At 65.3% G+C, this 55688-nt stretch carries 55 protein-coding genes and 1 tRNA gene (1 of these 56 running past the window's edge); 23 read left to right on the top strand and 33 right to left on the bottom strand.

The annotated features are described in order from the left end of the window. The 5 genes from LJ656_RS28010 to LJ656_RS27990 form a co-directional block, all read left to right on the top strand. Positions 1-6 carry the 3' end of a cytochrome c1 gene (locus LJ656_RS28010; protein WP_230512775.1) on the top strand. The gene continues 750 nt to the left of window position 1, outside the view, so the window shows 6 of its 756 coding nt (coding positions 751-756); its start codon lies beyond the left edge, outside the window; it ends in the stop codon at positions 4-6. Positions 7-101: 95 nt separating this feature from the next. Then, positions 102-713 (top strand): glutathione S-transferase N-terminal domain-containing protein, encoded by a 612-nt coding sequence (locus LJ656_RS28005; protein WP_006052302.1) that lies wholly within the window; start codon positions 102-104, stop codon positions 711-713. A 65-nt stretch (positions 714-778) separates the two neighbouring features. Beyond that, positions 779-1282, top strand: a complete 504-nt coding sequence (locus tag LJ656_RS28000; RefSeq protein WP_230512774.1) for a ClpXP protease specificity-enhancing factor — start codon at positions 779-781, stop codon at positions 1280-1282. Positions 1283-1301: 19 nt separating this feature from the next. Continuing rightward, positions 1302-1377 (top strand) — tRNA-Thr (locus tag LJ656_RS27995). Positions 1378-2005: 628 nt separating this feature from the next. Next, the gene (locus LJ656_RS27990) at positions 2006-3130 is read left to right on the top strand and encodes a methyltransferase (RefSeq protein WP_230512773.1); all 1125 of its coding nucleotides are present in this window, start codon (positions 2006-2008) and stop codon (positions 3128-3130) included. A gap of 66 nt (positions 3131-3196) precedes the next feature. Here LJ656_RS27990 and LJ656_RS27985 read toward each other — a convergent pair whose 3' ends face one another. After that, a complete protein-coding gene (locus tag LJ656_RS27985; RefSeq protein WP_230512772.1) occupies positions 3197-4474 on the bottom strand; it encodes a TIGR03862 family flavoprotein in 1278 nt (425 codons plus the stop codon). A gap of 468 nt (positions 4475-4942) precedes the next feature. Here LJ656_RS27985 and LJ656_RS27980 point away from each other — a divergent pair, with 468 nt between their 5' ends. Next, positions 4943-5152 carry a DUF1059 domain-containing protein gene (locus LJ656_RS27980; RefSeq protein WP_230512771.1) on the top strand — a complete coding sequence of 70 codons (210 nt, stop codon included), beginning with the start codon at positions 4943-4945 and terminating at the stop codon, positions 5150-5152. A gap of 78 nt (positions 5153-5230) precedes the next feature. On the opposite strand, the gene LJ656_RS27975 is transcribed toward LJ656_RS27980, so the two are convergent. Next, complete coding sequence (locus LJ656_RS27975) at positions 5231-5551, bottom strand: type II toxin-antitoxin system HicA family toxin (protein ID WP_075303167.1); 321 nt, start codon at positions 5549-5551, stop codon at positions 5231-5233. Between the two features lie 388 nt (positions 5552-5939). Between LJ656_RS27975 and LJ656_RS27970 the strand changes: the two genes are divergently transcribed. Then, on the top strand, positions 5940-6782 hold the full coding sequence (locus LJ656_RS27970) for a class I SAM-dependent methyltransferase (protein WP_230512770.1): 843 nt from the start codon (positions 5940-5942) through the stop codon (positions 6780-6782). Positions 6783-6810: 28 nt separating this feature from the next. Here LJ656_RS27970 and LJ656_RS27965 read toward each other — a convergent pair whose 3' ends face one another. Together LJ656_RS27965 and LJ656_RS27960 are read right to left on the bottom strand one after the other, a co-directional pair. Further along, complete coding sequence (locus LJ656_RS27965; RefSeq protein WP_230512769.1) at positions 6811-7371, bottom strand: DUF1415 domain-containing protein; 561 nt, start codon at positions 7369-7371, stop codon at positions 6811-6813. A gap of 59 nt (positions 7372-7430) precedes the next feature. Then, entirely contained in the window at positions 7431-8069 is a 639-nt protein-coding gene (locus LJ656_RS27960) for a TetR/AcrR family transcriptional regulator (protein ID WP_230512768.1), read from the bottom strand. Positions 8070-8229: 160 nt separating this feature from the next. Between LJ656_RS27960 and LJ656_RS27955 the strand changes: the two genes are divergently transcribed. After that, positions 8230-9513, top strand: a complete 1284-nt coding sequence (locus LJ656_RS27955) for an MFS transporter (RefSeq protein ID WP_230512767.1) — start codon at positions 8230-8232, stop codon at positions 9511-9513. 210 nt (positions 9514-9723) lie between these two features. After that, a complete protein-coding gene (locus LJ656_RS27950) occupies positions 9724-10317 on the top strand; it encodes a nitroreductase family protein (RefSeq protein ID WP_230512766.1) in 594 nt (197 codons plus the stop codon). Between the two features lie 107 nt (positions 10318-10424). On the opposite strand, the gene LJ656_RS27945 is transcribed toward LJ656_RS27950, so the two are convergent. Continuing rightward, a complete protein-coding gene (locus LJ656_RS27945) occupies positions 10425-11921 on the bottom strand; it encodes an MFS transporter (protein WP_230512765.1) in 1497 nt (498 codons plus the stop codon). A gap of 187 nt (positions 11922-12108) precedes the next feature. On the opposite strand from LJ656_RS27945, the gene LJ656_RS27940 reads away from it, so the two are divergent. Then, a complete protein-coding gene (locus LJ656_RS27940) occupies positions 12109-13359 on the top strand; it encodes an Hsp70 family protein (protein WP_230512764.1) in 1251 nt (416 codons plus the stop codon). Between the two features lie 158 nt (positions 13360-13517). Here LJ656_RS27940 and LJ656_RS27935 read toward each other — a convergent pair whose 3' ends face one another. Then, positions 13518-13721 (bottom strand): cold-shock protein, encoded by a 204-nt coding sequence (locus LJ656_RS27935; protein WP_013090665.1) that lies wholly within the window; start codon positions 13719-13721, stop codon positions 13518-13520. A gap of 441 nt (positions 13722-14162) precedes the next feature. Here LJ656_RS27935 and LJ656_RS27930 point away from each other — a divergent pair, with 441 nt between their 5' ends. After that, positions 14163-15758, top strand: coding sequence for an APC family permease (locus LJ656_RS27930; protein ID WP_230512763.1), 1596 nt, complete (start codon positions 14163-14165; stop codon positions 15756-15758). Between the two features lie 117 nt (positions 15759-15875). Here LJ656_RS27930 and LJ656_RS27925 read toward each other — a convergent pair whose 3' ends face one another. The 7 genes from LJ656_RS27925 to LJ656_RS27895 all read right to left on the bottom strand — a co-directional run bounded on the left by LJ656_RS27925 (position 15876) and on the right by LJ656_RS27895 (position 22132). Then, positions 15876-16661, bottom strand: coding sequence for a DODA-type extradiol aromatic ring-opening family dioxygenase (locus LJ656_RS27925; protein ID WP_230512762.1), 786 nt, complete (start codon positions 16659-16661; stop codon positions 15876-15878). Positions 16662-16772: 111 nt separating this feature from the next. Beyond that, positions 16773-17375 (bottom strand): UbiX family flavin prenyltransferase, encoded by a 603-nt coding sequence (locus LJ656_RS27920; protein ID WP_230512761.1) that lies wholly within the window; start codon positions 17373-17375, stop codon positions 16773-16775. Between the two features lie 43 nt (positions 17376-17418). Beyond that, entirely contained in the window at positions 17419-17730 is a 312-nt protein-coding gene (gene grxD, locus LJ656_RS27915; protein ID WP_075303146.1) for a Grx4 family monothiol glutaredoxin, read from the bottom strand. Between the two features lie 147 nt (positions 17731-17877). Then, positions 17878-18777: a peptide chain release factor N(5)-glutamine methyltransferase gene (prmC, locus tag LJ656_RS27910; protein ID WP_230512760.1), complete on the bottom strand. Its 900-nt coding sequence runs from the start codon at positions 18775-18777 to the stop codon at positions 17878-17880. Positions 18778-18837: 60 nt separating this feature from the next. After that, positions 18838-19920, bottom strand: a complete 1083-nt coding sequence (gene prfA, locus LJ656_RS27905; RefSeq protein ID WP_230512759.1) for a peptide chain release factor 1 — start codon at positions 19918-19920, stop codon at positions 18838-18840. Between the two features lie 135 nt (positions 19921-20055). Further along, positions 20056-21342: a glutamyl-tRNA reductase gene (hemA, locus tag LJ656_RS27900; RefSeq protein WP_230512758.1), complete on the bottom strand. Its 1287-nt coding sequence runs from the start codon at positions 21340-21342 to the stop codon at positions 20056-20058. 79 nt (positions 21343-21421) lie between these two features. After that, positions 21422-22132 (bottom strand): response regulator transcription factor, encoded by a 711-nt coding sequence (locus LJ656_RS27895; protein WP_075303136.1) that lies wholly within the window; start codon positions 22130-22132, stop codon positions 21422-21424. Positions 22133-22348: 216 nt separating this feature from the next. Between LJ656_RS27895 and LJ656_RS27890 the strand changes: the two genes are divergently transcribed. From LJ656_RS27890 to LJ656_RS27880, 3 genes are read left to right on the top strand one after another with little or no spacing between them, the layout of a single operon-like run. After that, positions 22349-22615: a hypothetical protein gene (locus tag LJ656_RS27890; RefSeq protein ID WP_230512840.1), complete on the top strand. Its 267-nt coding sequence runs from the start codon at positions 22349-22351 to the stop codon at positions 22613-22615. 19 nt (positions 22616-22634) lie between these two features. After that, on the top strand, positions 22635-24449 hold the full coding sequence (locus tag LJ656_RS27885) for an aminopeptidase P family protein (RefSeq protein ID WP_230512757.1): 1815 nt from the start codon (positions 22635-22637) through the stop codon (positions 24447-24449). 39 nt (positions 24450-24488) lie between these two features. Further along, a complete protein-coding gene (locus tag LJ656_RS27880; protein WP_230512756.1) occupies positions 24489-25112 on the top strand; it encodes an HAD family hydrolase in 624 nt (207 codons plus the stop codon). Positions 25113-25145: 33 nt separating this feature from the next. On the opposite strand, the gene LJ656_RS27875 is transcribed toward LJ656_RS27880, so the two are convergent. The 6 genes from LJ656_RS27875 to ugpB all read right to left on the bottom strand — a co-directional run bounded on the left by LJ656_RS27875 (position 25146) and on the right by ugpB (position 32828). Beyond that, the gene (locus tag LJ656_RS27875; RefSeq protein WP_230512755.1) at positions 25146-26264 is read right to left on the bottom strand and encodes a DUF748 domain-containing protein; all 1119 of its coding nucleotides are present in this window, start codon (positions 26262-26264) and stop codon (positions 25146-25148) included. A 249-nt stretch (positions 26265-26513) separates the two neighbouring features. Continuing rightward, positions 26514-28178 carry an energy-dependent translational throttle protein EttA gene (ettA, locus tag LJ656_RS27870; RefSeq protein ID WP_230512754.1) on the bottom strand — a complete coding sequence of 555 codons (1665 nt, stop codon included), beginning with the start codon at positions 28176-28178 and terminating at the stop codon, positions 26514-26516. Positions 28179-28434: 256 nt separating this feature from the next. Next, positions 28435-29523, bottom strand: coding sequence for a sn-glycerol-3-phosphate import ATP-binding protein UgpC (locus tag LJ656_RS27865; protein WP_230512753.1), 1089 nt, complete (start codon positions 29521-29523; stop codon positions 28435-28437). Between the two features lie 97 nt (positions 29524-29620). Next, positions 29621-30466, bottom strand: coding sequence for a sn-glycerol-3-phosphate ABC transporter permease UgpE (ugpE, locus tag LJ656_RS27860; RefSeq protein ID WP_230512752.1), 846 nt, complete (start codon positions 30464-30466; stop codon positions 29621-29623). Then, positions 30463-31347, bottom strand: a complete 885-nt coding sequence (ugpA, locus tag LJ656_RS27855; RefSeq protein WP_075303090.1) for a sn-glycerol-3-phosphate ABC transporter permease UgpA — start codon at positions 31345-31347, stop codon at positions 30463-30465. Before ugpA ends, ugpE begins: the two co-directional genes overlap by 4 nt. 155 nt (positions 31348-31502) lie before the next feature. Then, on the bottom strand, positions 31503-32828 hold the full coding sequence (ugpB, locus tag LJ656_RS27850; RefSeq protein ID WP_230512751.1) for a sn-glycerol-3-phosphate ABC transporter substrate-binding protein UgpB: 1326 nt from the start codon (positions 32826-32828) through the stop codon (positions 31503-31505). Between ugpB and LJ656_RS27845 the strand changes: the two genes are divergently transcribed. Next, positions 32818-32982, top strand: coding sequence for a hypothetical protein (locus LJ656_RS27845; protein ID WP_230512750.1), 165 nt, complete (start codon positions 32818-32820; stop codon positions 32980-32982). The two genes, ugpB and LJ656_RS27845, sit on opposite strands and share 11 nt — an antisense overlap. Positions 32983-33187: 205 nt before the next feature. Here LJ656_RS27845 and ychF read toward each other — a convergent pair whose 3' ends face one another. Further along, entirely contained in the window at positions 33188-34282 is a 1095-nt protein-coding gene (ychF, locus tag LJ656_RS27840) for a redox-regulated ATPase YchF (protein ID WP_230512749.1), read from the bottom strand. 268 nt (positions 34283-34550) lie between these two features. Here ychF and LJ656_RS27835 point away from each other — a divergent pair, with 268 nt between their 5' ends. From LJ656_RS27835 to LJ656_RS27815, 5 genes are all read left to right on the top strand, one after another. Further along, the gene (locus tag LJ656_RS27835) at positions 34551-34919 is read left to right on the top strand and encodes a hypothetical protein (protein ID WP_230512748.1); all 369 of its coding nucleotides are present in this window, start codon (positions 34551-34553) and stop codon (positions 34917-34919) included. Between the two features lie 143 nt (positions 34920-35062). Continuing rightward, entirely contained in the window at positions 35063-36235 is a 1173-nt protein-coding gene (locus LJ656_RS27830) for a UbiH/UbiF family hydroxylase (protein WP_230512747.1), read from the top strand. A 256-nt stretch (positions 36236-36491) separates the two neighbouring features. Continuing rightward, positions 36492-37217, top strand: coding sequence for a DsbC family protein (locus LJ656_RS27825; protein ID WP_230512746.1), 726 nt, complete (start codon positions 36492-36494; stop codon positions 37215-37217). Between the two features lie 142 nt (positions 37218-37359). Then, positions 37360-39150, top strand: a complete 1791-nt coding sequence (locus LJ656_RS27820) for a M61 family metallopeptidase (RefSeq protein WP_230512745.1) — start codon at positions 37360-37362, stop codon at positions 39148-39150. 247 nt (positions 39151-39397) lie between these two features. After that, positions 39398-39994 (top strand): FMN-dependent NADH-azoreductase, encoded by a 597-nt coding sequence (locus LJ656_RS27815; RefSeq protein WP_230512744.1) that lies wholly within the window; start codon positions 39398-39400, stop codon positions 39992-39994. A 152-nt stretch (positions 39995-40146) separates the two neighbouring features. Here LJ656_RS27815 and LJ656_RS27810 read toward each other — a convergent pair whose 3' ends face one another. The 8 genes from LJ656_RS27810 to rpe all read right to left on the bottom strand — a co-directional run bounded on the left by LJ656_RS27810 (position 40147) and on the right by rpe (position 47534). Next, positions 40147-41004 (bottom strand): uracil-DNA glycosylase, encoded by an 858-nt coding sequence (locus LJ656_RS27810; RefSeq protein ID WP_230512743.1) that lies wholly within the window; start codon positions 41002-41004, stop codon positions 40147-40149. A gap of 120 nt (positions 41005-41124) precedes the next feature. Continuing rightward, complete coding sequence (locus LJ656_RS27805) at positions 41125-41754, bottom strand: CYTH domain-containing protein (RefSeq protein ID WP_230512742.1); 630 nt, start codon at positions 41752-41754, stop codon at positions 41125-41127. Positions 41755-41795: 41 nt separating this feature from the next. Further along, entirely contained in the window at positions 41796-42581 is a 786-nt protein-coding gene (trpC, locus tag LJ656_RS27800) for an indole-3-glycerol phosphate synthase TrpC (RefSeq protein ID WP_230512741.1), read from the bottom strand. Between the two features lie 18 nt (positions 42582-42599). Next, positions 42600-43631, bottom strand: a complete 1032-nt coding sequence (trpD, locus tag LJ656_RS27795) for an anthranilate phosphoribosyltransferase (protein WP_230512740.1) — start codon at positions 43629-43631, stop codon at positions 42600-42602. Between the two features lie 20 nt (positions 43632-43651). After that, a complete protein-coding gene (locus tag LJ656_RS27790; protein ID WP_230512739.1) occupies positions 43652-44242 on the bottom strand; it encodes an aminodeoxychorismate/anthranilate synthase component II in 591 nt (196 codons plus the stop codon). Between the two features lie 13 nt (positions 44243-44255). After that, positions 44256-45749, bottom strand: coding sequence for an anthranilate synthase component I (gene trpE / locus LJ656_RS27785; protein WP_230512738.1), 1494 nt, complete (start codon positions 45747-45749; stop codon positions 44256-44258). A 377-nt stretch (positions 45750-46126) separates the two neighbouring features. Further along, on the bottom strand, positions 46127-46843 hold the full coding sequence (locus tag LJ656_RS27780; protein ID WP_230512737.1) for a phosphoglycolate phosphatase: 717 nt from the start codon (positions 46841-46843) through the stop codon (positions 46127-46129). Between the two features lie 7 nt (positions 46844-46850). Then, positions 46851-47534, bottom strand: coding sequence for a ribulose-phosphate 3-epimerase (gene rpe / locus LJ656_RS27775; RefSeq protein ID WP_075303049.1), 684 nt, complete (start codon positions 47532-47534; stop codon positions 46851-46853). Between the two features lie 350 nt (positions 47535-47884). Here rpe and apaG point away from each other — a divergent pair, with 350 nt between their 5' ends. Next, a complete protein-coding gene (gene apaG / locus LJ656_RS27770) occupies positions 47885-48259 on the top strand; it encodes a Co2+/Mg2+ efflux protein ApaG (RefSeq protein ID WP_230512736.1) in 375 nt (124 codons plus the stop codon). A gap of 163 nt (positions 48260-48422) precedes the next feature. On the opposite strand, the gene LJ656_RS27765 is transcribed toward apaG, so the two are convergent. Next, a complete protein-coding gene (locus LJ656_RS27765; RefSeq protein ID WP_230512735.1) occupies positions 48423-48590 on the bottom strand; it encodes a hypothetical protein in 168 nt (55 codons plus the stop codon). A gap of 28 nt (positions 48591-48618) precedes the next feature. On the opposite strand from LJ656_RS27765, the gene mltA reads away from it, so the two are divergent. Further along, entirely contained in the window at positions 48619-49737 is a 1119-nt protein-coding gene (mltA, locus tag LJ656_RS27760) for a murein transglycosylase A (protein WP_230512734.1), read from the top strand. A gap of 176 nt (positions 49738-49913) precedes the next feature. Here mltA and paaK read toward each other — a convergent pair whose 3' ends face one another. The 4 genes from paaK to paaN form a co-directional block, all read right to left on the bottom strand. Continuing rightward, complete coding sequence (gene paaK / locus LJ656_RS27755; RefSeq protein WP_230512733.1) at positions 49914-51218, bottom strand: phenylacetate--CoA ligase PaaK; 1305 nt, start codon at positions 51216-51218, stop codon at positions 49914-49916. A 144-nt stretch (positions 51219-51362) separates the two neighbouring features. Next, the gene (gene paaI / locus LJ656_RS27750; protein WP_230512732.1) at positions 51363-51824 is read right to left on the bottom strand and encodes a hydroxyphenylacetyl-CoA thioesterase PaaI; all 462 of its coding nucleotides are present in this window, start codon (positions 51822-51824) and stop codon (positions 51363-51365) included. A gap of 1 nt (position 51825) precedes the next feature. Next, entirely contained in the window at positions 51826-52617 is a 792-nt protein-coding gene (gene paaG / locus LJ656_RS27745; RefSeq protein ID WP_230512731.1) for a 2-(1,2-epoxy-1,2-dihydrophenyl)acetyl-CoA isomerase PaaG, read from the bottom strand. A 319-nt stretch (positions 52618-52936) separates the two neighbouring features. Further along, positions 52937-54637 (bottom strand): phenylacetic acid degradation protein PaaN, encoded by a 1701-nt coding sequence (gene paaN, locus LJ656_RS27740; protein WP_230512730.1) that lies wholly within the window; start codon positions 54635-54637, stop codon positions 52937-52939. Positions 54638-54777: 140 nt separating this feature from the next. Here paaN and LJ656_RS27735 point away from each other — a divergent pair, with 140 nt between their 5' ends. After that, positions 54778-55554 carry an enoyl-CoA hydratase gene (locus LJ656_RS27735; RefSeq protein ID WP_230512729.1) on the top strand — a complete coding sequence of 259 codons (777 nt, stop codon included), beginning with the start codon at positions 54778-54780 and terminating at the stop codon, positions 55552-55554. The last annotated feature ends 134 nt before the right edge of the window (positions 55555-55688 follow it).

The following is a 55688-nucleotide window of genomic DNA, read 5'->3' as shown; positions in this document are numbered from 1 at the left end:
AAATAATCACGCCGCACCACGGCGTGGGGCCGGCGCCAGGAAAGACCTGCTGAACGGTTTTTCCGCGCGCTGGCCCTTCAGCTTTTTGAGGAAATGTAAACATGATGGTTCTGTATTCCGGCACTACTTGCCCGTTCTCCCAGCGTTGCCGCCTGGTGTTGTTCGAAAAGGGCATGGACTTCGAGATCCGCGACGTCGACCTGTTCAACAAGCCGGAAGACATCGCCGTGATGAATCCGTACGGTCAGGTGCCGATCCTCGTCGAACGGGACCTGATTCTGTACGAATCGAACATCATCAACGAGTACATCGACGAACGCTTCCCGCACCCGCAGCTGATGCCGGCCGACCCGGTGCAGCGCGCGCGCGCGCGCCTGTTCCTGCTGAACTTCGAGAAAGAGCTGTTCGTGCACGTCGGCACGCTCGAAAACGAGAAGGGCAAGGCCGCCGAGAAGAATCACGAGAAGGCTCGCCTCGCGATCCGCGACCGCCTCACGCAACTCGCGCCGATCTTCCTGAAGAACAAGTACATGCTTGGCGAAGAGTTCTCAATGCTCGACGTCGCGATCGCGCCGCTGCTGTGGCGTCTGGATCACTACGGCATCGAACTGTCGAAGAACGCGGCGCCGCTGATGAAGTACGCCGAGCGTATCTTCAGCCGCCCGGCTTATATCGAAGCGCTGACGCCGTCGGAAAAGGTGATGCGTCGTTGATTTGGCTTTGGCGCGCGGGCGCCGCATCGGTGTGATGCGCGTCCGCGCCCGCGAGAGGACTGTTGATGCAAGAGATTTCCACCAAGCCTTATTTGCTGCGCGCGCTCTACGAGTGGTGCACGGATAACGGCTACACCCCGCACATCGCGGTTCGCGTCGACAATCAGACGCGCGTGCCGCGCCAGTTCGTGCGCGACAACGAGATCGTGCTCAACATCAGCTTCGAGGCGACCAGCCAGTTGCAGATGGGCAACGAGTGGATCGAGTTCAACGCGCGTTTCTCGGGCAAGTCGCACAAGATCGAAGTGCCGGTCGCCAACATTCTGGCGATCTACGCGCGCGAAAACGGCCAGGGGATGGCGTTCCCGGTCGAATCGGCGGGCGGCGAGGCGCGCGATTCGGGCGCTGATGCAACCGACGAAGCCGACACGCCGGCGCCGCCGCGCGCGCTCGAGAGCGTGCCGGCCGATCCGGCCGCGACCGCCGCCAGCGAAACGGCGGACAAGCCGCAGCCCGACGACGACGGCTCGAAAGGCGGCGGCCGGGCTCGCCTTAAGATCGTGAAATGAAGTAGAATCACGGCCTCATGCCGGCTTAGCTCATCAGGTAGAGCGCTTGACTTGTAATCATGAGGTGGCGGGTTCGAGTCCTGCAGCCGGCACCAGCATCACCCTGAAAACCCCGCGAGACGAAAGTCTCGCGGGGTTTTCTTCTTTCCGGCTTCCGGCGCGATTTTTCGCGGCCGGCGGCTGACGCGTCGCGCTGCCGATTCGGCTCGCCTGCACCGGTCAGGCAGCAACGCCCGATGCGAAGCGCCGTCGAAATTCGACGGCGCTTTTTTTGTTTTTACACATGGCGGCGAGAGTGGTGATCGGTGCGAAAGCCTTGCTGGGCGGCCTCACCCAGGCGAGGTGAGCGTCGCAATGGAGCAAAGATCACGCTATCTCGTTCACCTTGTCTTTTATGGATATTTTTGTCTATTTACGGTTTGGCCAACTTTTTTACATCATGAAAGACGACACATCAGTAAACCTGGGTGAGTGGCAGAAAGGGCAAATAATCACGATATCTCTTTCACCTTGTCTTTTGTAGACGTTTTAGTCTCAATTTAGCGCGCAAACCTCGCACCACAGCGGCCTGCCATGACGCGCATCGCGATGAATTCGCGCGGCGCCGGTGCGGTACCATTCGGGCGTCGCTCAGCGCGGCTCTCCGGCTATCCGGCCGGTGGGCCTGCCGCACCGCTGTCGCGGCCCTTGTCGCCGGCGACGCAACCTCCACCCGATCTCACCATGACCAGCCCCGCAACCCTCACCTGGCCCGAAGCCGACGGCCCGCGCAGCGCGCGCTGGCGTTCCGAAGCGGCCGTGCCGCCGCCGAAGCGCGTCGTCGTCGCTGACGATCGCACCACCGCCGATTCGGCTTACCGCCTTGCCTGCGAAGGCACCGCGCTGCTGTGGCGCGGCGACTTCCACAATGCGCGGCAATTGCTGCAGGCCGTCACGCGACGGCTCGAACGCAAACCGCGCAAGCAGGGCGCGACGCCGCTCGATGCGTTCAACCTGCATCGCCAGGCGCAATCGCAGCGCGCCCGCACGCTCGGCATGATCCTGATTCCGCTCGACGGCGATTACGGCATTGCGCTGCGTCGCGCGCCAGATGTGCGCCAAGCCTGCATCGAAGCGTATGGGCCCGCGAGCGGCGAAGCGTCGGTGGTGTCGCTGCGCGAGTTGCTCGGATTGATCGGCGCGCACGAGTGGCGCAAGAAGGGTGTCGAAATCGAGGCGCTCGGCGAGCGCATCCATCCGCACTACGGCGTGTTTTCGCCGGTGCGGGGCGAGTATGTCGATCTGGTCGCGCGTACACCGCTGCCGTCGCTCGAACTGGCATTCGATATCGGCACCGGCACCGGCGTGCTGGCCGCGCTGCTGGCCAAACGCGGCGTGCAGAAAATAGTCGCGACCGATCAGGATCCGCGCGCCCTCGAATGCGCGCGCGAGAATCTCGCGCGGCTCGGTTATAGCGGGCAGGTCGAGCTCGTGCAGCAGGATCTGTTTCCGGCAGGGCGCGCGCCGCTCGTCGTCTGCAATCCGCCTTGGGTGCCGGCGCGGCCCGCGTCGCCGCTCGAATACGCGGTCTACGACCCGGATAGCCGCATGTTGCTGGGTTTCCTGAACGGTCTCGCGGACCATCTGACGACGGACGGCGAGGGTTGGCTGATCATTTCGGATTTCGCCGAGCACCTTGGGCTGCGCACCCGTGAGTGGCTGCTTGCGGCGATCGAGAACGCCGGCCTGAGCGTCGCGGGACGTGAGGATATTCGTCCGCGTCATCCGAAGGCGAGCGATCAGAACGATCCGCTGCATACGGCTCGCGCCGCGGAGGTGACGTCGTTGTGGCGGTTGAAGGCGCGCTGAACGGGGCAATGAGTCGGGCCATGTCGGCCCCGTGAGGATTTCGTCTCAGCGGCGCATGGCGGCGCGTCAACCCCCAGCCACCCGCGTTTCCAGATACGCACACACCCCGCGCCCCGCGACCACCCCGCTGGCAAAACACGCGGTCAGCAGATAGCCGCCGGTCGGCGCTTCCCAATCGAGCATCTCGCCCGCGCAAAACGCGCCGGGCAGCCGCTCGATCATCAGACTGCCGTCGAGCGCCTCGAACGCAATGCCGCCGGCGGTGCTGATCGCTTCTTCGATCGGCCGCGGGCGCAGCAGCCGCACGGGCAGCGCCTTGATCGCATGCGCGAGGCGGTTCGCGTCCGCGAACGCGTCCTTCGGCACGATCTCGTGCAGCAACGCCAGCTTGACCCCGCCGATCCCGATCCGCCCATGCAGATGACTCGCGATCGAACGCGAGCCGCGCGGCCGCGTCACTTCATCGACGACGCGCTCCAGCGTCAAGCCCGGCGCGAGGTCCAGCGTGATCGTGACCGCGCCGTCGGCCAGAATCCGCTCGCGGATCGGCGCCGATAACGCGTACATCAGACTCCCTTCGAGGCCGGTTTCGGTCAGAAGTATTTCACCTTGTCGATTGTGGACTTTTTCGTCTACATCGGTGAGCGAAAGCGCGACAGGCTTGATTGGCTGGCCCGCGAAACGCTCGCGCAGATAAGGGCTCCAGTCCGCGTCGAAGCCGCAGTTCGCGGGCCGCAGCGGCTCCACGGGCACGCCGCGCGCGGCCATCAGCGGCACCCATGTGGCGTCGGAGCCGAGGCGCGGCCAGCTGGCGCCGCCGAGCGCGAATACGACCGCGTCGCAATCTAGCGTTACGTCGCCGGCGGGCGTCGCAAAGCACAACGACAACGAGTCTGTGGCCGCGTCGCCGGCGGCCGCCGCCCAGCCGGTCCACTTGTGACGCATGTGGAACTGCACCCCCGCTTCGCGCAGCCGATGCAGCCACGCGCGCAGCATCGGCGCAGCCTTCATGTCGGACGGAAACACCCGGCCGGAGCTGCCGACGAAGGTCTCGACGCCGAGTTCGCCGAGCCATCCGCGCAGCGCGTCGGGGCCGAACACGTCGAGCAGCGGCGCGATCCGCTCGCGGCGCGCGCCGTAGCGATCGAGAAACGGCTCGATGGGCTCCGAATGTGTGATGTTCATCCCGCCCTTGCCGGCCATCAGAAATTTGCGGCCGACCGAAGGCATCGCGTCGTACACGTGCACTTGCACGCCGTGCCGGGCGAGCGTCTCGGCGGCCATCAAGCCGGCGGGGCCGCCGCCGATGAGGGCGACGCGGGCGGAATCGAGCGAGGAGGGCATCGGGCTGTGCGGATAAACGGACGAACGGAAAAACAGGGCGGCGCGCCGGACTGCCGGACAGGCCGGCGGCGCGAAGGGCGTTATTGTCACACCGCGCGCGGCACCGGGCAAACGTGCTTCGGACCTGGCCTGGACCTAGCCCCGGACCCGGACCCGAATTCGTCCGGGCGAAGCGGGCCAGCCGTCACGGCGTTTGCCACCTGCCGCCCGGCCGGAAACTACTCGATTCCGTCGCGCACCGCGGCGCTGCTTAGCCGGCGCGCCGCTTCACTCGCCACGTGCGCGAACTATACTTTTCGAACACCCTTCATCGGACGCCTGCCCGCGTCGCTTCCCGCGTCAAATCCCGCCTTCGATCACCCTACGCAGCCGCAGCGGCGCGTGCTCTCTCGCTCGCTCGCGGGCGGCCGGGTGTCGTGCGAATTTGAATCGGTGGAAGGGTCGATCGTCTGAGTCGAGGAGATTGCCATGACCCGCAAATACATCGATTGCCGCGAGTTTCCGAGCGAAACGAACTGCAGCGTCGCGCTATCGGCCGATACCGACAGCGAACTGCTGGAAGCCGCGGTTCAGCATGCCGTCAGCGTCCACAAGCATGCGGACTCGCCCGAGTTGCGCGCGCAGCTGCAGACACTGTTCCATGAAGGGACGCCGCCGGTCGAGTCGCCGCGCGCGTGAAGGATCGCAGGGGTAGGCAGGAGTGCGGGACGGGCGGCGCGAGGCCGCCCGTTTGTTCGGGTGCGCGGGCAAGGTTCGCTAACCCGGATACGCTTCGTCGACCTTCAGCCCGGCAAGCTTGAAGATCACCCGCAACGTTTGCGGTTTGATATCGCGCCGCGACGCGAGCGTGGTCATCACGAAGTCGAGCACTTTCGCGTACTTGAGCATCGTGAGGCAGGTTTCGAGGTCGACGTTGCCGTCGCGCATTACCTCGGCGAGCCGCAGCATTTCGGTCGAGATATCGCGCGCCATCTCCAGCTCGAGTTGCTGCTTCTCGGACCAGGCCGGCGTCGCGGTGAGCTTCGCCAGCATTTCCTGAAATTTCTGTTCGACGTTTCCGTTGGGTACCGTATCCATTGCCGCCCCTTTCATCAACCCAGCGCGCGTCCGGTTGCGAGGCCGGCGCACTGCTGGTTACGTAACGTTCGGTCCGTGTTCCGGGACCGCCCTCCCCACATGCATCCGGTTCGCTGTTCCGGCGCCGCGGCCGGAAAGCCCCCTTTTTTTCAGGCGACACGGCCCCCGCTTCTGGCTGGGCCTGTGCGCGAGGTGGTTTCAGTCAAGCCCGAAACGCCTGCGCGCGCCGCTGTTCTTGCACAAAGTGTTCCAGGTTGAATGCATGTCTCGCATAGTTCGCGCGGCCCACTTCGGTGGAAGTGCCGCACTTTGGGTAAACTGGCAGTAACTTTTCTCTTTTTCCGTCATCTGTCGCACGTTCGAGCCGCAATAGATGCCGATTCCCACGATGTCCGGTAAAACCCACGAAATCCGCCCTAACCAGTCCGTCGAACTGCTGAAGGAACTCCACATCCTCACGCGCGACGGCAAGATGAACCAGGACAGCCGTCGCAAGCTCAAGCAGGTCTACCACCTGTTCCAGTTCATCGAGCCGCTGCTCAAGGATCTGAAGGACAGCCAGGGCGCCCTCACGCTCGTCGATCACGGCGCCGGCAAGTCATACCTCGGTTTTATTCTCTATGACTTGTTTTTCAAGCAGTTTCAGGACGCCGCTGGTGTGGCGTCGCACATTTACGGCATCGAAACGCGCGAAGAGCTGGTCTCGCGCTCCGAAGAACTGGCCGCCCGGCTCGGTTTCGAGGGGATGTCGTTTCTGAATCTGTCGGTTGCGGAGTCGATCACGTCGACGCGTCTGCCTGCGCAGATCGACATCGTGACCGCGCTGCACGCGTGCAACACCGCAACCGACGACGCGATCCACTTCGCGCTCGAAAAGCACGCGAAGTACATCGTCGTGGTGCCGTGCTGTCAGGCGGAAGTGGCGGGGGTGTTGCGGCAGAACAAGGGCAAGGCACTGAAGAACTCGCTGACGGAAATCTGGCGTCATCCGCTGCATACGCGCGAGTTCGGCAGCCAGATCACCAACGTGCTGCGCTGCCTGCAACTGGAGGCGCACGGCTATCAGGTCAACGTGACCGAGCTGGTCGGCTGGGAACATTCGATGAAAAACGAACTGATCATCGCGCAGTACAAGGATCTGCCGCGGCGCCGGCCGGCCGAGCGGCTGACCGAGGTGCTGGACACGCTCGGGCTGGACGCGCTGAAAGAGCGCTTCTTCGTGCCGGCCTGAGGCCGGTCGTTACGCCCGAGGCCGGCGGCTACTTTTCCCGCTTCATCAGCGCATCCCAGCCCGCGAGGCCGATGCGCCGCAGCGTTTCCTGATTGCGCTCGTAGATGTCTTGCGCGTCGGGAAAGGCCTGCACCGCGCGCTCGATGCTGTCCTCGCGCAGCAGATGCAGGATCGGATAGGGTGCGCGGTTCGTGTAGTTCTCGATGTCGTCCGGCTCGCTGCCTTCGAACTGATACCGCGGATGAAAGCTCGCGATCTGGATGATCCCTTCGAGCCGGAGCTGCTGGAGCAGCCGGTCGGCGAAATACAGGCAATCGTTGAAGTCGAGAAATTCGCCGAGCGCGCGCGGCAGGATCAGCAGCGTCGTGTCGACGGCGGCCGGATCGGCGGCAATGAGTGTTTGCAGCTCGGCTTCCAGATCGGTCAGCACGCCTTCGAGGTCCCGCGCATCGCTGACCGCGTAGCGAATCTGCTCCTTCACGTACACCGCCTTCGCGAACGGGCACAGGTTCAGCCCGATCACCGCTTCGCTCAGCCAGTGGCGGGTCGCGGCGATAACGGCGGTGTGGGATTCGGCGGGCAACGGCATGGAGGGCGGACGCGGCAGGGGAAAGCCGTGATTCTAAGCGTGATTCGATTCGAGCCGGTTCAGCGTACCGGCGGCGCGCTGCCGCAAGCCGCCGCGATCAATTGCGCGGTCACCTTCGGCGCGACGACGATCGGCCCGCAACCGGGCCCAAAAGTCTGGCTCGCCGCATATACCCCTTCGATCAGCAGACCGAGCGCATTGGCGAGCGCCTGCGGATCGGCGGCGCCGGCCGCAACCGACAGTTCCAGCAGCCGCGCCATCAGCCGCTGCTTGTTGCGAAACACGAACTGCCGCGCCGGGTGCTGGGGATCGGGAAACTCCACCGACACGTTCACGAACGGGCAACCGCGGTAATCGTCGACCGATGCGCGCTTCACCAGGTCGTCGAAATACTGCTGCAGCTGTTTGGCCGGCTCGCCCGGATGCTTCGCGAAGCTCTTCTCGACGTAGCCGAAGAACTGCTCGTCCTTTTGCTCGAGATACGCCATCACCAGCTCGTCCTTCGACGAAAACTGCCGGTACAGACTCATCTTGTTCACGCCCGCGCGCTCGACCACCGCATCGACGCCGACGGTACGCACGCCGTCGCGATAGAACAGTTCGCTGGCCGCGCGCAGCAGGTGCTGCTGCGCCTGCGGGCCGGCCGTCTGCGCGCCGCGCGGGCGCCGGACGGCTTTGGGAGCTTCGTTGTCGGACATGGAAAGTCACCCGAATGAGATTGACGCCTTGACATGTTACCGAGCGGTAACTAAGATCGCAACACCATTGTGACCGATCTGTCACAACTCTTTTACCCAAGCCGTAATAATGCGAACGACGCCGCTGCAAACGAGAGGCAGCGCGTCGATTGGAGATCCGATGAACTGGGCTGCAAGACTGATAGGCGGACGTTTCCACTATGGCTGGTTGACCGTCGCCGTGGTGTTTCTGGTATTGCTGGCGGCGGCCGGCACGCGCGCGACGCCGAGCGTGATGATGGTGCCGCTCGAACATCAATTCGGCTGGAGCCGCGCGACGATTTCGCTGGCGATCTCGGTGAACATCGCGCTGTACGGGCTGATGGGGCCGTTCGCGGCCGCCGCGATGCAGCGCTTCGGCGTGCGGCCCACGCTGCTCGCCGCGCTCGGCACGATGGCCGCGGGCGTCGCGCTGTCGTCGCTGATGAGCCACCCGTGGCAGATGGTGCTGATCTGGGGCGTGATGGTGGGCGGCTCGACCGGGGTGGCGGCGCTGTCGCTGTCGGCCACTGTGGTGACGCGCTGGTTCACCGCCCGCCGCGGTCTGGTGATGGGCATTCTGACCGCCAGTTCGGCCACCGGCCAGTTGGTGTTCCTGCCGATGCTCGCGGCGATCGCCGAGCATTACGGCTGGCGCCAGGTCGTGTGGGTGGTCGCGCTGGCGGCCGCGGTGGTGATTCCGCTGGTCGCGTTCCTGCTGCCCGAGCATCCGGCCGACATGAAGCTGCGTCCGTACGGCGAGCCGCACGACGCGCCGGTCGCCGCGGCCGTGACGAAGCAGAACCCGCTGGCCATTGCCTTCGGCACGCTCGCGATGGCGAGCAAAACGCGCGACTTCTGGCTGCTGTTCTTCAGCTTTTTCATCTGCGGCGCGAGCACCAACGGCTATGTCGGCACCCACCTGATCGCGATGTGCGGCGATTACGGGATGACCGAAGTGCAGGGCGCGTCGCTGCTCGCCGCGATGGGCGTGTTCGATCTGTTCGGCACGACCTTGTCGGGCTGGCTGTCGGACCGCTTCAATAGCCGCGTGCTGCTGTTCTGGTATTACGGGCTGCGCGGGCTGTCGTTGATGTATCTGCCGCACGCGTTCGGCATCGATTTCTTCGGGCTGCCGCTGTTCGCGGTGTTCTACGGCCTCGACTGGATCGCGACCGTGCCGCCGACCGTGCGTCTGGCCACCGATGTCTACGGCAAGGAATCGGCGCCGATCGTGTTCGGTTGGGTGGTCGCCGGTCACCAGCTCGGCGCGGCGTTCGCGGCGCTCGGCGCGGGGATGCTGCGCGCGAGCCTCGGCACCTATACGGTTGCATCGATGATCTCCGGCGGCCTGTGCCTCGTCGCCGCGGTGATCGTGCTGCGGATCAATCGTCCGGCCAAGGTGCCGGCGCCGCAGGCGATCTGAACAGGCGGGCGGCGCGCCGCGGCGCTGCCTTCACGTCGATATTGATGCGATCACGCACGGCCCCGCCACGGGGCCGTGTTTTTTTGTGGCCGGCGCGGCCCCGGCTGGAAATCGTCACGCGGCGCAGGTTGGAGCGCACGCGGAAGCCCGCTATCCTATGTGGCCCGGGCAGCCGCCCGGCCGATCATGAATTTCCACCGAGAGAAGCGCATGACCAACAAACCCGCCGTAACCGAAGTTGCCATTCACGAGCTGATTGCCGGCCGCTGGAGCCCGCGCGCGTATTCGAGCGAGCCGGTGAGCCGCGACCAGTTGCGCGCCGTGCTCGAAGCCGCGCGCTGGGCTCCGTCTTCGTATAACGCGCAGCCGTGGCGTTTCATGGTGTTCGATCGCAGTGTCGATGAAGTTGCGTTCAAGAAGGCGTTCGCGACGCTGGTGCCGTTCAATCAGGGCTGGAATGCGCCAGCGCCGGTGCTGATCGCGGTGACCGCGCACACGCTGACCAGTAAGGGCGACGTCAATCGCTGCGCGCAATACGATGCGGGTGCGGCGGCGATGGCGCTGGTGCTGCAGGCTCACGCGCTCGGGCTGGCCGCGCATCAGATGAGCGGCTTCGACGTGAACGCGTTCCGCAGCGGTTTCGAATTGCCGAAAGACGTCGAACCGATCGCGATGATTTCGCTCGGCCACTATGGCGAGGTGGACAAACTGGACCCGGTGCTGCGCGAGCGCGAAAAGGCCGCGCGCCAGCGTCAGCCGCTCGCGGACATCGCGTATGGCGGCGGTTGGAAAAAAGCGTTTTGAGCGACTGACGGCGCTGCCGGCGGCGCGGCTTCGCGAACGGCGGACCGGCCCGCGAAGCGTTAGAGTCCGGCAGCCTGCCTGAACGCGCGGCATCGACCGCGCGTTTTTTATTGGCCGCCGTCCGCGTCGCCGGTCACGCTCGACAGCGGCGCCGCCACGTGTTCGAGCGGTTTGCGCTCCGCATCGACACCCCAGATCGCCGCGACGACCGCGGCCCCGAGCATCAGCGCGGAGCCGACCAGATAACCGGAAAACACCTCGCTGCGCTGATGCGTATCGATCAGCCGGCCGAAAAACGCCGGCCCGATGATGCCGCCGAGCGCGGTGCCGAACGCATAGAAGACCGCGATCGCGAGCGCGCGGATTTCGAGCGGAAACGACTCGCTCACCGTCAGATACGCGGAACTCGCTGCCGCCGACGCGAAAAAGAAAATCACCATCCACGCGATCGTCTGAGTGACCACGCTCAACAACTGCTGCTCGAACAGATAGCCGGACAGCGTCAAAAGCAGCGCCGACATCGCGTAGGTCGCGGCGATCATCTTGCGCCGGCCGATCACATCGAACAGCCGGCCGAGCGTGAGCGGCCCGAGGAAATTGCCGAGTGCGAACGGCAGCAGATACCAGCCGATCTCGCCGCCCGGCACCTGGTAGAAATCGGTCAGCACCAGCGCGTAGGTGAAGAAGATCGCGTTGTAGAAGAACGCCTGCGCGGTCATCAAGGTCAGGCCGACCAGCGCGCGGCGCCGGTGCACGTTAAATAGCGTATGGAACACCTCGCGCAGCGGCGTGTGATCGCGAGCGCGCAGCCGCAGCCGGGTGAGGCCGTCGTCGGCGAGCGTGTGGCCGTCGGCGCGAAAACGCGCCTCGATTCCTTCGACGATCGTGCGCGCGTCGCGTTCGTCGCCGTGCGTGAGCAGCCAGCGCGGGCTTTCGGGGATCCAGATGCGCATTGGCAGGATCGCCAGCGCGAGCACCGCGCCGATGAAAAAGCACGCGCGCCAGCCCCAGTCGGCCGGCAGCAGGTTCGGATCGAGCAGCACCAGCGAGCCGGCCGCGCCGAGCCCCGCGCCGACCCAGAACGTGCCGTTGATGCCGAGATCGGTCCAGCCGCGCACGCGCGCCGGGGTGAATTCCTGGATCGTCGAATTGATCGCCGTGTACTCGCCGCCGATCCCCGCGCCGGTCAGGAAGCGGAACAGCAGGAAGCTGGCCAGATTCCACGACAGCGCGGTGGCCGCGGTGGCGGCCAGATACAGCGCCAGCGTGATGAAAAACAGTTTGCGACGGCCGAGCCGGTCGGTCAGCCAGCCGAAGCCGAGCGCGCCGAGCACCGCGCCGGCGATGTACGCGCTGCCGGCGAGGCCGACGTCGGCATTCGTGAAGCGCAGCGCCGGACTAGTTTTCAGCGCGCTCGCGACCGCGCCGGCCAGCGTCACCTCGAGCCCATCGAGCAGCCAGGTCACGCCGAGCGCGACGACGATCAGCGTATGAAAGCGGCCCCAAGGCAGGCGGTCGAGCCGCGATGGCAGATCGGTTTCGATCGGCGCTGCGTGCCGATGCTGGTGGCGGTCGTTCACGGCGGCGGTCGGCGGCACGCTCATGCGCTGGGTCTCCTTGATCGACGGAAGCTGGCGGCGAATTCGTCGAAGCGAGCAAGATGCGTTCCGCTGCCTGAATGCGAACGGCGACGATCGCGCCCCGGTATTGCCGGTTGATGCTGCCGGAGTTTTCGTGTTACAAAGCCGCTCCCCTTTCTGTCCGCGCCAGCCGTGAGCGGCGATTCCTGCCATGAACTATTGCGCGATTGACTTCGGTACTTCCAACTCGGCCGTCGCGGTGCCGGACGGCGCCCAATTGAAGCTGGCGCCGGTCGAGCGCGCGTACACGACGCTGCCGACCGCGGTCTTCTTCAATACCGACGAAAATACCACCGAGTTCGGCCGTGCCGCGCTCGCGGCATACATCGACGGCTTCGACGGCCGGCTGATGCGCTCGATGAAAAGTATCCTCGGCTCGCCTTTGGCCGAGAATACGACTGACCTCGGCGACGGCAGCGCGATCCGCTACACCGACGTGATCGCGACCTTCCTCACCCATTTGAAACGCTCGGCGGAAGCGACGGTCGGCGGCGCGATCGACCGCGCCGTGTTGGGCCGCCCGGTGTTTTTCGTCGACGACGACCCGCGCGCCGACCAGATGGCGCAGCAGCAGCTCGAAGCCGCCGCGCGCACGGTCGGTCTGCGCGAAATTCATTTTCAGTATGAACCGATCGCGGCCGCGTTCGACTACGAATCGCATCTGACCCGGGAAGGGCTGGTGCTGGTCGCCGACATCGGCGGCGGTACCTCCGACTTCTCGCTGGTGCGGGTAGGGCCGCAACGGATGCAGCGCGTCGAACGCAAGGACGACGTGCTGGCGCACCACGGCGTGCACGTCGCCGGCACCGATTTCGACCGGCGCGTCGAATTGGTGACGATCCTGCGCGAACTGGGCTACCAGTCGCTGGACCCGCAGGGGCGCGAGATTCCGAACCGGATTTACTTCGATCTCGCGACGTGGCATCTGATCAATACCGTCTACACGCCGAAGCGGGTCAGTGAACTCGCGTTGATGCGGCACCTTTTCACCGAGACCCGTCACCATGACCGGCTGATGCGGGTGGTCGAGCAGCGTTTCGGCCATGCGCTCGCCGCGCATGCGGAAGAAGCGAAGATCGGCGTCGCGGCAGGCGGACAGACCGTGATCGATCTCGATGAAGTCGAAGAGGATTTGCGGCTCGCGTTCGACGAAGCGCAGCTTATCAGCGCCGGCGAGGACGAAACCCGCCGCATCGTGCAGGCCGCGCGCGACACGGTGCAGGCCGCGGGTGTCGCGCCGCGCGACGTCGACGCGATCTATTTCACCGGCGGCTCGACGGGGCTGGCGTTTTTGTCGGGTGCGCTGGCCGGGGCGTTCCCCGATGCGAAGGCGGTGTTCGGCGACCGTCTCGCGAGCGTGGCGACCGGCCTCGGTATTCACGCCCGGCGCGTGTTCGGATAATCGGATTAATCGGCAAATAATCCGCCGCGATTTGCGAATCGGTTAAAGTTAATCCGACTGCAGTGCCGAATTGCGTGGTAAATCATGTAATTAGAGCCAATAATAAAAAACCCCGCCGAGGCGGGGTTTTTTCTAGCTTCCCGAAGGAGGCTGGGGGCTTACACCGGCTTGATGTTAGCCGCTTGCTTGCCCTTCGGGCCCGTCTTCACTTCAAACGTGACCTTCTGGTTTTCTTGCAGCGTCTTGAAGCCGTCAACGCGAATTTCCGAGAAATGCGCGAACAGGTCTTCGCCGCCGCCGTCCGGAGTGATGAAGCCAAAGCCCTTTGCGTCATTGAACCATTTGACGGTACCGGTTTCCATATTACTTTTTCCTAAAAATGGTGAATAAGGCCGAAGCCCGGGGGTGCATGAAAATCAAGGAAGGGGTAATGGGACCAACCGGAGTACCGTTGATGGGCGACCTACGAAAGAACCACTTCACTCGCCGCTTGAAATCCTGCCCGAACGTTATACGGCGAATTCGGACGAACGTCAACAGTTTGCGCGCTTTTTGACAAAACTTTGTCAGACAAGGCCCAAATTTCCTTACAAAGCTTGCGCAAGCGGTCAACTTTTTGCTAGGGAGAACCCTTGGTTGACCGACAGATCCGCTGCAGTAAGCCGGTGCAACCGTTAAACTACGCGCCGCGCGTCGGTTGCACCCTCATCTGCATCATTCGACGCTTTCATGCGCGTCACCCGTCTCCCACCGCCACAAGCGATGTCACGCGGTGCCGACATGGTTTTGATTTAGGAGAAGACGTGAAAAGTTCTATTCAACGGAACATCGGGCCGTTCGCGCTGATGCTGACCGGTCTGGGTTCCATCATCGGATCGGGCTGGCTGTTCGGCGCGTGGAAGGCCGCCAAGATTGCCGGTCCTGCCGCCATTTGCGCGTGGATCATCGGCGCGGTCGTGATTCTGGCGATCGCGCTGACCTACGCGGAACTCGGTGCGATGTTTCCGGAGTCGGGCGGGATGGTGCGCTACGCGCGCTACTCGCACGGCGCACTGGTCGGTTTTATCAGTGCTTGGGCCAACTGGATTGCGATCGTATCGGTGATACCGATCGAGGCTGAAGCATCCATTCAATATATGAGTACCTGGCCGTACGACTGGGCGCATGCGCTCTTCGTCGATGGGTCATTAACGACGAACGGGCTATTGCTGTCGGCCGTGCTCGTGATCATTTACTTCCTGCTGAACTACTGGGGCGTGAAGCTGTTCGCGCGCGCCAACACGGCGATCACGATCTTCAAGTTCCTGATCCCGGGCGCGACGATCGCCGGTCTGATGGCTACCGGCGTGCACACCGAGAACTTCGGCCAGACCACCACCTTCGCGCCGTACGGCTGGTCGGCGGTGCTGACCGCGGTCGCGACGAGCGGCATCGTGTTCGCGTTCAACGGATTCCAGAGCCCGATCAACCTGGCCGGTGAAGCGCGCAATCCGGCCAAAAGCGTGCCGTTCGCGGTGATCGGCTCGATCCTGCTGGCACTGGTGATCTACGTGCTGCTGCAGGTCGCATACATCGGCTCGGTGAACCCGGCCGACGTTGCAAAGGGCTGGAGCCACTTCAACTTCGCGTCGCCGTTCGCGGAACTGGCGATCGCGCTGAACCTGAACTGGCTGGCGATCCTGCTGTACGTCGATGCATTCGTGAGCCCGAGCGGCACCGGTACGACCTATATGGCGACCACCACGCGGATGATTTACGCGATGGAGCGCAACAACACGATGCCGAAGATCTTCGGCCAGGTGCATCCGTTCTACGGCGTGCCGCGTCCGGCAATGTGGTTCAACCTGTTCGTGTCGTTCATCTTCCTGTTCTTCTTCCGCGGCTGGAGCTCGCTCGCGGCGGTGATCTCGGTCGCGACCGTGATCTCGTACCTGACCGGCCCGATCAGCCTGATGGCGCTGCGCCGCGCGGCGACCGATATCGAGCGGCCGCTGCACATCGTCGGCATGAAGGTGATCGCGCCGTTCGCGTTCGTCTGCGCGTCGCTGATCCTGTACTGGGCGAAGTGGCCGCTGACCGGCGAAATCATTTTGCTGATGGTCGTCGCGCTGCCGGTGTATTTCTACTTCCAGGCGAAGGCGGGTTTCGAAGGCTGGGGCCGCGATCTGAAAGCCGCGTGGTGGCTGGTCGCGTATCTGCCGATCATGGCCGTGCTGTCGCTGATCGGCAGCAAGGAGTTCGGCGGCTACGGCATCCTGCCGTACGGCTGGGACATGCTGGTCGTGATCGCGTTCTCGCTGGTGTTCTATTACTGGGGCGTGAACAGCGGCTATCGCTCGGAGTATCTCGACGAACGTCTGGAGCACGACGAAGTGCTCGAAGGCATCGGCGCGCATTGAGCGTCGTGTCGATCTGAAGGAGGGCCCGCGGTGGTTGCGGGCCCTGATAAAAAAGCCCGCCTGACGATGCGTCAGGCGGGCTTTTTTGTTGGCGCGTGCGGGACGGAGGCGAGTGGATCAGGCGCTGCCGAACACGTAGTTCGTCATTGCCAGCGAGCGCTGGAACGTGCCGAGCGACTGGATGCCGAGCGTGTAGTCGTCGTCCGCGGCGCCGAGCGCGGCGAATACCGGCAGCAGATGCTCGTCGGTCGGATGCATCAGCACCGCGTGCGGCGCCTGCCGGCGATAGTCGAGCAATGCGTCGATGTCGCGCGCGGCCAGCTTCTGCTCGAACCAGTCGGTGAACTCGCTGACGCGCGGATCGGCGTCTTCCGGGCGCGCGGAGAAATCGGCGGCCCGCAGATTATGGGTGATCTGGCCCGAGCCGATCACCATCACGCCTTCGTTCTTCAGCGCGCGCAGCGCACGGCCGATGCGGAAATGATGCGCGGCGTCCTCGTACGGTTGAATCGACAGTTGCGCGACCGGCACGTCGGCTTGCGGGAACATCAGCAGCATCGGCACCCACGCGCCGTGGTCGAGACCATGCTGCTCGACGCCCGCGGCGATGCCGTTCGCGCCGAGCAGCGCGGCGGCCCGGCGCGCGACGTCAGGCGCTCCCGGAGCTGGGTACTGGATCTCGTAGAGCTGCCGCGGAAAGCCGTAGAAGTCGTGGATCGTTTCAGGCGCGCTCGCGACACTGGCGAGCGGCTGCGTCGTGCACCAGTGGGCCGACAGCATCAGGATCGCTTCGGGACGCGGCAGCTGCGTGGACAGCGCGCCGAATTCGGCGGACGGCATCGACGGATCGATCGGCAGGGTCGGCGCGCCGTGGGACAGGAAGAGGGCGGGTAAGCGGTTCATGGTAGCAACGCGGCCGGCGGACGCGGCGAAGAATTGAGTTGCTAGGAATATAGGTCCGTCCGGCTATTTCATAAATGAGCGGAAACGGAATTGATCGCGTCGCCCGCGTTGTTAATCGGGCGCGCCGCGCATGCCTTGCCACGCCGGCGACAGCGCCGGTCCGAGCGCGAACAGGTCGAGCACGCGCGCGACCGTGTGATCGACCATTTCGTCGATCGACGTCGGCTGGTTATAGAACGCGGGCAGCGGCGGGAAGATCACGCCGCCCATTTCGGTGACGGCCGTCATATTGCGCAGGTGCGCGAGGTTGAACGGCGTTTCCCGCACCAGCAGCACGAGGCGGCGGCGCTCCTTCAGGGTGACGTCGGCGGCGCGGGTGATCAGGTTGTCGGCGAAACCGTGGGCGACGCTCGCGAGCGTCTTCATCGAGCACGGCGCGATGATCATCCCGTCAGTCGCGAACGAGCCGGACGCGATGCTCGCGCCGACGTCGCGCACCGAATGGACGACATCGGCGAGCGCGTGTACGTCCTCTTTGCCCAACTGGAGTTCGTGCTGAATGTTGAGCCAGCCTGCGCCGGAGACCAGCAGATGGCTCTCGACGCCGCCCAGCCGGCGCAGCGTCTCGAGTAGCCGGACGCCGTAGATGGCGCCGGTGGCGCCGGTGATCGCGACGATCAGCCGGCGGGGCGCCGCAGCGCGGGTTTGCAGCATGGCTGGCGGCGCCTGATGAAGCGAACTAAGCGAAACGGGGCGCTCAGGCCGCGGCGAACAGCTGCTGCAGTTCGCCCGATTCGTACATCTCCATCATGATGTCCGAGCCGCCGATGAATTCGCCCTTCACGTACAGCTGCGGAATGGTCGGCCAGTTCGAGAAGACCTTGATGCCCTGACGGATTTCGTCGTCTTCGAGCACGTTGACGGTCTTGATTTCACCGACGCCGCATGCTTTGAGGATCTGGATCGCGCGGCCGGAGAAGCCGCACATCGGGAACTGGGCGTTGCCCTTCATGAAGAGGACGACGTTGTTGCCGTCGACGATTTGCTTGATGCGTTCTTGCGTGTCCATGACCTTGCGGTTCCGGTATGTGTAGGGAATAGGCTGAAATGATAGCGGATTTCGCTACGGGCGGCCCGGAGTCGCTTCTGGCTGTGGGGTTTCCGTGGGCGGCTGATCGAAGAGTGCTTGGCAGGGCGGCGCTGGCGTGAGCGCGGGCTACGCCCTGCCGTTACTCGTGCCGCTACTCAATACGCCGCCGCTGATTCGCTCGATACCGGCCAGGTCGCGCTGCGAGCGGACCTGCGCAAAGCCGCCGGCGCTGAGCAGCGCGCGCAGCGCTTCGGCCTGGTCGTAGCCGTGCTCGATCCATAGAACGCCGCCGGCGGCCAGACGCGCGGGGGCGCCCGCGATGATCGCGCGGATCGCGCTGAGGCCGTCCGCTTCGTCGGTGAGCGCGCCGCGCGGCTCGAAGCGCAAATCGCCTTCCAGCAGATGCGGGTCGCCGCTGGCGATGTACGGCGGATTGCTGACGATCGCGTCGAAGCGGACAGCGGCGTCGAGCGAGTCGTACCAGTCGCTCTGCAAAAACGTGACGGCGCCGCCCGGGCGCCGGGCGTCGAGCAGGCGCGCGCCGTTGCGTGCGGCGACCGCGAGCGCGTCGGCCGAGCGGTCGAGCGCCCAGACGAGCGCGTCGGGTCGCGTCGACGCGAGCGCCACCGCGATCGCACCGGTGCCGGTGCCGAGGTCGAGCACGCGCGGCCGCGGGCGGTTTTCCAGCGCCGCGAGCGCGGTCTCGACCAGCAGTTCGGTTTCGGGGCGCGGAATCAGCACATGCGGCGTCACCTCGAACTCGAGGCCGAAAAACTCGCGCGCCCCGACCAGCTGGGCGACCGGTTCGCCCGCCACCCGCCGCGCTTCGAGCGCGCGGTAGCGCTCGACGTTCGCGGCTTCGAGCGGCTCGTCGCCGCGCGTGATCAGCTGCGTGCGGCGCCAGCCGAGCACGTGCGTGAGCAGAATCCGGGCTTCGAGCGGCGGCAGCGGGGACGCGCGCAACAGTGCGTCGGCCGTCGCGGGCGAAGCGCAGGGATCGAGCGGGGGCGCGGGGGTATCGGTCATTTTCGAGGCGGGAAGGATCAGGGCAGCAGAGGCAACCGCGGCATCAGCCGCGCCACTGCATCAATCCGCGTCGCCCAGCGACGCCAGCAACTCCGCCTGATGCTCGCTGACGAGCGCCGCGATCAGTTCATCGAGATCGCCGTCCATGATCGCGTCGAGCCGGTACAGCGTCAGATTGATCCGGTGATCGGTAAGCCGCCCTTGCGGGAAATTGTAGGTGCGGATCCGCTCCGAGCGGTCGCCGGAGCCGATCAGGTTCTTGCGCGTCGCCGCTTCCTTCGCCTGCTGTTCGTGCGCCTGCTTGTCCTTGATGCGCGCGGCCAGCACCTTGAGCGCGCGGTCCTTGTTCTTGTGCTGCGAGCGGTCGTCCTGACATTCGACGACGATCCCGGTCGGCAAGTGCGTAACCCGTACCGCGGAGTCGGTTTTGTTGATGTGCTGACCGCCGGCGCCCGATGCGCGGAACGTGTCGATGCGCAGATCGGCCGGATTGATCTCGACCTCGCCGATCTCGTCCGCTTCCGGCATTACCGCGACCGTGCAGGCCGACGTATGGATGCGGCCCTGCGTTTCGGTGGCCGGCACGCGCTGCACGCGATGCCCGCCCGACTCGAACTTGAGTTTCGAATACGCGGCATCGCCGGCGATCCGCACGATCACTTCGCGATAGCCGCCGAGGTCCGACTCGCTCGCCGACATCATCTCGACCTGCCAGCGATTGCGCTCCGCATAGCGCAAATACATCCGCAGCAGGTCGCCCGCGAACAGCGCGGATTCGTCGCCGCCGGTACCCGCGCGGATTTCGAGGTAGATGTTGCGATCGTCGTTCGGGTCTTTCGGCAGCAGCATTTTCTGCAGCTCGACGCCGAGCGTCTCCATCCGTTCACGCGCGGCGCGGATTTCCTCTTCGGCGAAATCGCGCATCGATGCGTCGGACAGCAGTTCCTGCGCGGTTGCCGCGTCGTTCTGCACCTGACGCCAGAGTCCGTACTGCTCGACGACCGGGCCGAGTTCCGCGTGTTCGCGCGTGAGCTTGCGGTATTGATCGAGATTCGACGTGACGTCCTCGCGGCTCAACAGGTCGTTCAGTTCGGCCAGCCGGGTGGTCAGCTGGTCGAGCTTGCGTTGCATGCTCGTTTTCATCGGGCGGTAGCGGAGCGGACTCCGGAAAGGATGCGGCCAGGGGAACGGGCGAAGGCCCGGGGTGGAAGCAGCGGCTGCGAGCTGCGCCGGGGACGACGCAAACACGGCGCAGACGCGGCGGCGCAAAGGGCGCCGCTAACGCTCCGAGGAGCTGGAGTGTTTGTAGAAACCGCTAATCAGTTCGATCAGCTTGTCGCGGTTGTCGCTGCTCGCGCGGTTGAGCGCGTGCGTCGGACCGTGGATCAGCTTGTTGGTGAGCGACTGCGACAGCGCTTCGAGCACCGCCGCCGGATCTTCGCCGCGCGCGAGCATCTTTTGCGCGCGTTCGACTTCGGCGCGGCGCAGCGCGTCGGCCTGTGTGTGCATGTGGCGGATCACCGGCACGATGCTGCGCGCGTCGAGCCACTGCATGAAGTTCTGCACGCGCGTTTCGATGATCGCTTCGGCCTGCGCGACCGCGGCCTGACGCGACGCATTGCCTTCGCGAACGATCGCGCCGAGGTCGTCGACGGTGTACAGGAACACGTCTTCGAGCTGGCCGGCTTCCGGTTCGATGTCGCGCGGCACCGCGAGGTCGACCATGAAGATCGGCCGATGGCGGCGCGCTTTCACCGCGCGCTCCACCGCGCCGAGGCCGATGATCGGCAACGTGGACGCGGTACACGACACGATGATGTCGAATTCGTGCATGCGCGCCGGCAGCTCCGACAGCGGAATCGCCCGGCCGTTGAAGCGCTCGGCGAGCCGCTGGCCGCGCTCGGCGGTGCGATTGGCGACCACCAGCTCGCGCGGCTGCTGCGCGGCGAAGTGCGTCGCGCACAGTTCGATCATTTCGCCGGCACCGATGAACAGCACGCGCTGGTTCGCGATCTTGTCGAAGATGCGCTGCGCGAGGCGCACCGCGGCGGCGGCCATCGATACCGACTGCGCACCGATTTCGGTGGTGCTGCGCACTTCCTTCGCGACCGCGAAGGTGCGCTGGAACAGCTGGTTCAGATAGGTGCCGAGCGCGCCGGCCTCGGACGCGGTGCGCACTGCGTCCTTCATCTGCCCGACGATCTGGGTTTCGCCGAGCACCATCGAATCGAGGCCCGACGCGACCCGGAACGCATGGCGCACCGCTTCGGATTGCGGCAGCGCGTACACGTGCGGCGCGAGTTCGTCGATCGGGAGGTTGTGGTACCTGGACAGCCATTGAAGCGCGGCTTCGCGTGCCGCGAGGTCGTCGGTCGCGCAGTAGAGCTCGGTGCGGTTGCAGGTGGAGAGAATGGCCGCTTCCGGCGCATTCGGGGCCATCCGGCCCAGCCAGATGCCCTTGAACGTGTCCAGTGCGGGCTTGATCTGTTCGAGCGGAAACGCCACGCGTTCGCGCAGGGCGACAGGCGCAGTGTGGTGGTTGATTCCGATCGTTAGAAGCTGCATGGTGTGGGGCTATCGTTCAGGCCGATATTATAGCGTTTTCACGATTTTCACATCCGGCGCGCCACATACCGGGCATGTGTCAGATCGCGCCGGTCAGGCTTTCCAACGGAATCGGGTCGAGCTGATAACCGTAACCATAGACCGGCGTCAGCGTGTAGCCAAGCTCCGGGCGCAGTTGCAGCTTGCTGCGTACCCGCGACGCATGGGTATCGATGGTGCGCGACTTTACGTCGCGACGACGCGACCACACGGTTTCCAGGATGTGCGCGCGCGACACCGGGCGCGCGAGGTTGTTGAACAGCAGCAGCGCGAGGCGAAATTCCTTCGGCGTCAGGATCACCGTGAGATCGCGGAAGCTCACCTCGAAGTTCGCGGCGTCGAACGTATAACCGCCGATCACGTCGCGGCGCCGGTTGGCGGGCCGCCGCAGACCCGCGCGGCGCTGCAGTGCCTCCACTCGCGCCAGCATTTCCGGACCACGCACCGGTTTGCTCAGGCAGTCGTCGGCGCCGGCGTGCAGCGCGGCGACGATCTGACTCTCGCGCGGGTCCGCGATCAGCATCATGACGGGCAGGCCAGGCAGAATGGAGCGCGCGCGCGGGATCACATCTTCGGCGCAGTGGTCGCCGGCCCAGCTTTCGGTGATCAGCAGGTCGAAAAATTCGTCCGCGGCGCGCTGCAGAAACTTGGCGCTGGTGGTGAAGTGCTGGCAGATGTGGCCGCCGGCAAAAATCAGCCGGTCGACTAACTTGGCATGCAGCACGTCAGGTTCGATGAGGGCGATGCGCATGGCTCTGCGTCAGCCTGGCAATGAGCGGGGGCTGCCTTTGCAGGAAGCCTTTCAGCTTGCCTAAGCACACTCCCGACCCCTAAACTCAACCGCTACGCGGAAAGCGCCGTGCTGAACTTGTATAGTTAATGAGGCAAAAATGCTAGCTGTGGCGGCTCCCTTCGCCTATGAGACGAATCCGATTTTGCTGCGGTCATGTTGCGAGGCTCGTCGCTGATGGGTTGGCCAGGCATTCTCGTGCTAGGTGTCGCGATCGGTCTCGCCGGCTGGTGGCTGCATCCGTTGCGCCGGGCGAGCCGCACCCGCTGTTGGCTTGCGCTCGTCGCGGGTGTGCTCGGCGCGAGTGTCGCGCGCATGGCCGGCAACGTGACCGGTCTGTTCCATGATGGCGAATTGCTCGAATGGCCGGTGTGTACCGCCGTCGCGCTGATCGTCGTCGCCGTGACGGTCGGCCTCGGCTCGCGCCGCGCGGTCCGTCGATGAATTCTTTGCAGGTAACCCCATGAACGCCCGACTCCCCGAAACCTCTTCCATTCCCGAGCGTCTCGCGAGCCTGCGCGCCGCGATGGCGCGCGAAGGCATCGCCGCTTATCTGGTGCCGTCCGCCGATCCGCATCTGTCCGAGTACCTGCCCGGGCGCTGGCAGGGTCGCCAGTGGCTGTCGGGCTTCACCGGCTCGGCCGGCACGTTGATCGTCAGCGCGGATTTCGCCGGTGTGTGGACCGACAGCCGGTATTGGGAGCAGGCCAGCGCGCAACTGGCCGGCACTGGCGTCGAACTGATGAAGATGACCGGCGGCCAGCAGACCACTCCGCATTTTGAATGGCTCGCGCGAAACGTCGCGAAGGGCGGCACGGTCGGCGTCGATGGCGCGGTGCTCGGCGTCGCGGCGGCGCGTGCGTTGAGCGCGACGCTCGGCGCGCACGGGGTGCAACTGCGCACCGATGTCGATCTGTTCGACGCGATCTGGGCGCAGCGCCCGGCCTTGCCCGCCGACGCGGTGTTCGAGCACGCCGAGCCGCAAGCGGGGCTCGCGCGTGCGGAGAAGCTCGCGCAGGTGCGTCGTGCGATGGCCGACAAGGGCGCGCAGTCGCACTTCATCTCGACCCTCGACGACCTCGCGTGGCTGCTCAATCTGCGCGGCGCCGACGTCAGCTACAACCCGGTGTTCGTCGCCCATGCGCTGATCGGCGTGGATCGCGTGTCGCTGTTCATCGCCGACGGCAAGGTGTCGCCGGAGCTGGCCGCCGTGCTCGCGCGCGACGGCATCCACGTCGAGCCGTATGCGAAGGCCGCCGACGCGCTGGCCGCGCTGCCGGCCGGCAGCACGCTGCTGATCGACCCGCGCCGGATCACTTATGGGCTGCTGCAGGCGGTGCCGTCGACGGTCAAGCTGGTCGAGGCGGTCAATCCGTCGACCTTCCTGAAGTCGTGCAAGAGCGCCGCCGACGCCGCGCACGTGCGCGCGACGATGGAGCAGGACGGCGCGGCGCTCGCCGAATTCTTCGCGTGGTTCGAAGCCGCGCTGGGCCGCGAGCGGATCACCGAGCTGACCATCGACGAACGTCTGACGGCCGCCCGCGCGCGCCGTCCCGGTTTCGTGTCGCTGAGCTTCGCGACGATCGCCGGCTTCAACGGCAACGGCGCGATGCCGCACTACCGCGCGACCGAGGAGTCGCACGCGGTGATCGAGGGCGACGGCCTGTTGCTGATCGACTCCGGCGGCCAGTATCTGACCGGCACCACCGACATCACCCGCGTCGTGCCGGTCGGCACGCCGAGCGACGCGCAGCGGCGCGATTTCACGGTGGTGCTGAAAGGGATGATCGCGTTGTCGCGCGCGCAGTTCCCGCGCGGCATCCGTTCACCGATGCTCGATGCGATCGCGCGCGCGCCGATCTGGCAGGCGGGCGCCGACTATGGTCATGGCACCGGTCACGGCGTCGGCTACTTCCTGAACGTGCACGAAGGCCCGCAGGTGATCTCGCACTACGCGCCGGCCGAACCGTGGACCGCGATGGAGGAGGGGATGATCACGTCGAACGAACCGGGTCTGTACCGGCCGGGCAAGTGGGGTGTGCGAATCGAAAACCTCGTGCTGAACGTCGCGGCGGAGAAAACCGAGTTCGGCGATTTCCTCAAGTTCGAGACGCTGACGCTGTGCCCGATCGACACGCGCTGCATCGAGCTGTCGCTGCTGCGCGACGACGAGCGCACGTGGCTCAACGCGTATCACGAGACCGTGCGCACGCGTCTGTCGCCGCATGTGAGCGGCGACGCGAAGGCGTGGCTCGAGCTGCGCACGCAGCCCATCTGAGCGTGGCGTAGCAACCCCTCGCGAATTAACGGAGAGCGCATGGCAATCAAGGCAGTGGTGTTCGACTTCGGTGGTGTGCTGATCGACTGGAATCCTGACTATCTATACCGCCAGCTGATTCCCGATGAAACCGAGCGCCGCTGGTTTCTGACGCACGTGTGTTCGATGGACTGGGTGATCCGCCAGGACGGCGGCCAGCCGATCGCCGAAGGCACCAGAGAGCTGATCGCGAAGTTTCCCGATCACGCGCGTCTGATCCGCGCGTTCTACGAGCGCTGGCACGAGATGGTCGCCGGCGTGCTGGAGGACGGCGTCGCGCTGATGGAGCAGCTCGAAGCGGCCGACGTGCCGTTGTTCGGCCTCACCAACTGGTCGGCCGAGACTTTCCCGTATGCGTGGGAGCACTACCCGGTGCTGCGGCGGTTTCGCGACATCGTCGTATCGGGGCGGGTGAAGCTGGTGAAGCCGGATCCGGCGATCTTCGCGGAGATGCGCCGCTGCATCGAGTTGCAAATTCCGGGCATCGAGCCGGCCGAGCTGGTTTTTATCGACGACAACGCGAAGAACGCCGAGGCCGCGACGGCGCTCGGCTGGCACGGCGTGCATCACACGAGCGCCGCGCGGACGGCATGGCAACTGCGCGAACTGGGCTTGCCGGTGTGAGCGTGGGTGAGCGCGGCGACACCGCGCGCGCCGCTACTGCCCCAACAGATTCTTCAACGCGTTGCCGAGCCCCTTGACGGTCTCGCCGGCGCCCTTCGCGACGCCTTCCACGCTCACCCCGAGCGCCTGCGCGAAGCCCGCGCCGATGCGCGCGAGGATCCCTTCGCGCACCGAGAACTTCGGATCGCGCAAATCGCCATCGAGCACGAAATGCAGCGTGATGTCGCCGTCGCGCTTCTTCAGCGCGGCGACCGCGGCATGGGTCGGAATCGACATGAAGGTTTCGAGCGGATTGGTCGATTCGGCCAGTTGCAGATTGTGGACCGTCACCGTGCCGGGTGCGTGCAGGTGATAGTTGCGCACCGTCGATTCGATCGTCAGATCGACCGTGCCGCCGGTCACCTGCGCGCGCGTGCCGGCCTTCTTCAGCAGATAGGGATCGAGCGTCACGACGTCGACGCCGTGCAGTTTGCTGGTGGTCTGCGAATCGCGGCTCGCTATCTTGATCCAGCCATCGAAGCTGACCGTGCCGGTATGCGCCGGCCCCTTGATCGAGCCGCTGACGCTGACATTGGTCGGCTCGGCGAGCGACGGCAGATACAGATTGTCGACGGTCGCATTCGCATTGCTGACCGTGATCCTGAACGCGGGCGGCCCGACGGTCAGGTCGTAGAAGTGGAAATTGCCGTGCTCGAAGCGGATCCGGTCGACCCGCTTTTCGCTCGGCGCCGACGGCCTCGCGCCGTTCGGCTGATCGGCGCGGTTCACCGACTCGCGCAGATTCGGCAGCAGATTCAGCGAGCCGTCCTGTTTGCGCAGCACCGCGAGGTCGAAGCCACGGATCACGACTTCGCGGATATGGATGCGCCGCCCGAGCAGCGCGCGCACATCGGGCGTGATGATGATTTCGTCGGCGCGCAGCGGCTCGCCGGCCGGCCAGCCGGGCGGCGCTTTCAGCAGAACGTGGGACAGATGCAGCGAGGTGAGGCCGACGTCGATACTTTCCGCGCTGCCCAGCGGGCCGAGCGCCGCGGTGACGCGATCCTTGATTTCCTGTTGTGCGAATTGCAGCGCGCCGATGGCCAGCAGAACCAGTGCCAGCAACGTGCCCGCCACGACGACGATCCAGCGCCTGCCCCTCGACAACGCCATGCTTGCCTCCTCGTCACCGCGTCGGGCGGTGTGCTGATGACCGGCTTATCGGTGCGCGGCCGCGCGCACGTTTCCAGCATTTTTCTTCGCGCATTTTTTTGGATAGGCGAGCCGGCCTTGCACCGGCTTGCCACCAGCGCGCCGCGAATGCCCAGCTCCCGCAACGCCCCCGACAAGCAACGCGCATGCCCCGCCGCTGCTCCGTGATAAAGCGACACGGACGGCGGGGGCATCACGCGCTTAACGCGCTTAACGCGAGATCGGCTTGTAGCGTAGACGCTTCGGCCGCGCGCCTTCCTCGCCGAGACGCGCGCGCTTGTCGGCTTCGTATTCCTGATAGTTGCCGTCGAAGAACGTCACTTGCGAGTCGCCTTCGAACGCGAGGATGTGCGTCGCGATCCGGTCGAGGAACCAGCGATCGTGCGAGATCACCAGCACCGAGCCGGCGAATTCGAGCAGCGCGTCTTCGAGCGCGCGTAGCGTTTCGACGTCGAGGTCGTTCGACGGTTCGTCGAGCAGCAGCACGTTGCCGCCGGCGATCAGCGTCTTGGCCAGATGCAGACGGCCGCGTTCGCCGCCCGACAGATTGCCGACGATCTTCTGCTGGTCGCCGCCCTTGAAGTTGAAGCGGCCGATGTACGCGCGCGACGGCGTTTCGTACCTGCCGACCGTCAGCACGTCGGCGCCGCCCGAGATTTCCTCGAACACGGTCTTGTTCGCGGCCAGCGCTTCGCGGCTCTGGTCCACGTAAGCGAGCTTGACGGTCGGGCCTTGCACGATCTCGCCCGAATCCGGCTGTTCGCGGCCGGTCAGCATGCGGAACAGCGTCGACTTACCGGCGCCGTTCGGGCCGATGATGCCGACGATCGCGCCGGCCGGAATCTTGAAGCTGACGTTATCGAGCAGCAGGCGCTCGCCGTACGACTTGCTGACGTTCTTGAACTCGATCACTTCATTGCCGAGGCGGTCGCCGACCGGAATGAAGATTTCCTGGGTTTCGTTGCGCTTCTGGTAGTCCTGGCTGTTCAGCTCCTCGAAGCGGGCGATACGCGCCTTCGACTTCGCCTGACGGCCCTTCGGGTTCTGACGCACCCACTCGAGTTCCTTCTTGATCGCCTTCTGACGCGCCGATTCCGACGCCTCTTCCTGCTTCAGGCGCTCTTCCTTCTGATCGAGCCAGCTGCTGTAGTTGCCCTTCCACGGAATGCCGTGGCCGCGGTCCAGTTCGAGAATCCACTCGGCGGCGTTATCGAGGAAGTAGCGATCGTGGGTGACCGCGACGACGGTGCCCGGGAAGCGCGTGAGGAACTGTTCGAGCCACTCGACCGATTCCGCGTCGAGGTGGTTGGTCGGCTCGTCGAGCAGCAGCATGTCGGGCTTTTGCAGCAGCAGCTTGCACAGTGCGACGCGACGCTTTTCGCCGCCCGACAGATGTTCGATCTTCGCGTCCCACGCCGGCAGACGCAGCGCGTCGGCGGCGATCTCGATCTGCTGATCGGCGCTGCCGTCCGAGGTCGCGAGGATCGCTTCGTACTTGGCCTGTTCGGCCGCGAGCGCGTCGAAGTCGGCGTCCGGCTCCGCGTAGGCCGCGTAGATTTCGTCGAGCTTCTTCTGCGCGTTGAACACGTCGCCGAGACCTTCCTCGACCGCCTCACGCACCGTCTTTTGCGGATCGAGCTGCGGTTCCTGCGGCAGGTAGCCGATGTTCAGGTTCGGCATCGGCGTGGCTTCGCCTTCGATCTCGGTATCCACACCGGCCATGATGCGGATCAGCGTCGACTTGCCCGAGCCGTTCAGGCCGAGCAGACCGATCTTCGCGCCGGGGAAGAACGACAGCGAGATGTCCTTGAGGATCTGGCGCTTGGGCGGCACGATTTTGCCGACCCGGTTCATGGTGAAAACGTATTGGGCCATTTTGCTTGCAGTAGACGTTGACGACGCCGGCCGCGTGCGGGCGGGCAGTCGGGGGTGAATGGGTAATCGGTGTGTCAGGGCCGGGCTGAGTGCCCGGCGCCGGCCGGCGCGGCAGCGGATTTCGACGACGTTCGCGCGCGCGGCGGTGGTTCAGGTGGCATTGTACTTCGCGGCGGGGGCGGGGCGGCAGGGGGGAAGCTGCCGTGTGGCCCGGCGTTACGCGCCCCTGGCGTGGGAGCGTGGCGGCGCGGCCCGGTCAGTTCGCGCGCCGTCCCGTCTGCGGATCGAAGAAGTGCAGATGCTGCGCGGGCAGCGCAACCTGCAGCGCTTCGCCGGCCGCCGGACGATGGGCGTGTGGCAGCCGCGCGGTCACGTCGTGCTTGCCCCAGCGGCCGTGCGCGAGATTGTCCGCGCCGAGCAATTCGCACGAATCGACGGTCAGCGTCGCATGCGGCGCGTTCTGCGTGCCTGGGCTCATATGCTCGGGGCGGATGCCGAGCATCCATTCGCGGCCCGTCGCGACTTCGCGGCCGATCGACGGCACGCCCGCGAGCGGCAGCCGCGGACCGTTGCCGGCGACATCGAACGTCGAGCCGTCGTCGGATACGCGGCCTTCCAGCAGATTCATCCCCGGCGAGCCGATGAAGCTCGCGACGAACACCGTCGCCGGCCGCTCGTAGACCTCGGTCGGCGCGCCGATCTGCTCGGCGTGCCCCTTGTTCATCACGATCACGCGCTGCGCGAGCGTCATCGCTTCGATCTGATCGTGGGTCACGTACAGGCTGGTGGTTCGAAGCCGCGCATGCAGGCGCTGGATTTCGAGGCGCATCTGCACGCGCAGCCGCGCGTCGAGATTCGACAGCGGTTCGTCGAACAGGAACACCGCCGGTTCGCGCACGATCGCGCGGCCCATCGCGACGCGCTGGCGCTGGCCGCCCGAAAGCTCGCGCGGCTTGCGCTGCAGCAGCGGTTCGAGTTCGAGAATCTGCGCGGCGGCTTCGACGCGTCTGGCGATCTGCTCGCGCGCGACGCCGGCGATCTTCAGCGCGTAACCCATGTTTTCGGCGACGCTCATATGCGGGTACAGCGCGTAGTTCTGGAACACCATCGCGATGTTGCGGTCCTTCGGTTCCAGCTCGTTGACGACCTTGCCGGCGATCGAAATCTGCCCGTCGGAGATGCGTTCGAGCCCGGCGACCATCCGCAGCAACGTCGACTTGCCGCAGCCGGACGGCCCGACCATCACGACGAATTCGCCGTCGGCGACGTCGACATCGATCCCGTGCAGGATGAACTGTTTGCCGTCGTAGGTCTTCTTAACGCGTTGCAGAGTCAGTGCGGCCATGCGGTTCCAACCTTTGTTTTGAGTGCTTGCGGCGCGTCGCTCTGGATAGAGCGTGAGGCGCGCGCAGGTTCGATTCGAGCGGAGCGGTCGCGCCCGCTCACTTCTCCGAATCCACCAGTCCGCGCACGAACCAGCGCTGCATCGTCAGCACGACCACGAGGGGCGGCAGCATCGCCAGCAGCGTCGCGGTCATCACCAGATGCCATTCGGTTGCGGTGTCGCCCGACGCGATCATCCCCCGGATGCCGATCACCGCGGTGATCAGCGATTGCTGGCTGGTGATCAGGATCGGCCACAGATACTGGTTCCAGCCGTAGATGAAGGTAATCACGAACAGCGCGGCCATCGTGGTGCGCGACAGCGGCAGCACCACGTCCCAGAAGAAGCGCAGCGGCCCCGCGCCGTCGATCCGGGCGGCCTCCATCAGTTCGTCGGGCAGCGTCTTGAAGAACTGGCGGAACAGGAAGGTCGCGGTGGCCGACGCGATCAGCGGCAGCGTCAGACCGGTGTAGGTATTGCTCAGATGCATCGACGACACGACCTGCACGGTCGGGAAGATCCGCACTTCGACCGGCAGCATCAGCGTGATGAAAATCAGCCAGAACGCGAGCGTGCGAAACGGGAAGCGGAAGTAGACGATCGCGTACGCGGAGATCATCGACACCGAGATCTTGCCGATCGCGATCACCAGCGCCATCACCAGACTGTTCAACAGCATCCGGTTGAACGGCGCGGCCGCGTTGCCGGTCCCCTGGGTCCAGACGGTTGCGATGTTCTCGAACAGATGCGTGCTCGGCACCAGCGACAGCGGCACGCTGAACACCTCGTGCTCGCTCATCGTCGCCGCGCAGAACGCGACGTACACCGGAAACACCACCAGCGCGACGCCGATGATCAGCACCACGTGGCAGAACAGGTCGAAACCGCGGCGGTTCTCGATCATGAGTATTGAACCCTGCGTTCGATGAAGCGAAATTGCACGACGGTCAGCACGACGACGATCACCATCAGCACGACCGACTGCGCGCCCGAGCTGCCGATGTCGAGTCCCTGGAAGCCCTCGGCGAAGATCTTGTAGATCAGCGTGCGGGTCGCCTGGCCGGGGCCGCCGCCTGTCGCGGCATCGATCACCGGGAAGGTGTCGAAAAACGCGTAGGTGATGTTGATCACCAGCAGGAAGAACGTGGTCGGCGACAGCAGCGGCAGCGCGATGCCGAAGAAGCGCCGCACCGGACCGGCGCCGTCGATCGCGGCCGCTTCGATCAGCGAGCGCGGAATCGCCTGCAGGCCCGCGTAGAAAAACAGGAAGTTGTAGCTGACCTGCTGCCAGACCGATGCGAGCACCACGAGGAACATCGCCTGACCGGGGTTCAGCGCGTGATTCCACGTGACGCCGAGCCGCGCGAGCGCGAAGGTGACAAGACCGATGCTGGGGTTGAACAGGAACGTCCACAGCACCGCGGCGATCGCCGGCGCGACCGCGTACGGCCAGATCAGCAGCGTTTGATAGAGCTTCGCGCCGCGCGTCACGCGATCCGCGCAGACAGCGAGCAGCAGCGAGATCACGAGTCCGGATACGGTGACGAGCGCGCAGAACACGATCGTCGTATTGAACGACGCCAGATAGAGCGGATCGGCGAATAGCTGCCTGAAGTTGGCGAGGCCGACGAACTGGCTGGAGGTGCCGAACGCATCCTGGCTTTGCGTCGATTGCCACAGCGCCTCGCCGGCCGGCCACAGGAAGAACACCAGCGTGATGAGCAGTTGCGGCCCGACCAGCAGGTAGGGCAGGGCGCTGGTGCCGAAACTGGAGCGCTTTTCCATCGAAGTTTCCACGGTGTGCTGCAACGACGGGTTCCGGCGCGGCGGCGCCGGAACCCGGTTAGCAGGCGGCGGATGTGCCGCCCGGGTGTGCCGGCCGCGCGGCCGGTTCGGTTGCCAGCCTGTTTGCGAACCACGTTGCCGACTTGGTTGTCGACTTAATTGCCGGCCTTTTCGAAGCGGCGCAGCAGGTCATTGCCGCGCGACACCGACGAGTCGAGCGCCTGTTGAGGCGTCTTCTTGCCCGCCCACACCTGCTCGAGTTCTTCGTCGATCACGGTGCGGATCTGCGGCATGTTGCCCAGCCGCAGGCCCTTCGTGAACGGCAGCGGGGGTTTGTTCAGCATCTGGCGGATCGCGGTGTCGCTGCCCGGGTTCTTTTCGTAGAAGCCCTGCTGGCGGGTCAGGTCATACGCGGCCGTGGTGATCGGCAGATAGCCGGTGTCCTGGTGCCATTTCGCGGCGACCGGCGCGGTGGCCACGTACGCGAGGAACTTTGCGACGCCCTTGTAGACGGCCGGGTCCTTGCCCGACAGCACCCACAGGCTCGCTCCGCCGATGATCGCGTTCTGCGGCGCGCCCTTCACGCTCTCGTCGTACGGCATCATGCCGGTGCCGAAGTTGAACTTCGCGTACTTCCTGATCGTCGCGAGCGAGCCCGACGAGTTCGTGATGATCCCGCAGTCGCCGCTATAGAACTTCGATACCGGTTCGTCCTTGCGGCCGACATAGGTGAAGGTGCCGTCCTTGCCCATGTTCTGCAGGAACTGGATGTGCGCGACCTGCAGCGGCTTGTTGAATTCGAGCTGCGCGTCGAGGCCGTCGAAGCCGTTGTTCTTCGATGCGAACGGCGCCGCATGCCACGCGCTGTAGTTTTCGAGCTGAATCCAGCTCTGCCAGCCCGACGAGTAGCCGCACGACATGCCCGCGGCCTTCAGCTTCTGCGCGTCGGCATGCAGTTCGGCCCAGGTCTTCGGCGGCTGATTCGGATCGAGGCCGGCTTTCTTGAACGCGTCCTTGTTGTAGTACAGCACCGGCGTCGAGCTGTTGAACGGCATCGAGATCAGCTCGCCGGTTTTCGGGTCGCTGTAGTAGCTGGCGATGGTCGGCACGAAGGCCTTCTGGTCGAGCGGCACGCCGGCGTTTCTGAATACTTCGGTGACCGGAACGATTGCCTTTTTGGCCTGCATCATCGTCGCGGTGCCGACTTCGTAGACCTGCAGGATCGCCGGCGCGTTGCCGCTGCGGTAAGCGGCGATGCCGGCCGCGAGCGTCTGGTCGTAGGTGCCCTTGAACACCGGCACGATCTTGTAGTCGCTTTGCGATTTGTTGAAGTCGTTCGCGATGTCGTTCAGACGTTCGCCGAGTGCGGCTTCCATCGCGTGCCAGAACTGGATTTCGGTGGCGGCGTGGGCGGCCTGGCTGAGGCCGACGCTCAGTACTGCGGCGACCGATAGCGAACGGAACAGCGGCTTGCAATTCATCGATTTGTCTCCTGTGCGCACTGGCGCGGATGCGGATCGCGCGATTCTATTTTGGTTCGATGACATTCCGGCGTCGAAGGCCGGGCGGCGCGAAAGGCTCGTGGCGGGCGCCGGAAGCCGCAATTTAACATCGGCTGTCATGAAACGGAAATAAATGGCGGGAGGCCGGGCAGGCGGGGGCGAAGACAGGAGTTTCTGCCCGCGCTGGAGGCAGGGTTGGTTGGCAGTCCTGCGCGGGACCGTATCGGCCATATGAAAAAAGCCCGCTGGACGCGGGCTTTTCTGAACGCACATCCGCCGCGGGGGCGCATGGCTCGATGCGGTGCGCGCCGGTCGTGATCCGGCGCGGCGCTTTGCTTTTACACGTTGAACAGGAAGTTCATCACGTCGCCGTCGTGCACCACGTATTCCTTGCCTTCCGCGCGCATCTTGCCGGCTTCCTTCGCGCCTTGTTCGCCCTTGTACGCGATGAAGTCGTCGAAGCCGATGGTTTGCGCGCGGATGAAGCCGCGCTCGAAGTCGGTGTGGATCGCGCCGGCCGCCTTCGGTGCAGTGTCGCCGATATGGATCGTCCACGCGCGCACTTCCTTCACGCCGGCCGTGAAGTAGGTCTGCAGACCGAGCAGGCGGAAGCCCGCGCGGATCACCCGGTTCAGGCCCGGCTCGTCCATCCCCATGTCGGCGAGAAACACTTCCATGTCGGCTTCGTCGAGGTCGGCGATTTCCGCTTCGACCGCCGCGCACACGGCCACCACCGGCGCGTTTTCGGCGGCCGCGAACTTCTTGACCGCGTCGAGGTGCGGGTTGTTCTCGAAGCCGTCGTCCTTCACGTTGGCGACGTACATGGTCGGCTTCGCGGTGATCAGGCAGAACGGCTTGAGGGTCGCCTGTTCTTCCTCCGACAACTGCAACGCGCGCACCGGCTTGGCCTGGTCGAGCTGCACGCGGACCTTTTCGAGCACCGCCGCGTTCTTCACGGCTTCCTTGTCGTTGCCCGATTTGGCCGCCTTCGAGTAGCGCGCGAGCGCCTTTTCGACGGTCGCGAGGTCGGCGAGCGCGAGTTCGGTGTTGATCACTTCGATGTCCGACAGCGGATCGACCTTGTTGGCGACGTGAATCACGTTGTCGTCCTCGAAGCAGCGCACCACGTGCGTGATCGCGTCGGTTTCGCGGATGTTCGCGAGGAACTGGTTGCCCAGGCCTTCGCCCTTGCTCGCACCGGCCACCAGACCGGCGATGTCGACGAATTCGACCACCGCGGGCAGGATGCGCTCAGGCTTGACGATTTCGGCGAGCGCCTTCAGACGCGCGTCCGGCACTTCGACCACGCCGACATTCGGCTCGATCGTGCAGAACGGGTAGTTTTCGGCGGCGATGCCCGCCTTGGTCAGCGCGTTGAACAGGGTGGACTTGCCGACGTTGGGCAGGCCGACGATGCCGCATTTGAGGCTCATGGAAATCCTTCAGTGAATCAGTAAGTTGCGTGATGCGCTCGACGCTGGGCGGGGATCTGGAACGCCGTTGCGCAGGGCGGCGCGCGGCGGGCTCAGCGGAGCGGACAAGTCACCCGATCGGGGCGTTGGCTCGACGATTGAGTGCGAGTTTTCACGGAAAGCGCAATTGTAACCCGTTCGCCTGCGGCGGCCGGTCCGCGCATTTGCCCGCAGCCCCTGTAGAATCGTCTGTCCAAAGCCGGCAGAGCTTATTTCTCGGGGGAGCAGCGTGCGAATCATTGGATGGGTGGGAACCGCAGCCGCGGTCGCGATCGTGGTGGGCGTCGTGGTCACATGGGTCGCGCCGAATTTCGACGAAGCCCAGGCCACCACGGACCGCCAGACGATCGACTGCCTGACCAGCCATCTGTCGCACGAGGACCGGGCGAGCATCGCGCGGTTCGCCGACAAGAACGACTTCGACTCGCTGTGGCAGGTGTTCGACCGCGTGTTCCCCGACTGCGCGGTGCGCGGCGATCAGCGCGATCGCAAGGCGCAGCTCGAAGCGGCCGCGTGGCGCAACCTGTCGTCCGATCGGGAGTTCATGCGCATGCGCGAGGCCAACGCGGCGCTCGCGGCCAGCGGCGCGGCGCACTGACCGGCCCGAACGGCACTGACACCACTCACATCCCGCATTAGCGCCGGCACCCTTTTTACCCAGCGCGGCAGCGCGTTCCAGCGGGCGCGAAATGCCGCGTCCATCGATCCGTCCCCCGCAACCCCCGCGGCTATAATGCGCGGATGAACGCACACCACCAGACTTTCGATGCCGCGGTGATCGGCGGCGGGCTCGTCGGCAAGACCGCGGCGCTCGCGCTCACGCAAGCCGGACTGCGTGTCGCGCTACTCGCGCAGCCGTGCGCGGCGCTGCCCGCCGGCGCTGCCTTCGACTCGCGGGTGTACGCGCTGTCGTCGAGTTCGCAGGCGTTGCTCGAACGGCTGCGGGTCTGGCAGGCGCTCGATCACGCGCGGCTCGGGCCGGTCTACGACATGCGCGTCTACGGCGACGCGCATGCCGAACTGCATTTCTCCGCTTTCCAGGCATCGGTGCCGCAGCTCGCGTGGATCGTCGAATCGTCGGTGATCGAACGCTCGCTCGATGCGGCGCTGCGCTTCCAGCCGAATCTGAACTGGATCGACTCGCGTGCGCAGGCGCTCGATTTCACCGCCGACAGCGCCAGCGTCGGCCTCGCCAACGGCAACGTGCTCGCGGCGGATCTGGTGGTCGGCGCGGACGGCGCGCATTCGTGGGTGCGTGCGCAGATCGGTTCGAAGATGGTGCGGCGCGACTACAAGCAGACCGGCGTGGTCGCCAATTTCAAGGCGGAGCGGCCGCACGGCGAGACTGCGTACCAATGGTTCCGCGACGGCGAAATCATCGCGCTGCTGCCGATGCCGGACGGCCATGTGTCGCTGGTCTGGTCCGCGCGCACCGAGCACGCGGAGCAACTGCTCGCGCTCGATCCCGAACGGCTCGCGGCGGAAGTGGAGCGGGTGACGGGCGGCCAGTTCGGCGCGCTCGAATGCGTGACGCCCGCGCAAGGCTTCCCGCTAGCGCTGCAAACGGTGGACCGGCTGGTCGCGCCGCGTGTTGCACTGGTCGGCGATGCCGCGCATCTGATCCATCCGCTCGCCGGCCAGGGAATGAACCTCGGTTTGCGCGACGTCGCCGCGCTCGCCAGCACGGTCGCCGGCAAGGAGTCGTTTCGCGATCTCGGCGACATGGTGCTGCTGCGCCGTTACGAACGCTCGCGCCGCGAGGACATTCGTGCACTGATGATCGCGACCGACGGCCTGCAGAAACTGTTCTCGGTACCCGGGCCGCTCGCGCGCGCGGTGCGCAACACCGGTATGGCGCTGGTCGGCGCGCAGCCGTTGATCAAGCGCTGGCTGGTGTCGGCCGCGCTCGGCTGAGCGCCTGCTAGGTCCTTGGCTACGCCCGAGGCTACGCGCCGGGCGAACCGCCCCCCGCCGCCCGGCGCCGTGAAGATAGCCGATGGCCGGTGAGCCGCGGCCGGGGCAGGTATCATGAGCGGATCGACCGGTTGCGATCCGACCCGAAACGGTGGGAGAGCGCGGAACCAAGGCGCGGAACCAAGGCGCGGTACCGAACAGCGCCGCCGAACGTGAAAAAAAACGCGCGATGCGCGACTGAACCCAGGACTCCAGCATGAAAAAGACTTTCCGCATGGCAGCCGCGGCGCTCGCGATCGCTGCCGCCACGCTCGGCTGCTCGGCCCAGGCCGACCAGACCACCGACAAGCTCAAAGCCACGCTGCAATCGCGTCTGGCCGACGTGACGATCAAGAGCATCACGAAGTCGCCGATCGCCGGCCTGTACGAGGTGAACCTCGGCACGCAGATCATTTACAGCGACGCCAGCGGCGACTACCTGATGCTCGGCGACATGGTCGACGCGAAGACGCGCAAGAACCTGACCGAGGCCCGGCTGTCGGACACCAACCGGATCGACTTCGCGAGCCTGCCGTTCGCAAACGCGGTGAAAGTGGTGCGCGGCACCGGCGCGCGCAAGATCGCGGTGTTCTCCGATCCGAACTGCCCGTACTGCAAGCAGCTCGAAACCACGCTCAATTCGATCGATAACGTGACCGTCTACACGTTCCTGTATCCGGTGCTGTCGCCGGACTCGACCGCCAAGTCGAAGTCGATCTGGTGCTCGGCGGACCGCGCGAAGGCGTGGGAATCGTGGATGCAGAACCATCAGGCGCCGACCGCCGCCGCGACCTGCGACACCGGCGCGATCGACAAGAACCTCGCGCTCGGCCGTTCGATGAACGTCGAAGGCACGCCGACGGTGTTCCTCGCCGACGGTCGCCGCCTGCCCGGCGCGGTGCCGGCCGAGCGGCTGGATCGCGAAATGTCCGCGGTGCACTGAGCGCACTGGCGGGCAATATTCTCCGCAATGCGCGCCCCGGGCGTGCAACGCGTGAGACAAAAGGAGGCGCGCGCAGCGCCTCCTTTCGCATCAAGCTCCGAATTCCTTCGTCTCACTTTCCGACCTCTGCCTATTCCCACTGATGAAGCCGATCCGCTACACCATCGTTCCGAGTCAACCCGCCGCCCACCTGTTCGAAGTCACCGTGACCGTCGCCGACCCCGACCCGGCCGGCCAGCGCTTCATGTTGCCGGTGTGGATTCCGGGCAGCTACATGGTGCGCGAGTTCGCGCGCAACATCGTCACGCTGCGCGCGGTCAACGACGCGGGCCGCAAGGTGCGCGTCGAGAAGATCGACAAGCACACGTGGCAGGCCGCGCCGGTGAAGGGTGCGCTGACGCTGCGCTACGAGGTGTACGCGTGGGACCTGTCGGTGCGCGCCGCGCATCTGGACGACACGATCGGATTCTTCAACGGCACCAGCGTGTTCCTTGCGCCGCTCGGTCACGAGGACGCGCCGTGCGTGGTCGACATCCAGAAGCCGCAGGGCGCCGCGTATCGCGGCTGGCGCGTGGCGACCGCACTGCCGGAAGCGCGCGGCACCAAGCGTTACGGCTTCGGCGAGTACCGCGCGCAGAACTATGACGAACTGATCGACCATCCTGTGACACTCGGCGAATTCGCGCTCGCCACCTTCAGCGCGCACGGCGTGCCGCACGACGTGGTGATCGGCGGTCGCGTGATTGGGCTCGACATGGAGCGGTTGTGCAAGGACCTGAAGCGCATCTGCGAGGCGCAGATCGCGCTGTTCGAGCCGAAGTCGAAAAAGGCGCCGGTCGAGCGCTATGTGTTCATGACCCAGGCGGTCAGCGACGGTTACGGCGGGCTCGAACACCGTGCGTCGACCGCATTGATCTGTAATCGCACCGATCTGCCGGTGCAGGGCCGCAACGCGATGAGCGACGGCTACCGGACCTATCTCGGCCTGTGCAGTCACGAATACTTCCACACGTGGAACGTGAAGCGCATCAAGCCGGCAGCGTTCGCGCCGTACGATCTGAGCGTCGAAAATTACACGTCGCTGCTGTGGCTGTTCGAAGGCTTCACGTCGTATTACGACGATCTGATCCTCGTGCGCAGCGGCGTGATCTCGCCGGACGATTATTTCGGGCTGCTCGGCAAGGTGATCGGCGGCGTGCAGCGCGGCAGCGGGCGGCTCAAGCAGAGCGTCGCCGAAAGTTCGTTCGACGCGTGGGTCAAGTACTACCGCCAGGACGAGAACGCGCCGAACGCTATCGTCAGCTATTACACGAAGGGCTCGCTGCTCGCGCTCGCGTTCGATCTGACGATTCGCGCGCAGACCGGCAACCGCAAATCGCTCGATGACGTGATGCGTCTGCTGTGGCAGCGCTTCGGCCGCGACTTCTACCGGGGCAAGCCGGTCGGCGTCGGCGAAAGCGAGGTCGAGGCGCTGTTCGCCGAGGCGAGCGGCGCGCAACTGGCCGAGCTGTTCGCCGAGGGCGTGCGCGGCACGCGCGATCTGCCGCTCGCCGAACTGCTCGCGCCGTTCGGCGTGACGCTTGCGCCGGATTTCGACCGCAACGGCAAGCCGTCGCTCGGCGTGCGGTTGCGCGGCGGCGCCGATTGCACGCTCGCGGCGGTACACGAAGGCAGCGCCGCGCAGAAGGCCGGTCTTTCAGCCGGCGACGTGCTGATCGCGCTCGACGGCCTGCGCGTGACCGGCGGCAATATCGACGCATTGCTGAGCCGCTATCAGCCGGGCGCGAAGTTCGAAGTGCATGCGTTCCGCCGCGACGAGCTGCGCGTCGCCCAGCTCAAGCTCGACGGTCCCGAGGCGGCGCGCTACAAGCTGGCGGTCGGCGATAACCGTCCTGCCGCGCGCAAGGCCCGCGAGCGCTGGCTGGCGGGCTAACCGGCCGGGCGGCGGGACGCCCGCCGGCTCGCGCATTGGCGGGTATACAGGCCCGCCTGACCGGCTGATCCGCACGGTCGGCTCCTCGCCGATCGTCGCCCGCCCCCGCATCAATCGGCGGGCGACAGCGGCGGATTGTTCTACCCATGCAACAATCCGTCGCCGCCGGACCGCTTTTTCCGCGGCCCGGAAAAAAACACAATGGCTCCACTCGCGCAACACTGCGCGCCCCCTACTGGAGTCAACCATGACCACGATTCTGCAAATCAACTCGGCAGCCCGCTCGCAAGGCGCTAACTCGACGCTCCTCGTCAACGAGCTGACCGCCAGGCTGCAACAGTCGAACCCGGGCGCGCAAGTCGTCGTCCGCAACCTGCAGGCTGAGCCGCTGCCGCACCTGGACGACGAAGTGCTCGGCGCGTTCTTCACGCCGGCCGAGCAGCGCACGCCGGAGCAGGCTGCGATCGCCGCGCGCAGCGAAGCGCTGATCGCCGAACTGCAAGCCGCCGATATCATCGTGATCGGCGCACCGATGTACAACTTCGGCATCTCGTCGCAACTGAAGACGTACTTCGACTTCATCGCGCGTGCCGGCATCACGTTCCGCTACACCGCGAACGGTCCTGAAGGCCTCGTGACGGGCAAGAAGGTCTACGTCGTGTCGGCTCGCGGCGGCAAGTACCTTGGCACCCCGAACGACAGCCAGACGCCGTTCCTGAAGAGCTTCCTCGGCTTCCTCGGCATGACCGACGTGAATTTCATCTACGCCGAAGGCCTGAACATGGGCCCGGACGCTGCGAACGCGGCGCTGAGCTCGGCGCGCGAGGCAATCGCCGCGGTTTGAGCCATACCGGCTTGAGCGCGTCGCGGCGCCGCTGACCGGCGGCGCGCGCGAGCAAATAAAAACCGCCACGGATGGGGATCCCATCCGTGGCGGTTTTGTTTTTCTGCGCGGTCGATTGGTCCGGTTGGCCTGCTTGGCCGCCCGGCCAGCGGTTACGCCAGCATCTGCGCTTCGTCCGGCAGCCGCCAGTCGATCGGTGCGCGGCCGTGCTGCTGCAGATAGTCGTTCGCCTTCGCGAAATGCCCGCAGCCGAGAAAACCGCGATGCGCGGACAGCGGCGACGGATGCGGCGCCTCCAGCACGCAGTGCGACTTGCCGCCGAGCAGCGCGCGCTTGGCCTGCGCGTGCGCGCCCCACAGCATGAAGACGAGGCCGTCGTGGCGCGTCGCGAGTTCGTGGATCAGCGTGTCCGTGCACTTTTCCCAGCCGCGTTTCGCGTGGCTCGCGGCGGCGTCACGTTCGACGGTCAGCACCGTGTTTAGCAGCAGCACGCCCTGCCTGGCCCAGCTGTCGAGGCAGCCGTGCGGCGGCGCTTGATGCCCGAGGCTCGCGGCGATTTCCTTGAAGATGTTGCGCAGCGACGGCGGCGGCCGCACGTGCGGCGCGACCGAAAACGCGAGGCCGTGCGCCTGCGGCGTGCCGCGGTCTTCGCCGTGATACGGGTCCTGGCCGAGGATCACGACTTTCACTTCGTCGGGACTCGTCAGGCGCAGCGCGCGGAATACGTCGGTCGGGTAGATGGTTTTGCCGGCCGCGCGCTCGCCGTCGACGAAGCTGCATAGCGGCGCGTACGCGTCGCTGTCGATGAACGGTTTCAGGTGCGTGCGCCATGCCGCGGGCAGGGCGGCGAACTGGGCTTCGAGCGTCGGCGGGGCGGCGTGGCCCGATGCCTGGTGGGACGCGGCAGCGGTGGAATTTGCAGGGGCCAAAGTTTCGGCGGAGACGGGCGCGGCGTCGTCGAACAACGATGCCTGCGGCGATTTGGAGCGGGGGCGGGGGGCAGAGGTCATGGCGGGGAAGTGTCGCAGCAAACGCTGCCGGGCTCAAGTTCGCGGGGCGTTATGAACTAGGTGGAAACCGGAAACCGCCCCGAAGCTAAAGCCGGGCCCGGCCCGGCGCCGCCTCGACTGCTACGCCCGCGCGCGCAACTGATACCCCCGCTGCGCCTTGCTGACGTTATCCGGCGCAAGTCCGGCAATCTGTTTGCCGAGTTCGGCCGCGAGCGTGTGCAGTGCCGCTTCGTCGCCCGCTTTCAGCTCCAGCTCGATCTCCGAAATCGGCGCGCGGCGGGCGTCGCCATCGACGTCGGCAAGCACCTCGCCTTGATCGATCGCCGCCTCGATTTGCGCGCCATCCACTTCGAGCTGCCACAGCGTGCGGGTGAAATTCGTCTGGAACAACTCGATCAGCGTCGCCGCCGCCGCACGCAGCGCGTCAGCCGCGGCCGGCTCGTCGCACGCATTCAGCAACGCGTCGATTTCAAGCTTCGCGCCGGCCACCGGCATTTCCCATTCGTGCCGGCTGTGCAAACCGTTCGCCGCGTTGCCGACCGTCTTGAACGTCTGCAGCCAGCCGTCCGGCGTGTGCCGCAAGCGCAGCGCGCTTTTGGACGACGCCAACGCCAACTGCGGCGTGTCGAAGTAAATATTCCCGAGCTTTACCGGCTCGCCGTCCTTGCCTGCGCGTGCGACGAACCACTGCGTCGCCGCCTGCACCTGCTGCGCCGGCAGCGCCAGCTTGATTTCGTGTTCCATGCCCATGATGTAATTCCTTGCTCGTGCCCGACTATGAAACGTCAGGCTCAGAAAAACATCCGCGCAAGTTCCACACCCGGCTCTGGCGCGCGCATGAACGCTTCGCCGACGAGGAACGTGTGCACACCGCGCGCCCGCATCTTCTCCACATCCGCGCGCGACAGAATCCCCGATTCGGTGACGACGATGCGGTCGTCCGGAATCGCGTCGAGCATGTCGAGCGTTGTATTGATCGAGGTTTCGAACGTGCGCAGATTGCGGTTGTTGATGCCGATCAACGGGGTCTTGAGCGTCAGCGCCGCCTTCAGCTCGTCGTTGTCGTGCACTTCGACCAGCACCGCGAGACCGAGCGAATGCGCGAGCGCTTCGAGGTCCTGCATTTCGGTGGTCTCCAGCGCGGCGGCGATCAGCAGGATCGCGTCGGCGCCCATCGCGCGCGCCTCGACGATCTGATACGGATCGACGATGAAATCCTTGCGGATCACCGGCAACTGGCACGCGGCGCGCGCCTCCTGCAGATACGCGACGCTGCCCTGGAAGAACTGAACGTCGGTCAGCACGGACAGACACGCGGCGCCGTGCTTCTCGTACGAACGCGCGATGTCGGCCGGCACGAAGTGCTCGCGCAGCACGCCCTTCGACGGGCTCGCCTTCTTCACCTCGGAAATCACCGCGGCGAGTCCCGCCGCGTGCTTCGCGCGCAACGCGCCGACGAAGTCGCGCAGATCGCGCGACGACGCTTCGAGCCGCAATTCTTCGAGCGGCGCGCTCTGTTCGGCCGCGCGGACTTCTTCGCGTTTGACCGCGATGATGCGGTCGAGGATGTCGCTCATAGTTGTCCCGTTACGTGATTACTTCGTGAATTGCTGGGTGAACCGCACCAGTTCGTCGACCTTCGCGCGCGCCTTGCCGCTCGCGATCGCCTCGCGCGCGAGCCCGATGCCGTCGGCGATCGAGTCCGCGACGTTGGCCGCATACAGCGCGGTGCCCGCGTTCAGCGTGACGATTTCGCGCGCGACGCCGGGTTTGTTGTCGAGCGCGTCGAGCAGCATCACCTTCGATTCGCCCGCGTTGGCCACTTTCAGCGTGCGGTTGGACACCATCTGCATGCCGAAGTCTTCCGGATGGATCTCGTACTCGCGGACCTCGCCGTCGCGTAGCTCGCCGACCAGCGTGGCGCCGCCGAGCGACACTTCGTCCATCCCGTCCATTCCGTACACGACCAGCACGTGTTTCGCGCCGAGCCGCTGCATCACCCGCACCTGAATCCCGACCAGATCCGGATGGAACACGCCCATCAGCTGGTTCGGCGCGCCGGCCGGATTGGTCAGCGGGCCGAGGATGTTAAAGATCGTGCGCACGCCGAGTTCGCGGCGCACCGCGGCGACGTTCTTCATCGCCGGATGATGGTTCGGCGCGAACATGAAGCCCATGCCGGTTTCCGCGATCGACGCCGCGACCTGTTCCGGCGGCAGATCGATGTTCACGCCGAGCGCCTCGAGCACATCCGCGCTGCCCGACTTGCTCGATACGCCGCGATTGCCGTGCTTGGCGACCTTCGCGCCGGCCGCGGCCGACACGAACATCGTCGCAGTCGAAATGTTGAACGTATGCGCGCCGTCGCCGCCGGTGCCGACGATGTCGACGAAGTTCGAGTTGTCCTGCACGTGCACGTGCTGGGCAAACTCACGCATCACCGTGGCGGCCGCGGTGATCTCGCCGATGGTCTCTTTTTTGACGCGCAGGCCGGTGATGATCGCGGCCGACATGACCGGCGACAGCTCGCCGCGCATGATCAGGCGCATCAGATGCAGCATTTCGTCGTGGAAAATCTCGCGATGCTCGATGGTCCGCTGCAGCGCTTCCTGGGGCGTAATTGACATGATGTCGTCTCTCATTCTTATCAGGCGTGGCGGGAAACAGCGAGCTTCGACTGTTTGACGAAGTTTTCGAGCAGCGCGTGACCGTGTTCGGACAGGATCGATTCCGGGTGGAATTGCACGCCTTCCACCGCGAGCTCCTTGTGACGCACGCCCATGATCTCGCCGTCTTCGGTCCACGCCGATACTTCGAGGCAGTCGGGCAGCGATTCGCGTTCGATCGCGAGCGAGTGATAGCGGGTCACCGTGAAGTGCCTGGGCAGATCCGCGAACACGCCCTTGCAGTCGGTTTCGATCGTGCTGACCTTGCCGTGCATGATGGTCTGCGCGCGCACCACGCGACCGCCGAATGCTTCGCCGATCGCCTGATGGCCGAGGCACACGCCGAGGATCGGCGTCTTGCCGGCGAATTCGCGCAGCACGTCGAGCGTGATGCCGGCGTGCTGCGGATTGCTCGGGCCGGGCGACAGGCAGATGCGCTCGGGGTTGAGCTTCGCGATGTCGTCGAGCGTGATTTCGTCGTTGCGATAGGTACGTACGTCTTCGCCGAGTTCGCCGAAGTACTGCACCAGGTTGTAGGTGAACGAGTCGTAGTTGTCGATCATGAGCAGCATGGTGGGTCTCCGGTCAGAAGTCGCTATCGAGGCCGTCTTGAACCTGTTCGGCCGCGCGCAATACCGCGCGCGCCTTGTTCTCGGTCTCCTGCCATTCGGATTCGGGCACCGAATCGGCGACCACGCCGGCGGCCGCCTGCACATACAGATTGCCGTTCGCGATCACGCCGGTGCGGATCGTGATGGCCAGATCCATTTCGCCGGTGAACGACAGATAGCCGACCGCTCCGCCGTAGAGGCCGCGCTTGATGGGTTCGAGTTCGTCGATCAGTTCCATCGCGCGGACCTTCGGCGCGCCCGACAGCGTGCCGGCCGGGAAGGTCGCGCGCAGCACGTCATAGTTGGTGACGCCGGGTTTGAGCTTGCCTTCGACCGAACTCACGATGTGCTGCACGTGCGAGTACTTTTCGATCACCATCTTGTCGGTCACGACGACCGAGCCGATCTGCGCGATGCGGCCGACGTCGTTACGCGCGAGGTCGATCAGCATCACGTGCTCGGCGATTTCCTTCGGGTCGTTCAGCAGTTCGGTCGCGAGCGCGGCGTCGCGCTCGGGGGTGTTGCCGCGCGGCCGGGTGCCGGCGAGCGGCCGGATCGTGACGATGCGATCCTCGCCGCGCTTTTCCTGGCGCACCAGAATTTCCGGCGATGCGCCGACCACGTGGAAGTCGCCGAAGTTGTAGTAATACATGTACGGCGACGGATTCAGCGAGCGCAGCGCGCGGTACAGCGACAGCGGATTGTCGCGATATGGCTTGGTCAGGCGCTGGCCGACCTGCACCTGCATCAGTTCGCCGGCGGCGATGTATTCCTTCGCCTTGCGCACTGCGGCCAGATAGTCGTCCTTCTTGAATTCGCGGTAGATCTCGGTGCGCACGCTGCCCGATACGACCGGCGGTTCGACGGTCACGCGCAGCCGCTGACGCAATTCGCGCAGACGCTGCTTTGCTTTCGTGTAGGCCTCGGCCTGGGTCGGATCGGCATAGACCACCAGATAGAGCTTGCCCGCGAGGTTGTCGATCACCGCGACTTCCTCGGTCAACAGCAGCTGGATGTCGGGCAGGTTCAGATCGTCTTTCGGCGCGCTGTGCGCGAGCTTTTTCTCGATGTAGCGCACCGCGTCGTAGCCGAAGTAGCCGGCCAGACCGCCGGTGAAGCGCGGCAGCCCGGGGCGCTGCGCGACCTTGAAGCGCGCCTGGAACTGCTGGATGAACGCGAGCGGATCGCCGTCGTGGGTCTCGACGACCGCGCCGTCGCGCACTACTTCCGACACGCCGTTGCGTGTCCGTACCACGGTGCGCGCCGGCAGGCCGATGAACGAATAGCGGCCGAAGCGTTCGCCGCCGACCACCGATTCCAGCAGGAACGAGTTCGCGCCGTTGCGCTCGGTCTGCGCGAGCTTCAGGTACAGCGACAGCGGCGTTTCGAGGTCGGCGAGCGCTTCGGCGATCAGCGGAATGCGGTTGAAACCCTCGTTGGCGAGGGACTGGAATTCGAGTTCGGTCATGTTCCGATCCTGTACGGTGGTCCGGCGGCGGCTAGCGTCAGACGAAAGCGGGGGCGTCGCGCCTCCGGTCAGGGCGTGGGTCGAGTTCTCGACTCGATGATACCGACCGGCGCGCGTTTTCCATCGACGCGGAAAAGCGGTGCGTGGGCGCAGCGGTACTTTGCGGGTACGCGCAGGCTCAATCAGCCGATGCCGCAGCGAATAGTCAGACGATGGAAAAAGCGCGTGAGCGCTGCGAAGTAAAAAACGGTTGCCGAAGACGAGCTTCAGCGTACCTCAGGCGAGGTTAGCGCGACCAGCGACGCCAGGGCCAGGCTCCCCGGTCGATGCTAATGCGACTCCGTTTTTTATTCAGAAACATGAAGATGATGGACTGTTCAAGTCGTGGATTGGTGCGCTGCGATCGCCTTGGCGGCGTCGAACAGCGAGGCAACTATACCATCGGATTTTATCGTTTGTATAGCTTGGCCATGGTTGTAGCCGTAGGGCACGGTGAGCGTCGCCATGCCGGCCGCGCGGCCCGCCAGCGCGTCGTTTTCCGAGTCGCCGATCGCGACCGTCGCCTCCGGCGCGACGCCTAATTGGGCGGCGGCGGTGAGCATCGGCAGCGGGTCGGGCTTCTTTTTCGCGAGGCTGTCGCCGCCGAGCACGACGCTGAAATACTGTGCGAGACCGTACTGTTGCAGCAGTTCGAGCGCGAAGCGGTGCGGCTTGTTGGTCACGCACGCGAGTTTGAGGCCCGCGTCGCGCATCGCGCGCAGGCCCGCTTCGACGTCGGGATAAAGCCGCGTGTGCACGCCGTTGATCTTCGCGTACTCCTCCTGATAGATCGCCAGCGCTTCCTCGAAGCGGTCCTGCGCATGCTCGGCCTCGAAGCGCGGCGCGAGCACGCTGCGGATCAGATGCTCCGAACCCTTGCCGACATAGCCGACCACTTCCTCGCGCGAGGTTTCCTCGGCGTCGAGCTGCGCGAGCATGCCGTTCAGGCCGGCGGTGAAGTCGTCGGCGGTGTCGACCATCGTGCCGTCGAGATCGATGATCGCGGCTTCGACGCGCGGGCCGGTGAAGATTGGGGCGGGGTACGGAGCGGTCATCGGTGGCTTAGCGTTGAACGGTGGCGAGGGCGGCGCGCATCTTGTCGATCACGACCTTGTGATCCGGCTGGCCGAAGATCGCCGAGCCGGCCACGAAGGTGTCCGCGCCGGCCGCCGCGATTTCCGCGATGTTGTCGACCTTCACGCCGCCGTCCACTTCGAGGTGGATGTCGCGGCCGGTGCGCTCGTTGTACGCGTCGATGCGCTTGCGGGCCTCGCGCAGCTTGTTGAGCGCCTCGGGAATGAACGACTGGCCGCCGAAGCCCGGATTCACCGACATGATCAGCACGAGGTCGACCTTGTCCATCACGTGATCGAGATAGTTCAGCGAGGTTGCCGGGTTGAACACGAGACCGGCCTTGCAGCCGTGGTCGCGGATCAGCGACAGCGTGCGATCGACGTGTTCCGACGCTTCCGGGTGGAAGCTGATCAGGTTCGCGCCGGCTTTCGCGAAGTCCGGCACGATGCGGTCGACCGGGCGCACCATCAGGTGCACGTCGATCGGCACGTCCACGTGCGGGCGGATCGCTTCGCAGACAAGCGGGCCAATGGTCAGGTTCGGCACGTAGTGGTTGTCCATCACGTCGAAGTGGATCCAGTCGGCGCCGGCGGCGACGACGCTACGGACCTCTTCGCCCAGACGGGCGAAATCGGCGGACAGGATGCTGGGGGCGATGCGAAATTGCGTCATGACAGGGCCGGATGCGAGCGGGGAAAGCGCCATTTTACCGGTTTGGCGGCGCGTGCCGTGGACGGGCGGCGCGGGGCGCAATGACCTGATGAAATGGGGGCGAGCGTATCAACGCGCCCGGCGGAACACGTGGAAAAGTCGCGCCGGAAAGCGAAGCGGCGAAAAGTGTCCGTCGCCGCGTCTCGCTTGTACCTGGCTTGTGCCTGACCAGGCTTTTATCCGTTGCGGGCGTGCCGCGCATCAAGCAGAATGCCACTCCATGAGCGCCCGCGTCGCCGCTGCACCCGCAGACCATCGGCGTTCGGGCCTTCCAGGATTTTTCACCCCCGTTTGACCAGACCGGAATCAGGATGAGCCAGTACGAATTCAGCGTATCGGCGCAGGTGCAATACCTGCCCGAAGAATCGGATCCGGAGCGTCGCCAGTACGCCTTTGCCTACACGCTGACCATCCGCAACACCGGCCAGGTGCCCGCGCAGTTGATCGCGCGTCATTGGATGATCACCGACAGCGACAACACCGTGCAGGAAGTCAAAGGACTCGGCGTGGTCGGCCATCAGCCGCTGCTGAAACCGGGCGAGCATTTCGAGTACACGAGTTGGGCGGTGATCGCGACGCCGGTCGGCACGATGCGCGGAGATTACTTCTGCGTGGCCGAGGACGGTGAGCGCTTCGACGCGCCGGTGCCGGAGTTCGTATTGCGCATGCCGCGGACCTTGCATTGAACCGACGTGGCGGTGCGCGGTCTTTTAATGACTTTGTATGGACGCGACGCAGCCTGGCGCAATGAATGGCGGGTGCGCAGCGGACGGTCGAATGCGCGGCGGGACGCGTGGACCGGTGAGCGTCTGATGCGCAATCAGGCATGCCGCTCACCGAGGCGCGGCGCTACGGCTTCTGCTGTTGCTGCGGTTGGGACTGTTGCGCCGAGCGGCTACGCGTCGCTTTCTTCTTGCCCGACGACGTCCATACAACGATAAACACGAGCAGGAAGAGCGCGAGCAGCGCTTCCAGCGCGAAGATGAGCATCGGGTATTCGTCGAACAGATCAGACATGGCGGTTTCCATCAAGAACGAACATTGTATGCGTTTTGTCCGCCGCGCCGGCGCGTGGCTCGGTGCGTTGTCGGTTGCGGTAATGCTGGCGTCCTGCGGTGGCGGCGGCGCGATCCGGCCTTCTCCACCAACCGGCGCGGCGATCGTGCCCGGCCAGATCGCGTCGGCGCGTCTGACCGCGGTGGCGTGGCAGCAGGTGCCGGGCTGGCAGGATGATTCGTTGATCGGCGCGACGGCCGCGTTGCGCCAGAACTGCGTGCGGCTCGCGCGCCAGCCGAACTGGTCGCGCGCGTGCGCGGCGGCCGCGCAAATCGACGATCTCGACGTCACCGGCGCGCGCGCTTTCTTCGAAGCCTATTTCACGCCGTTCCAGCTCGCGAATAACGACGGCACGCTCGACGGTCTGGTCACAGGCTACTACGAGCCGTTGCTGCGCGGCTCGCGCAGCCGGCATGGTGTCTATCAGACCGCGTTGTACCGCTGGCCCGCCGGCTATCGCGCGGGGGCGCCACTGCCGGCACGCGCGCAACTCGAACGCACTGGCGTGCTGAACGGCAACGAACTCGTGTGGGTCGACGATCCGATCGAAGCGTTCTTCCTGCAGGTGCAGGGCTCCGGGCGCATCGTGATGGAAGACGGCAGCGTGATGCGGGTCGGCTTCGGCGGCACCAATAATCAGCCATACAAATCGATCGGCCGCTGGCTGCTCGATCGCGGCGAGATCACGCCGGCGCAGGCGACGATGCAGGGTATCAAGGCGTGGGCACGCGCGAATCCGACGCGCGTCGACGGCTTGCTCGACACCAATCCACGCTTCGTGTTTTTCCGCGAGATGCCGTCCGCCGAAAGCATTCCGGCCGGCGGCGCGGACGGTCCGATCGGCGCGCTCGGCGTGCCGCTGACGCCGGAGCGCTCGATCGCGGTCGACCCGAGCTCAATCCCGCTCGGCACCCCGGTGTTCCTGCAGACCACGCGGCCGCTGACGAATTCGCCGATGAACCGCCTCGTGTTCGCTCAGGACACCGGCAGTGCGATCAAGGGCGGCGTGCGTGCCGACTACTTCTGGGGCCTCGGCGACGACGCCGGCGATCTGGCCGGCAAGATGAAGCAGGGCGGCAGGATGTGGCTGCTGCTGCCCAATTCCTGAAGTGCGGGTTGGGTGCCGCGGCTTTTAGTGAGCCGCGGTTGAAGTGATTGCGACGCGCAAGGCCGAATTGAAAACGGCGTCACGTGCGGATTTCGCTCCGGACGTGACGCCGTTTTTTCAGGGCGGGGATTTGAGCCTTTTTTGCAGCGTCCTCCAGCGTCTAACGGTTACCCGGCTCAAAGCCCCGACTTGCGCTTGTCCACCACCCGCCGCGCCTTGCCCACCGAACGCTCGATCCCGTTCACCGCGAGCACATTGACCACCGCGCTCACGCCGATCAGCGCTTTGATGTCATAGGCGAGGGCGTTTTTCGCGTTGGTCAGCGCGCCGGTGTCCGGAGCCGTTTCGGGGCAGGGCTCGACATTCAGCGTCAGCACGTCGAGCGGCCCTTCCTTGGTCAACACGATCTGATAGTGCGGCGCGAGCGCGCGCTGGCGCAGCAGCAACTCTTCGATCTGCGTCGGGAAGACGTTGACGCCGCGCACGATCATCATGTCGTCCGAGCGGCCGGTGATCTTTTCCATCCGGCGCATCGTGCGCGCGGTGCCGGGCAGCAGGCGCGTGAGGTCGCGGGTGCGGTAGCGGATGATCGGCAGCGCTTCCTTGGTTAGCGACGTGAACACCAGTTCGCCGAGCTCGCCGTCGGGCAGCACCTCGCCGGTTTCCGGATCGATGATCTCGGGATAGAAGTGATCTTCCCAGATCGTCGGGCCGTCCTTGGTCTCGACACACTCGGACGCGACGCCCGGGCCCATCACTTCCGACAAACCGTAGATGTCGACCGCGTCGATGCCCATGCGCTTTTCGATCGCCTCGCGCATGTCGTTGGTCCACGGCTCCGCGCCGAAGATGCCGAGGCGCAGCGAGCAGGCGGCAGGATCGATCCCCTGACGTTCGAGCTCGTCGGCGATCGACAGCATGTAGCTCGGCGTCACCATGATGATGTCCGGGCGGAAATCCTGGATCAGCTGCACCTGCTTTTCGGTCTGGCCGCCGCCGAACGGGATCACGGTGAGGCCTGCGCGCTCCGCGCCGTAGTGCGCGCCGAGGCCGCCGGTGAACAGACCGTAGCCGTAGCTGACGTGCACCTTGTCGCCGCGCTTCGCGCCGGCGGCGCGGACCGAGCGCGCGACGAGATTGGCCCACGTGTCGATGTCGCGCGCCGTGTAGCCGACCACGGTCGGCTTGCCGGTCGTGCCGGAAGACGCGTGAATCCGCGAAATCTGTTCCTGCGGCACCGCGAACATCCCGAACGGATAGTTGTCGCGCAGATCCTTCTTGGTCGTGAACGGAAAGCGCGCGAGGTCGGCGAACGACTTGACGTCGCCCGGCTGAACACCGGCTTCGTCGAACTTGCGCCGATAGACCGGCGAATTTTCGTACGCATGGTTCAACGACCATTTGAGCCGTTCAAGTTGAAGCGCGGCGAGTTCGTCGCGGCTGGCGGTCTCGATCGGATCGAGCGGAAGGGCGGTGCTCATCGAATGTCTCCTTAATGCCTCAGTGCCTGGGTCTGGATATAGGTGTATAGGTGGCGCGCGCTCGCCGGCATGCCGCGCGGAGGTTGAAGCGCGAAGGCGGCTAGGGCGCCGCCTCCGGCTAACTCACTGTTGGTCGGTCGTGCGTTAGTCGCCTGTCGGAATCAGGTTGCCTTTGATTTGCGCCGACTTGCCGCGAAACATCGCGACGGTTTCCCCGGCACGATTGGTCACGCGAATGTCGTAGATGCCGGTGCGCCCGTTCAACGTCTGCTCGACCGCTTCCGCGCTCAGCACGTCGTTGCCGTACACCGGCCGCAGGAACTCGATCGAACAGCCGGACGCGACGGTATTGATGTTGTACGTGTTGCAGGCGAACGCGAAGGTCGAATCGGCGAGCGTGAAAATCAGGCCGCCGTGGCAAATCTGATGGCCGTTCAGGAAGTCATCGCGCACGGCCATGCGCAGCCGCGCGTAGCCAGCGCGCACTTCGAGAATTTCGAGCCCGAGCGCGCGGCTGCAAGCGTCGTTTTCGTACATGGCGGCGGCGGTCGCGCGGGCGAGTTCGTCGGCTGTCATCTGATTGGGGCGGTTGGTTTGAGTGGACATATCAACGGCCCTCGAAGCGCGGCGCGCGCTTTTCGATGAACGCCTGAACGCCTTCGGCGTAATCGCGCGACGCGCCGAGCTCACGTTGCAGGTCGCGTTCGAGGTCGAGTTGCTGGTCGAGCGTTCGGGTTGCGCCGGTGCGCATTGCCTGCTTGATGGCCGCAATCGCGCGAGTGGGTTGCTGCGCCAGTTGCGCCGCCAGCCGCGCCGCGGCGGGGGAGAGTTCGGCGTCGTCGAACACCTGCCAGATCAGCCCCCAGCTTTCGGCTTTCTCGGCGCTGAGTTTGTCGCCGGTGATCGCGAGCCCCAGCGCGCGTGCCATGCCGACGCGCTGCGGCAGCAGCCACGTGCCACCCGAGTCCGGCACGAGGCCGATTTTCACGAACGCCTGAATGAAGCTGGCGGAGCGCGCCGCGAGCACGAGGTCGCAGGCCAGCGCGAGATTCGCGCCCGCGCCGGCGGCCGTGCCGTTGACCGCTGCGATCACCGGCAGCGGCAGCGCTTGCAGACGGCGGATCAGCGGGTTGAAGTGCTCATCGATCAGGCTGCCCAGATCCGTCATTGCGCCCGGCGTGAAATCGAGGTCGGCGAGGTCCTGGCCGGCGCAGAAGCCGCGGCCGGCGCCGGTCAGCACGAGCGCGCGGGCACCCGACGTCTCGACCTCGCCGAGCGCGTCGGCCAGTTCGCGGTGCATCGCGCGTGTGAAGCTGTTCAGCTTATCCGGACGGTTCAGCGTGATGGTGGCGACGTGGCTCGATGAGTCGATGTCCAGCCGGATCGCTTCATATGACATTGGGTGTCTCCTCAAAGTCTCGTTGACCGATGGGCACGGCGCCGTGGCTAGCGAAAAGATTCGCGCGCGATCGCGACGCCGCGGCTCTGTTCGCACGTACTGCACTCGAGGTTTTTCGATGTTCCGCGTGACGCGCGGGTGGCGCAGTGAATCGCGAATACGGTGCGTCGGCCATCGAAACTTTCGCTCGGGCGAATCGACACGGAGTGCCGATCCACTCTGCCTTCATGTTAGTTAGAGCGCGCAGCATGGTCCATTCGGCCGGAAGGCATAGGACCGTCCATCCATGTGATCGTGCTGCGCTTTCGTCCTATCCCATTTAGCCAGCTACCGCCGGCGCCGCTTTGGGTTCAACATGGACCCGGCTTTGAACGACGCGGAAGCGGTTGGCGACGAACGCGGCATCGGCCAGCGCGGCATTGGCGGCGGGATTCGCGCCGGTGCCGTGGAAATCCGAGAAGGCCGCCGATTGATTGACGAAGACGCCGCCGGTCAGATTGATCGACAGTGCGACGCCGCCGCGAATCGACGCTTCGTGCGCGGCGTCGAGCACGGCGTCGTCCGTGCTGTACACCGACAGCGTCAACGCGCCGTGCTCGGCGGCGATTGCGCCGGCGAGTTCGAGCGACTGCGCGGTCGAGTCCGTCGCGATCACGAACGAAATCGGCCCGAACCATTCGCGGGTGAATTGCGCGTGGTCGCTCGCGGCGTCGAGTTGCAGCAGGAGCGGAGTGCGTACGCGAGCGCCGGGGAACGACGGGTGTTCGAGCGTCTGGCTTGCGGCGAGAACGCGGCCGAGCCTGCCGGCTTCGTCGATGCGCTGCACGACGCCTTCGTTCTGGATCGCGCCGAGCAATTCGACTGCCCGGGCCGGATCGGCGACGAGCTTCTGAACCGCGCCCGCGAGTGCCTGCGCGACGTCGTCGAAGCTGAGTGTGCCTTCGGCCGTGCGAATGCCGTTGCGCGGCACGTAGATGTTTTGCGGCGCGGTGCACATCTGGCCCGAGTACAGCGCCAGCGAAAACGCGATGTTGCGTGCAACCGCTTTGAGGTCGTCGACCGAGTCGATCACGATCTGGTTGACGCCGGCTTTCTCGGTGTAGACCTGCGCCTGGTGCGCATTGCGCTCGAGCCACGTGCCGTTCTGCGTGCTGCCCGTGAAGTCGATCAGTTTGATTTCGGGGCGGAGTGCAAGGTCCTGGACCAGCGCGCCGTCGTTCGGCTCGGTAGCCAGCAGCGTGATGACGTTCGGATCGAAGCCTGCTTCGCGCAGCACGTCACGCGCGATGCGCACGGTCAGCGCGAGCGGCAGGATCGCGCCCGGGTGCGGCTTGACGATGACCGTGTTGCCGGTCGCGAGGTCGGCGAACAGACCCGGATAGCCGTTCCACGTCGGGAATGTGCAGCAGCCGAGCACGAGGCCGGTGCCGCGCGGCACGACGGTGTAGCGCTTGTGCATCGCGAGCGGCGGGTTCTTGCCCTGCGGCTTTTCCCAGTGCGCGTCGGCGGGAATGCGGCGCAGCTGGTCCCATGCGTACGCGACCGCTTCGAGCGCGCGATCCTGCGCATGCGGCCCGCCGGCCTGAAACGCCATCATGAAGGCCTGGCCGGTCGTGTGCATCACGCTGTAGCCGAGTTCGAAACTGGCGCGATTCAGACGCGCAAGGATTTCGAGGCTCACGCCGATCCATGCTTGCGGGCCGGCAGCGCGCCAGTCGCGCTGCGCGACGGCGGCAGCGGCAATCAGCGAATCCGGGTCGGCTTGCGGGTAACGCACGCCGAGCGCGAAACCGAACGGCGAGACTTCGGCGCCGACGGTTTGCCCGCTGGACGGCTGGTCAAGTTCGAAGGTTTTGTCGAGCAGCGCTTTGAACGCGGCTTCGCCGTCCGCGTTCGCCGTTTCCCCGTACACTTTCGGACTGGGCATCTCGGCGAACGGGCTCCAGTAGCCACGCGTTTCGAGCGCGGCGAGCGCCTTGTTCAGCGTGTCTTCGTGCTTCGTGAATAGCGGATGTGTCATGACGATGAGGGCCTGGCTGAGCGTTGGGGAAAGACCTGTCGAATAATTGACCGACCGGTTGGTTGGCGAATGGTAGCATTATTAAGAGAGCCGCGCGAAGCGTTTTCGCGTGGGTATTAACCATATGGAGTGGAGGCTGCATGGCATACGAAAACATTCTGGTTGAGACGCGTGGACGGGTGGGACTGATCACGCTGAACCGTCCGAAGGCACTGAATGCGCTGAATGACGCATTGATGGACGAACTGGGCGCCGCGCTGCGCGAGTTCGACGCCGACGACGCAATCGGCGCGATCGTGGTGACTGGCAGCGAGAAGGCATTCGCGGCCGGCGCGGATATCGGGATGATGGCGTCCTACACCTATATGGATGTCTATAAGGGCGACTACATCACGCGCAACTGGGAGACGGTTCGTTCGATCCGTAAGCCGATCATTGCCGCGGTCGCGGGCTTCGCGCTCGGCGGGGGCTGCGAACTGGCGATGATGTGCGACATGATCTTCGCCGCGGATACGGCAAAGTTTGGTCAGCCGGAAATCAAGCTAGGCGTGATGCCCGGTGCGGGCGGCACGCAGCGGCTGCCGCGCGCGGTGTCGAAAGCGAAGGCGATGGACTTGTGTTTGACCGCGCGCTTCATGGATGCAGCGGAGGCGGAGCGTGCCGGTCTGGTGTCGCGCGTGATTCCGGCGGCTTCGCTGCTCGACGAGGCCGTCGCGGCCGCTGCGACGATCGCCGAGTTTCCTTTGCCGGCGGTGATGATGGTCAAGGAATCGGTGAACCGCGCCTACGAAACCACGCTCGCGGAAGGTGTGCATTTCGAACGCCGCCTGTTCCACTCGCTCTTCGCCACCGAAGACCAGAAGGAGGGCATGGCCGCGTTCATAGAAAAGCGCAAACCGGTTTTCAAGCACCGTTAATACGCTTGTCGAAATAACGCTTGCAAGCCCTCCGGCCAGCGACTAGAATCTCGCTCTTTCGTGCTCCGGACGCCGGGGCACGGGGAAGCGGGAGAGCCTTAAGTGGTGCGGGCTTCAGCGACGTGGGCAGGTCA

Source organism: Paraburkholderia sejongensis, from assembly GCF_020880815.1.
Lineage (GTDB): Bacteria > Pseudomonadota > Gammaproteobacteria > Burkholderiales > Burkholderiaceae > Paraburkholderia > Paraburkholderia sejongensis.
The sequence above is the reverse complement of the archived record's forward strand: the minus strand, read 5'-3'. Positions and strand labels throughout refer to the sequence as shown.

Bases quoted from the DNA above. Each gene is read 5' to 3' on its own strand.
- paaI (WP_230512732.1), bottom strand. From the start codon at position 51,824: ATGTCCACTCAAACCAACCGCCCCAATCAGATGACAGCCGACGAACTC.
- ugpA (WP_075303090.1), bottom strand. From the start codon at position 31,347: ATGGAAAAGCGCTCCAGTTTCGGCACCAGCGCCCTGCCCTACCTGCTG.
- ychF (WP_230512749.1), bottom strand. From the start codon at position 34,282: ATGAGCCTCAAATGCGGCATCGTCGGCCTGCCCAACGTCGGCAAGTCC.
- LJ656_RS27925 (WP_230512762.1), bottom strand. From the start codon at position 16,661: ATGAACCGCTTACCCGCCCTCTTCCTGTCCCACGGCGCGCCGACCCTG.
- LJ656_RS27950 (WP_230512766.1), top strand. From the start codon at position 9,724: ATGACCAACAAACCCGCCGTAACCGAAGTTGCCATTCACGAGCTGATT.
- LJ656_RS27960 (WP_230512768.1), bottom strand. From the start codon at position 8,069: ATGTCCGACAACGAAGCTCCCAAAGCCGTCCGGCGCCCGCGCGGCGCG.
- hemA (WP_230512758.1), bottom strand. From the start codon at position 21,342: ATGCAGCTTCTAACGATCGGAATCAACCACCACACTGCGCCTGTCGCC.
- LJ656_RS27780 (WP_230512737.1), bottom strand. From the start codon at position 46,843: ATGACCGCTCCGTACCCCGCCCCAATCTTCACCGGCCCGCGCGTCGAA.
- LJ656_RS27885 (WP_230512757.1), top strand. From the start codon at position 22,635: ATGAACGCCCGACTCCCCGAAACCTCTTCCATTCCCGAGCGTCTCGCG.
- LJ656_RS27975 (WP_075303167.1), bottom strand. From the start codon at position 5,551: ATGGATACGGTACCCAACGGAAACGTCGAACAGAAATTTCAGGAAATG.
- LJ656_RS27820 (WP_230512745.1), top strand. From the start codon at position 37,360: ATGAAGCCGATCCGCTACACCATCGTTCCGAGTCAACCCGCCGCCCAC.
- LJ656_RS27980 (WP_230512771.1), top strand. From the start codon at position 4,943: ATGACCCGCAAATACATCGATTGCCGCGAGTTTCCGAGCGAAACGAAC.
- prfA (WP_230512759.1), bottom strand. From the start codon at position 19,920: ATGAAAACGAGCATGCAACGCAAGCTCGACCAGCTGACCACCCGGCTG.
- paaN (WP_230512730.1), bottom strand. From the start codon at position 54,637: ATGACACATCCGCTATTCACGAAGCACGAAGACACGCTGAACAAGGCG.
- LJ656_RS27985 (WP_230512772.1), bottom strand. From the start codon at position 4,474: ATGCCCTCCTCGCTCGATTCCGCCCGCGTCGCCCTCATCGGCGGCGGC.
- LJ656_RS27810 (WP_230512743.1), bottom strand. From the start codon at position 41,004: ATGACCTCTGCCCCCCGCCCCCGCTCCAAATCGCCGCAGGCATCGTTG.
- LJ656_RS27970 (WP_230512770.1), top strand. From the start codon at position 5,940: ATGTCCGGTAAAACCCACGAAATCCGCCCTAACCAGTCCGTCGAACTG.
- paaK (WP_230512733.1), bottom strand. From the start codon at position 51,218: ATGAGCACCGCCCTTCCGCTCGATCCGATCGAGACCGCCAGCCGCGAC.
- rpe (WP_075303049.1), bottom strand. From the start codon at position 47,534: ATGACGCAATTTCGCATCGCCCCCAGCATCCTGTCCGCCGATTTCGCC.
- LJ656_RS27935 (WP_013090665.1), bottom strand. From the start codon at position 13,721: ATGGAAACCGGTACCGTCAAATGGTTCAATGACGCAAAGGGCTTTGGC.
- trpE (WP_230512738.1), bottom strand. From the start codon at position 45,749: ATGACCGAACTCGAATTCCAGTCCCTCGCCAACGAGGGTTTCAACCGC.
- ugpB (WP_230512751.1), bottom strand. From the start codon at position 32,828: ATGAATTGCAAGCCGCTGTTCCGTTCGCTATCGGTCGCCGCAGTACTG.
- ugpE (WP_230512752.1), bottom strand. From the start codon at position 30,466: ATGATCGAGAACCGCCGCGGTTTCGACCTGTTCTGCCACGTGGTGCTG.
- prmC (WP_230512760.1), bottom strand. From the start codon at position 18,777: ATGACCGATACCCCCGCGCCCCCGCTCGATCCCTGCGCTTCGCCCGCG.
- LJ656_RS27735 (WP_230512729.1), top strand. From the start codon at position 54,778: ATGGCATACGAAAACATTCTGGTTGAGACGCGTGGACGGGTGGGACTG.
- LJ656_RS27815 (WP_230512744.1), top strand. From the start codon at position 39,398: ATGACCACGATTCTGCAAATCAACTCGGCAGCCCGCTCGCAAGGCGCT.
- grxD (WP_075303146.1), bottom strand. From the start codon at position 17,730: ATGGACACGCAAGAACGCATCAAGCAAATCGTCGACGGCAACAACGTC.
- LJ656_RS27790 (WP_230512739.1), bottom strand. From the start codon at position 44,242: ATGCTGCTCATGATCGACAACTACGACTCGTTCACCTACAACCTGGTG.
- apaG (WP_230512736.1), top strand. From the start codon at position 47,885: ATGAGCCAGTACGAATTCAGCGTATCGGCGCAGGTGCAATACCTGCCC.
- LJ656_RS27955 (WP_230512767.1), top strand. From the start codon at position 8,230: ATGAACTGGGCTGCAAGACTGATAGGCGGACGTTTCCACTATGGCTGG.
- LJ656_RS27805 (WP_230512742.1), bottom strand. From the start codon at position 41,754: ATGGGCATGGAACACGAAATCAAGCTGGCGCTGCCGGCGCAGCAGGTG.
- ettA (WP_230512754.1), bottom strand. From the start codon at position 28,178: ATGGCCCAATACGTTTTCACCATGAACCGGGTCGGCAAAATCGTGCCG.
- LJ656_RS27965 (WP_230512769.1), bottom strand. From the start codon at position 7,371: ATGCCGTTGCCCGCCGAATCCCACACCGCCGTTATCGCCGCGACCCGC.
- LJ656_RS27890 (WP_230512840.1), top strand. From the start codon at position 22,349: ATGGGTTGGCCAGGCATTCTCGTGCTAGGTGTCGCGATCGGTCTCGCC.
- LJ656_RS27940 (WP_230512764.1), top strand. From the start codon at position 12,109: ATGAACTATTGCGCGATTGACTTCGGTACTTCCAACTCGGCCGTCGCG.
- LJ656_RS27920 (WP_230512761.1), bottom strand. From the start codon at position 17,375: ATGCTGCAAACCCGCGCTGCGGCGCCCCGCCGGCTGATCGTCGCGATC.
- LJ656_RS27765 (WP_230512735.1), bottom strand. From the start codon at position 48,590: ATGTCTGATCTGTTCGACGAATACCCGATGCTCATCTTCGCGCTGGAA.
- trpC (WP_230512741.1), bottom strand. From the start codon at position 42,581: ATGAGCGACATCCTCGACCGCATCATCGCGGTCAAACGCGAAGAAGTC.
- LJ656_RS27830 (WP_230512747.1), top strand. From the start codon at position 35,063: ATGAACGCACACCACCAGACTTTCGATGCCGCGGTGATCGGCGGCGGG.
- paaG (WP_230512731.1), bottom strand. From the start codon at position 52,617: ATGTCATATGAAGCGATCCGGCTGGACATCGACTCATCGAGCCACGTC.
- LJ656_RS27990 (WP_230512773.1), top strand. From the start codon at position 2,006: ATGACCAGCCCCGCAACCCTCACCTGGCCCGAAGCCGACGGCCCGCGC.
- LJ656_RS27880 (WP_230512756.1), top strand. From the start codon at position 24,489: ATGGCAATCAAGGCAGTGGTGTTCGACTTCGGTGGTGTGCTGATCGAC.
- LJ656_RS28000 (WP_230512774.1), top strand. From the start codon at position 779: ATGCAAGAGATTTCCACCAAGCCTTATTTGCTGCGCGCGCTCTACGAG.
- LJ656_RS27875 (WP_230512755.1), bottom strand. From the start codon at position 26,264: ATGGCGTTGTCGAGGGGCAGGCGCTGGATCGTCGTCGTGGCGGGCACG.
- LJ656_RS27895 (WP_075303136.1), bottom strand. From the start codon at position 22,132: ATGCGCATCGCCCTCATCGAACCTGACGTGCTGCATGCCAAGTTAGTC.
- mltA (WP_230512734.1), top strand. From the start codon at position 48,619: ATGCGTTTTGTCCGCCGCGCCGGCGCGTGGCTCGGTGCGTTGTCGGTT.
- LJ656_RS27945 (WP_230512765.1), bottom strand. From the start codon at position 11,921: ATGAGCGTGCCGCCGACCGCCGCCGTGAACGACCGCCACCAGCATCGG.
- LJ656_RS27865 (WP_230512753.1), bottom strand. From the start codon at position 29,523: ATGGCCGCACTGACTCTGCAACGCGTTAAGAAGACCTACGACGGCAAA.
- LJ656_RS27825 (WP_230512746.1), top strand. From the start codon at position 36,492: ATGAAAAAGACTTTCCGCATGGCAGCCGCGGCGCTCGCGATCGCTGCC.
- trpD (WP_230512740.1), bottom strand. From the start codon at position 43,631: ATGTCAATTACGCCCCAGGAAGCGCTGCAGCGGACCATCGAGCATCGC.
- LJ656_RS28005 (WP_006052302.1), top strand. From the start codon at position 102: ATGATGGTTCTGTATTCCGGCACTACTTGCCCGTTCTCCCAGCGTTGC.